A 57,671-nucleotide genomic window follows, 5' to 3' on the forward strand; every position below is an offset into this window, starting at 1 on the left:
GTTAATGAAATTAGTAGCTCAGTAACCGAGGTGTCTGAGCAAACCAAGAAAATTGCGACTGTCGCGCAAATGATTGAACAAATTGCTGAACAGACTAATTTATTGGCCCTAAATGCGGCGATAGAGGCAGCCAGAGCCGGAGAGCAAGGTCGGGGCTTTGCGGTAGTGGCTGACGAGGTACGGAATTTGGCTCAGCGTACACAAGAGTCGACAAAAGAAATTCATCAAATTATTACCGATTTAACTAGTCGAGCAGATACCGCTGTACGTGTTGCCCAAAATGGAACAACAGGGGCGGATGCAGGCTTAACCCGGGTAAAAGAAACAGAAGAAATGCTCTTCGGTATTTCTGACGCTGTGGGTAGCATTGCGAGTATGTCTATTCAAATGGCGGCGGCTGTGGAAGAGCAAGCGAGTGTTGCAGAAGACATTAATCGGCAAGTGGTTAACATTTCAACCTTGGCGAACTCAAGTCTTACAGAAGCATCACACTCTGCTGACAGCATTAAACAGCTGCAGCTAGTGTCAAATGAATTGCATGAATTGGTCGTCAGATTTGCACGATAATAAATATCTTACTCATAAAAAGGCCAGCGGAAGCTGGCCTTTGCATTCATAATACTCAATATCAAACAGCGATATTGATATTCTGTCCCAGGTTGCCGACAGGAGATGAGGCTTGCACCTTTTCACCTGTTTGTACGGCGCTTTGAATTAGCATCATTGCCATTTTTGCTTCCTGGTTTTGCTGCTTTTTAGCCATTACAGCCCCAAGCATTTCAAAGCCCTGACCAGACGCCGCAGCGCCAACGGATTGACTCATAGTGCCTCCTCTGCCAATTCCTCTTAGCTATAGCGGCAGGATAGCGCAATACTTTAGTTGTTTAGTAAAAAAATGAATAAAAAAACCACCGGTTTAACGGTGGCTTGTTAAGTCAGTAGCTTACGCTTGAATTAAGGCGGTTTGTTGCGCTTTTATTTGGGAATGAGAAAGCGCTGGCACCGGTAAGTTGTTTCCACTGGGAGTAGCCGGTTTAAGCGAGCGTACCGGCCGTGTAGGGCCCTTTTTCATACTTCCTTTGAACATGGGTTCGGGTTTTACGACTGTCTTGCCCAGACGCGCAGCGATGGCGGCTTGAATATCGGCAGGTGTGTAGCCAGCTTGAATTTTCAGGCGCAGATAGGGGATTCCTGCTGCATCCAGGGTTCCATTGACAAACCAGTCGGGCACAGCCTTATGACCGTCTTTATTACTGTTATTAACTAAATCCAAAACCGCAACGATGCTCATATCGGTTGGGTCGCAAAGCACGAAATCCAAATATTTAGCGTTTAGTTTTGCTAGCGTTGCGTTTCGAGCCTTAGCGTTGGCAACATTTTTAAGTTCTATTACATCAGCCAATTTCACCCGATTTAATACTTTGTAATCTGCCGCAACTGCTTTTTCCAGTAACAGCATAAAAGAACGTTCTACCGGACTAAATAGCGTGGTCTTTTTTTGCACAGGAAACGGATTGCCATTGTCGATAAAGCGGCTCGCTACCATGGCAACAATAATGACTAAAAGTAAAATTAATAACAGGACAAATTCCATGTGCACCTCCGACAGAAAATTGACTCGGTGTCTGACACACCACAACACTGTTATTTCTAAGGCATAAGCTATGCCAATATTTATGGTGTTCACAATGATTTAGTATTTCGTGTGTGAATGGCTAGCATTGTCTGCATTAATATATTTTATGACTTAAAGCGCTTATAGTTGTGCTTACTTCTGATATCGCGCAACACCGGTATTAGCCGCTTAAAAAGGACCGAGTTATGAATACACGTATCAGCCGTGCTGGCTTAACAATAAATGCGCCGTTAAATGCACAATATGACACCATTCTTACCGAGCAAGCCTGCAGTTTGCTGGTTGAGCTGACACGCGAATTTCGGCCCCGATTAAACGCATTGCTAGCAGAACGTCAGGCTGCACAGCAAAAATATGACGCGGGTGGGGTGCCAGATTTTCTGCCACAAACTGCTAATATTCGTCAGTCAGATTGGCAGGTTGCAGCCATACCAGACGATTTACAGGACCGTCGGGTTGAAATTACCGGGCCGGTAGATCGCAAGATGATTATTAATGCGCTAAATGCTGATGTAAAAGTATTTATGGCCGACTTTGAAGACTCGCAGGCGCCAAGCTGGGCTGGTGTCATTGAGGGGCAAATTAACCTGCGTGATGCCAATCTTGGCACTATAAGTTATACCGATGCGCAAAGTGGCAAAAATTATGCGTTGCAAGACAAGCCTGCATTATTAATCGCCCGCGTACGGGGTTTACATTTGTGGGAGAAGCATTTACTGGTAGATGGTGAGCAAATTCCGGGTTCATTGGTCGATTTTGCGTTGTATTTCCTGCATAACTACCAAACTCGTTTAGCTAATGGCACCGGCGTTTATTTTTATTTACCAAAATTACAAAGCCACTTAGAAGCCAAGTGGTGGGATGATGTGTTTCGGTATACCGAGCAAAAGTTTGCTCAACCTATTGGGACCGTTCGCGCTACGGTGTTGATTGAAACCCTGCCAGCCGTCTTTGAGATGGACGAAATTCTATACATGCTGCGAGAGCACATCGTGGCATTAAACTGTGGCCGCTGGGATTATATTTTTAGTTATATAAAGACATTAAAAAATCATGCTGATCGTGTGTTACCGGACAGGCAAGTGGTTAGCATGAAACAGCCTTTTTTAAATGCCTACTCGCGTTTGCTGGTTAAAACCTGTCATAAACGCGGTGCGTTGGCGATGGGCGGTATGGCCGCCTTTATTCCGTCAAAAGATACGACTGAAAATGCGGCTATTTTAGCAAAAGTGACGGCTGATAAAGAGCTTGAAGCCAGTAATGGGCATGATGGTACCTGGGTGGCGCATCCTGGTTTGGCCGCTACGGCCAATAGCGTGTTTGCGACATACCTGGCAGGCGGTAAGAAAAACCAACTGGATGTTAGCCGTGCTGACGATGAGGATATTACCGCTGCACAGCTGTTAGAACCGTGCGATGGCGAGCGCACAGAAGAGGGCATGCAAACCAATATTCGTGTGGCCTTACAATATATCGCTGCTTGGATTAGCGGCAAAGGGTGTGTGCCTATTTATGGATTGATGGAAGATGCTGCTACTGCAGAAATTTCTCGTACGTCTATTTGGCAATGGATTAAACATGGTAAGAGCTTGAGTAACGGCAAGCTTATTACCAAAACCTTATTTGCGTCTATGTTAGAGGAAGAGGCAAAAGTGGTTCGGGCAGAAGTAGGTGAAGTGTTATGGGCGGAGCAAAATTTCGACCGGGCGCAAACGTTACTGCTGGATATCACGACTTCTGATCAGCTGGTAGATTTCCTAACCCTGCCGGCTTATCAGTTACTTGATTAACGAGTAAACCCGTAATGCAAAAGGCGCTGACTTGCTGACAGCGCCTTTTTTATGTGTTTTAACAGCACAATAAAGGATGAGCAGGAACCCCGTTTTGGTCGGCACAGAGTGTCTGAGTGAGTGCGCCAGCGCAAACGAGTTGCTGTGACGAGCCAAAGCGGGTGTTACGGCTCGTCCTAAGCTCAAAGGCCGGGATAAAACACTTTTCCTCTTTCGCCGGGGCAACTCGCCCTTATGCCTACGGCAGGGCTCAGACACTCCCCGACTCTTTCGAAAAATGTTTTATCCCTGTCTGGAAGGTTCAGTTCAATTCATCTGCGGTTTCGCCAATCAGCCGGCGAAACCATATATGGCTGGCATCCTGGTGCAGCAACGGGCTCCAAATCATCTTTAATTCAATTGACGGTATGGCAAAAGGTGGGTCCATAATGGCCATGGTTGCATCATTTTCATACAATTTTGCTGCACGGCTAGGTAAGGTAGCAATTAAATCAATACCTACAGCTAAGTGCATAGCAACATGGTAATTACGCGTAAAAACGGAAATATTGCGCTGTTTACCCAGCTTGGCAAGCGCTTCATCAACCCAGCCCAGCTTTTGTACGTCTTTTGGATCCATTCCAACGCCAACACCAAAACCAGTTTTACTAACCCAAATATGCTGTGCTTTTAAGTAACTGTCTAAAGTAAAGTTTTTCAACACAGGGTTTTTGGCGTTGATTAAACAAGAGAAGCTATCGCGCCAGACTGTTTTTTGATGAAATGATTGTGGCAGTTGATCAAAACGGTTTATTGCCATGTCGACCTTACCGTTTTCCACATCGTGAAAGGTGACATCGGATGGCGTCATAATATCCAGGCTGGTAAGTGGCGCCAGCACGCGCATTTTCTTTAACAACGCCGGTATTAACGTTGAAGCAGCATAATCGCTGGCCATAATACGAAACACGCGTTGGCTGTTGAGTGGCTCGAAGTCTTTATTTGGCTGTAGTGTTTCTTCCAAGGTAAGTAATACACCGCGAACTATGGGTGCCAGCTCACGCGCGCGCTCTGTTGGTACCATGCCATCTGACGTGCGCACTAAAATAGGATCGCTAAGTAAATCACGTAGCCGCTTCAAGCCGTTGCTCATGGCGGGTTGTGTAATGTTGAGTTGGTTAGCTGCCCGGGTAACATTTTTTTCTCGCAGTAACACATCCAGATACACCAGCAGGTTTAAATCCATTTTATTAATATTCATTGTTTAAATAGTCCTGCCAATATTCATAACTTAACTGAATCATAGCATTAGCGGCGGGATCGGCGTCAAGCCTACTTTGGTATTAATGCTGTGAATGGCCAGCATCACAAAAATCACCTTTATGAATTATGGAAATGAAACCTATAGTGTAATGCAACAGGTTAAACGTCAGCCTGAAAACAGTCAGCGTCCGGCAAGCCGGGCAATAAGCAATAAGAGGATACTGCTATGTCAGCTTACCAAGATGCAATACAACATATCGCGCAATTACGTCAGCAAAATGGTGGTGCCTGGAGCGCCATTAATCCAGAATCTGCCGCCAGAATGCAGGCACAAAACCGCTTTCATACCGGACTGGATATTGCTAAATACACCGCTAAAATTATGCGCGAAGATATGGCGGCTTACGACGCAGACAGCAGTAAGTACACGCAATCACTAGGGTGCTGGCATGGCTTTGTGGGTCAGCAAAAACTGATCGCGATTAAGAAACATTTCGGCACGACAAAAAGAAAATACCTGTATTTGTCGGGTTGGATGATAGCAGCGCTGCGTTCAGACTTTGGCCCTTTACCTGATCAGTCTATGCACGAAAAAACCGCTGTACCGGCCTTAATTGAAGAGTTATATACCTTTTTAAAGCAAGCTGATGCGCGTGAGCTGGGCGGTCTGTTTCGAGAATTAGATGCAGCTAACGCAAAAGGTGACAGTGCTGCTGCGGCTGCGGTGCAAAGCAAAATTGACAACTTTGAAACTCACGTAGTGCCTATTATTGCCGACATTGACGCGGGCTTTGGTAATGAAGAAGCCACTTATTTGCTGGCAAAGAAAATGATTGAAGCAGGTGCTTGCGCTATTCAAATAGAAAATCAGGTATCTGATGAGAAGCAGTGTGGCCACCAAGATGGCAAAGTAACCGTGCCGCACGCTGATTTCTTAGCCAAAATTAACGCGGTTCGTTATGCTTTTTTAGAGCTGGGTGTTGACGACGGAATTATTGTTGCTCGAACCGATTCTTTGGGCGCGGGTTTAACCAAGCAAATTGCTGTAACCAACCAGGCTGGTGATTTGGGTGACTTATACAACAGTTTCCTCGATGGTGATGTCATTACGGGGGCCGACGATATTGCCAACGGCGATGTAGTGGTAAAAGCCAATGGTAAGCTGTTAAAGCCAAAACGTTTGGCCAGTGGTTTGTTCCAATTTAAACAAGGCAGTGGTATTGATCGTGTGGTGCTGGACTGTATTACCTCATTACAGCATGGCGCTGATTTGTTGTGGATTGAAACTGAAAAACCGCATGTAGGCCAGATTGCTGAAATGGTTAACCGTATCCGAGAAGTCGTGCCGAATGCCAAACTGGTTTACAACAATAGCCCAAGCTTTAACTGGACGCTGAATTTCCGCCAACAGGTGTTTGACGCCTGGAAAGGTGAAGGTAAAGACGTATCAGCGTATGACAGAGCGTTGTTGATGAGTGCTGAGTACGATACTACTGAACTGGCATTGGAAGCTGACAACCGTATTCGCACCTTTCAGGCCGATGGTGCACGTGAAGCAGGAATTTTCCATCACCTTATCACCTTACCTACATACCATACTGCGGCCTTGTCTACTGACAATTTGGCCAAAGAGTACTTTGGTGCTGCGGGCATGCTGGGCTACGTTGAAGGCGTGCAACGAAAAGAAATTCGGCAGGGTATTGCCTGTGTAAAACATCAGAATATGTCAGGATCTGACGTTGGCGATGATCACAAAGAATATTTCTCTGGCGAAGCAGCGCTAAAAGCGGGTGGTAAAGATAACACCATGAACCAATTTTAACGTTTATGCTATGTGGTCAGGTAACTGACAGTTGGGCAGCCTAGTGGCTGCCCTTTTTTTTACATAACCTCTTTTACAGCTCACTATGCTGTAAACATCTGGTAGTTTTAAATCAACCTAGGCTATAGTCTTAGTTTGTTTTAATGTTCAGCGCGTTGAATGTTAAACTTGCTTGTCAGATAAGAATTCAATAGGGATGCTATGAAGATGATATGGAATAAAAATGCATTGGCCGTTTTGGTTGCGACCACGCTGCTAACGGGTTGTTTTTCTGATGATGAAAACGCCGCCGCTGATGCTGGTGACGATATTACGGTCAAAGAGCGTCGTGCAATGCAATTGTCTACCGCCACTGCCACTGGTGAGGGCAATGTGAAGATTGCCTGGACGCAACTGTCTGGCCCACAGTTAATTATTACTGGCGGAAACACACTTACGCCGACAGTTATTGCGCAGTCCGTTGATGCCGACTCAGTTGCCCAGCTACGCATGATTGTAACTGACAGCAAAGGCCAGGTTGCTGAAGATACTATGAGCATAAACATCATTAATAACACTCTGCCAATATTGAGTGGTGATGTTGAGGCTATAGCGGAAAAAACCGAAGTTTCTCTGACAGCTCCGGTGACCGATGACGGTGAAATACGAGCTATTCGATGGCAACAAAGCGCAGGACCGCTGGTAGAGTTAAGTCGTGATGACACCATGACGGTTGACTTTGTTGCGCCTGCGGTGACAGAACTAACAGCACTAACGTTTAAGTTGTTAGTGCAGGATGATGATGCAGAAGTTGCTGAACTGGAGTTTAGCGTTGATGTAACGCCAACCCTGGTTAACGTAGCATTAGATGGGCAAATAACCGGCGCGGATTTTAGCGGAGGGCAGGCCATACTCAACGGCGCGGCAGCACCGGTTATCAGTACAGTTGATGAAAACGGCGGTTTTTCTTTTACGTTACAGCTGGATGATGATGCACTCGACACTGCGCTGTTAGCGATTGAAGTGACGTCAGCAACGGACAGCAGAGTTAAGTACAGTGCGTTACATTCCGGCTTTGCGGCACCGGTTGAGGTTTCGGCGCAAACAGCGGTAGCATCAGCTGCCAATAGTGCCGAAGATGACGGCAGTAATACTGTATCGGTAACTGCTGTATCAACGGCTTTATACTCCTTACTTGTTGCGGCCAACAATGGTGTAGTGCCTGCCAATATTGATGCATTAATGGTTGTTGAGAAGTCAATAGATGCTGATGAGCTGGCAGAAGCGGCGGCTGTAGTAAAAATTCTGACAGATAATCCAGATATTATGTTACCCGAAGGTAGCACAGACTTTGTTGCGTTATTGCTGGACATCAATGCCTATAATGCTTTTGCTAACCAGCTTGAAACCGATCGACCTGGCCTTATTGCTGCTACGGTGCTGGCAATTATTGCCGATCCAATACTGACACCACCGTTAACTGCAGAGACTGTAGCGCCATTATATTTTCAAACGTTTTCAGCCGCGCCCGGGTTTTTATCCCGCGGTGGAGAGCGCTGGCAATTTAACCCTGATGGTTCGGGTTCACATGCAGGTAGTTTTGGCGAAGCTGCATTTAACTGGCAATTACAGGATGGCAATATCGAGCTGCTTTATACCAGTCAATTTAAAGCCAACAGTTATCTGCTCTCTGTTGAAGTCGGCTCTGCTGGCTTGACGCAACAACAGGTTGATTGGTTAGTGGCCGACAATATTCAGCAAGTTGGTGTTACAGAGACAATAAATAATGCAGAGCTGACCAGAGTAACAACAGGGCAAGCTATTGATACGTTTCGTCAAGTCGGTGTAAAACAACTCAAAGTGGGGCCGATAACAACGACTCAGGGCGTTGTTGAATCCACTGCTCAGGCCGATTTTACCAGCAATATTTTAATGCGTAAGCAGCTTAACTCAACCTTGGCTTTTAATGTTGATAATATGGCAGGCACATGGGCATTAAACACGTACTATGCGGTTAGCTTGCCAAACCAGGGCGGGGATGTAGCCAATTTTTATCTTGATCCGTTAAGTTTTAATGTCAATGGCACAGGGCAAGGCGTTTCAACGGGAAGAAGCTTCACCTGGCAAATTAATGAAGACAAGCTGGCCTTAGCAATGTCGGATGGCAGCCATATCAGCATTGAAATTATGGACAAGTCTGGTAACGATTATCAGGTATTTACCAGCGTCTATGACGGTGCTGACAACCTTATTGCAGCACAAGCAGATTATGGTTTTAAAGCTTTGTTAAACGGGCAGGCTCAGCCGGCAAACTTAGGCAGCGTTTATTGGCAAACTATGATTAACTCCTGGAGCAAAGACAGCTGGGAAAATGGCCGTTTGTTGTTTTGCCAAGGCGATTCTCTTTGCGCAGCGCCTGCAGATACATACATACCAGTATTTGGCTGGCAGTTTACGACGGGGGGGACAGGCAATCAATATACTGCAGGTTACCCACTGAGTAGTGTGCCGCCAACCTTTGAAATAACCTCCAACCCGCTTAGCTGGCTAAAAACTAACCCTGTGTCAATGAATTTTACCTATGGTAGTAGTAAGCGTTTTTGGCAGCTACTTAAAGAAGAACAAGGCCTGCTTGGGCGCAGGCTGTATGTCAGAGAAGAGAATTTCAATGCGTCAACTGGAGCGCGCACTATCGGTGGCAGAATAAATATCTATGAAGAAATTCCGGTAAATTATTGGAATGAAACGGCACCGCAAAACGCAAATCAGGTTCCAGGGTCAGACGTCAGCGCGACTCAGCGAACAGTGATAGAACCAACTAAACAACGTGTTGTTACGTTTTAATCAAATAGCGGCCATGGATAAATTCCATGGCCGCTATTTGGATGCAGGCTTATCGATCGTTCTAATTAATAACGTTGCTTTACATAACTAACAACATCTTGATATTTTTCCTGAAGTAAGCGGATATACTCGTTAATTACCGCCCAGTCGCTTTCTTCAGCCGCTTTTTCCAGTTTTAACGACTGTTCAGATACGGCTATTGCCCCGATACTTTTTGCTACAGATTTAAATTGATGCGCAATGGCGCGAACACCGCTGCGCTCATGCGCAGAAGCATGTGCTGCTATATTTGCCAGTAAATCTGCGGCATGTTTAACGAAGTAGTTCAGATGTTCTTCATGTTTTGCTGAGTCATTACCAAGAAAATTGGCGATAGTGGTGAAACAAATTGGTGAACAGTTCTGGTTGTTTTCGCCATTCGCTGTGATGGCTTTTTTCTTGTCAATTGGCTGTGGCAGCCAGCGTGTCATCATCGTTTCCAGCGTAGCCAACTCAAGTGGTTTGGTGATGTAACCATCCATACCAATGCTTAGACATTTTTGCTCTTCACCTTTTAGCGCGTTAGCTGTTACCGCGACGATACGAGTAAACTCAGCACCTTCACTTAAATGTAAACTTTCTTTACGGATAGCGCTGGCAAGGTCATAGCCGCTCATGTTTGGCATATGTAAATCAGTCAAGATAAGTGGATAATGGAACTTACGCCATTTTTCCAGTGCTATGGCACCATCATCTGCTACTTCAACGGCATACCCTAGTGCATTAAGCTGATCAACAATCACACGCTGGTTCATCAGGTTGTCTTCTGCCAACAACACTAGTTGACGACTCTTGCGGGCTTGCTCAATAGAAGGAGCCGCCGCAACAATGGTTTTTTCACCTGGGTAAACCGGTTTAGGCTTGCGCTTTGCCGCAATGAGCACGGCATCATACAGGTGGCTGCGACAAATTGGCGAACTGTGTAAATAATAAACCCGGTCATTGCTGCGCTCAGATAGCTCAACCAGATTGGTTATTACCACAAACTGAACCTGACTCATTTGAGGCATTTGTTGCAGTTGATCTATTTCATTTGCCGAAATTTGCTCGTATGTGGCGTCCAACACCCAAACTGCAGCCTGCTTGGGCGGAAGAGGTTTTATTGCCTGCGCACGATTCAATAAGCCTTCAAAAGTGTTAACGACTTCGAAATCGGCATCGGCATAGTTGAAGTAGGTTGTTAAATGCGACTGATTGTGTGAGTCAGTAGTAAACAAACAAAGATGAATATCGCGCAGTAGTTCTTTGTCCAAATAGCGAATTTCATCTGAAGTACGCATTGGAATGCGCACGCTAAACTCAGTGCCTTTTTCAACTTCACTGGTAACGGTAATGTCACCATACATTAATGTGGCTAAGCGCTGACAGATAGATAAACCAAGCCCGGTACCGCCAAACTTACGGGTAATGGAGCCTTCAGCCTGATTAAACGGTTGAAAAACGTGGCTGATTTGACGTTGTGTCATGCCTTTGCCGTTATCGATAATGCTGAATTGGATTTGATTGAAATCCATATTACCTTCCAGCAGCTCAGCTTTTATAATAACCAACCCTGTTTTTTCAGGTGTTGTTTGCGTAAATTTAATCGCATTGCCTGCCAGGTTGTACAGAATTTGTCGTAACCGAACGGGATCACCTACCAAGCCATCTGGAATGCGGGGATCTACAAAGAGTTTTAAATCGATTTGGCGTTGGTAAGCCACTGAAACCAAAATACGACCGACTGCTTCAATGATTTCAACGAGCGACAGCGGTATGGTCTCAAGTTCAAGCTTACCTGCTTCAATCTTAGAAAAGTCGAGAATGTCATCGAGTATACGCAATAATGAAAAGGATGATTCGCGTACCGTGTCTGTCATGCGAAACTGTGAGGTAGAGAGTTGTGTTTTACGCAACAAATCTATGGTACCAATAATGCCGTTCATCGGCGTGCGAATTTCATGGCTCATCGTCGCCAGAAAGGTCGATTTTGCTTCATTGGCTTTTTCTGCAGTTAGCTTGGCCGTTTCAAGTGCATCTGTGCGCTCTTTAATGCGCGTTTCTACTTCTTGTTTTAAGTTTTTTATATTCTGTTCAGACGCTGCCAGTGCTTCCTGTGCTTGCTCTATCTTGCGAAACAGTTGGTTAATGTAGCCACCTAAGATGCCATAACTGTCTTTGCTATTACTGTCTACGCTGGCATCAAACTTAGTTTTGTCCAGCGCTTGCTGTGTGCCTTGCATTAACGGTTTGATGCGACGACTAAAGAAACCTGAAATGGCAGATGCAAAGATACCACTAAGGACGAGCCCAAAAATAAAGCTGATAGCAAAAACGGCGCCAGACGGCCATAGTGGCGCTATATCTTGCTGCTGTACGTAAATAAGTAATACGGATTGTTGCTCTGCCAAGGTAACCACCTGGTTCACAACCAGATAATTCTGTTGCTGTTCAGCAAGCATCTGCCACTGTGGCTGTGGTACGTAACCAACAACATTATTAGTATTAGCGATAAGTTCCGCATCATTATTGTCAGTTTGACGATACAGATACAAAGCTCGGCTGGTATCGCCGTGCCTTGCTTGCATTAAGACTTGTTCAGTCCCGCTTATATCGCCAACTAACATCAGTGGTGTTATTGCTCTGGCCACCAAATTTGCATCGGCACCAAGACGCTCAAGTTTGCTCTGCGTTAAGTTGGGATCAGGTTTATTCAATAGGGTGAATAGAGCTGCTTGCACTAACAACATAAGCAAAGACATTAGCGCTAGACGTTTAAATAGCGGTTTACTAAACGACGTGTTTTTCATTTTTTATCCAAATATGCTGCACTTCATGCAGACTTGGTATTTTGCGATGCATTTTAACAACTTTTAGCCGATTAGGTAGTCGTTATGTTTTATTCGTTCATTGCACGCAATTTAATCGCTAAACGTTGAGTATTTTACCGTATTGCTCAACTAATAAGCTAACGCACGTTAAGCATTAAAATATCTGTTGACTTAATATCGTAAAATCCGTTTAATACGACCCGCGGTGCCCAGATAGCTCAGTAGGTAGAGCAGCGGAATGATAATCAGTAGGTCATCCGTTCGACTCGGATAAGCGGCACCATTTACGTAGCACAGTTTTGCCCAGATAGCTCAGTCGGTAGAGCAGCGGATTGAAAATCCGCGTGTCCCTGGTTCGATTCCGGGTCTGGGCACCATTAGTTTTGGTGTGAAAGTTGTTGTAAAGTATCAAACTTTAACAGCTTTTTCCATTACGTAGTTTGATGATGAGTAGCTCAGTCGGTAGAGCAGCGGATTGAAAATCCGCGTGTCCCTGGTTCGATTCCGGGTCTGGGCACCATGTTTAAAGGCCAGTCTTATGACTGGCCTTTTTGCTTTACGGCAGCTCATGCATAAAAAGCGCAGAACTGAAATAGGCAAAACGCCACATCTTTGTTAAGCTCCGACAAAATAAAACAACAAGTAACACGGAGTTTTCGTAGATGAAACATGTGCTAAGTATCCTAACGCTCTCCTTATTGGCTGCCTGCGGCAGCGAACAAAAAACCGACAACGTCGTAGAACCCAATAGTGTAACCATGACTGAAGCCACAAAAAACGCATTAAGCTACCCACAAACTGCACAGGGCGACGTAGTAGATACCTATTTTACGCAAAGCATTGCTGACCCCTACCGTTGGCTGGAAGATGATCGCAGTAGTGAAACTGAGAGCTGGGTAAAAGCACAAAATAAAGTCACTTTTAGCTATCTTGAACAAATCCCTTATCGTGAGCAAATTAAGCAGAAACTTGCTAAATCATGGAATTATGAGAAGGTTTCAGCACCCTTCAAAGAGGGTAAGTATAGTTATTTTTACAAAAATGACGGTTTGCAAAATCAGTACGTATTGTACCGTGTATTAGAGGATGGTAGCAGTGAGGTGTTTTTAGATCCTAATACCTTTAGTACAGACGGTACTACGTCTTTAGCCGAAACCAGTTTTTCAAAAGACGGTTCAAAACTGGCTTATTCTATTTCAGAAGGCGGCAGTGACTGGCGCAAAATTATCGTGATTGACGTTGAGACCAAACAGCAGTTGGAAACAGCATTGGTCGATGTGAAATTTAGCGGTATTAACTGGTTTGGCAATGAAGGGTTCTATTACTCCAGTTATGATAAACCGGATGGCAGTGAATTATCAGCGAAAACAGATCAACATAAATTGTATTACCATAAACTGGGTACTGCACAAAAAGATGATCCGGTTATATTTGGTGGTACTGACGCAGAAAAACACCGTTATGTAGGCGCATCTGTCACGGAGGATGATCGTTACTTGCTTATTTCTGCAGCGGTTTCTACATCGGGTAATAAGCTGTTTTTAAAAGACCTAACCAAACCTGAAAGTGGCTTGGTTACTATTTTAGACCATACTGACTCAGACACTGATTTACTGGATAATGACGGTAGTAAGTTGTACTTGGTGACAAACCTTAACGCGGCAAACAAAAAAGTTGTAACGGTCGATGTTGCCCAACCGCAGCCGGAAAACTGGCAAGATCTTATCCCGCAAACTGACAATGTACTAAGCGTTTCAACCGGTGCCGGTTTTATCTTTGCTGAGTATATGGTGGATGCAATTTCTAAAATTCAACAATACGACTACAGCGGTAAACTGGTACGTGAAGTAAGTTTGCCCGGTATTGGCAGTGTTGGCGGTTTTAGCGGTAAAAAGCAAGACTCAACCCTGTACTATACATTTACCAATTACACCACGGCACAGACCATTTATGGCTTTGACCCCGCATCAGGTAGCTCGGACGTGTATCGTAAATCTGGCGCAGAGTTTGATAGCGAAAACTATGTCTCAGAACAAGTTTTTTACAGCTCTAAAGATGGTACTAAGGTACCGATGATCATCAGCTACAAAAAAGGCCTGAAACGTGATAGCTCCAACCCAACTATTTTATATGGCTATGGTGGTTTTAATGTTAGCTTGACGCCGGGATTTAGCATTCCTAATGCAGTTTGGTTAGACATGGGCGGCGTGTATGCAGTGCCAAATCTGCGCGGCGGTGGCGAATACGGCAAAGCGTGGCACAAAGCGGGCACTCAGTTACAGAAGCAAAATGTGTTTGATGACTTTATTGCCGCTGCTGAGTTTTTACAAAAAGAAGGCTACACCTCTAGCGCTAAATTGGCTATTCGCGGCGGTTCAAACGGTGGTTTGTTAGTGGGTGCCGTGATGACTCAACGGCCTGAACTGATGAAAGTTGCCTTACCTGCAGTTGGGGTAATGGATATGCTGCGCTATCATACATTTACCGCAGGGGCGGGTTGGGCTTATGACTACGGTACCAGTGAGCAAAGCCAAGAGATGTTTGACTACTTGCGTGGCTATTCACCAGTGCACAATGTCAAAGCTGGTGTCGCATACCCTGCTACGATGGTGACCACGGCAGATCACGATGACAGGGTTGTTCCTGCACACTCATTTAAGTTTGCGGCAGAGCTACAAGCGAAAGATGCGGGTGTAAACCCACAGCTAATCCGTATTGAAACCAACGCTGGACACGGTGCCGGTACACCTGTGTCTAAGCAGATAGAGCAAATGGCGGATATTTTTAGTTTTACCCTCTACAACATGGGTTATAAACAACTGCCATAAAACGTTTTTAGTTAAAAGAACCCGCCACTTTTGGCGGGTTCTTTTATTTCCCGATGCTATTAATTTACATCAATCTTGTAAAGCAAAGCGCTTCGTTTTACACTGCGTGCCCTTTTTAAAAAGTGTGCTGGTGTTATTGTTAAAACCGTATTGCTGCTTGCAGTCGGTTGCAATATAGCGTGACAAGCTAAACGCCTGGCTAACATTCAACGCAGGAGCGGGACAATGGCAAAAAAAGCAGTAATTCTGGTACTAGATAGCTTTGGCATTGGCTATGCTCCCGATGCCGACAAATTTGGCGATGTCGGCGCTAATACCTTTGCCAGTATTGCTAAAGTATTTCATGCAAAAAAAGGTCGCCAGCTAGCGTTGCCTAATTTGGCTAAACTGGGGCTGGTAAAAGCAGGCGCTGCGGCTTCTGGTGGCCAGCAAGCTGATATTGTTGATGCGACAACGGTTAATGGCGGTTATGGTTTTGCGAGGGAACTTAGCAGCGGTAAAGATACCCCTAGCGGGCACTGGGAAATGGCCGGTGTACCTGTGTTGTTTGACTGGGGCTATTTTCATGACAAAACCAACAGCTTCCCTGCCGATTTTCTCGATGAATTATGTCGCTTAACAGGCGTGCCCGGTATATTGGGCAACTGCCATGCTTCGGGCACCGACATTCTAGTTAAACTGGGTGACGAACATATCAAAACTGGAATGCCTATTTGTTATACCTCAGCTGACAGTGTGTTTCAGGTTGCGGCACATGAAGAGCACTTTGGTTTAGCGCGGTTGCTGGATTTTTGTTTGGTTGCCAGGCAGTTGCTAGACAAATATAACATTGGTCGAGTCATTGCCAGGCCATTTTTAGGTGATAACGCGGCAAACTATGCCCGCACGGGTAACCGTCGTGACTATTCTGTGCTGCCCCCTGCGGCTACAGTGTTGGATAAGCTTACGGCTGCAGGCGGCAAGGTAGTTAGTATTGGCAAAATTGCTGATATTTATGCGCATCAGGGTATCAGTGAAAGTATTAAGGCAACTGGTTTACCTGACTTAGTCGATCAAACACAGCAACAGATGGCAATCCAAGCAGACAATAGCTTAGTGTTTACTAACCTGGTCGATTTTGATCAAAACTTTGGTCACCGACGCGATCCTATTGGATATGGTGAAGCACTGGAGTATTTTGACCAGCGTTTACCAGCAATAATTGCAGCTTGTGAACCTGATACCTTATTAATACTTACCGCAGATCACGGTTGTGATCCAACCTGGCCAGGTACTGAACACACTCGGGAATATATTCCGGTGCTAGTGTATAAACCCGGCATACAAGACGTTGATTTAGGCGAACGTATGACGTTTGCTGATATAGGCCAGACTTTGGCCGACTATTTTGGGCTGGACGCTATGGCGCACGGCGATTCATTTTTAACCAACTTAAACTAAGAGACCATTATGGCCACTCCGCATATTAATGCGCCAGCAGGCGCCTTTGCTGAAACTGTTTTAATGCCAGGCGATCCGCTTAGGGCAAAACACATCGCAGAAACGTTTTTAACGGATGCAGTTTGCGTTAATACTGTACGCAACATGTTTGGTTACACGGGTACCTATAATGGTAAGCCGGTTAGCGTATTAGGTTCTGGCATGGGTATTCCATCGATGTCGCTTTATGCTACAGAGTTGGTAAAGTTTTACGGTGTGAAAAACATTATCCGTATTGGCTCCTGTGGTGGTTTGCCGCTGAGTGTAAACGTACGTGACGTGGTTATCGGTATGGGCGCCAGTACGGACTCTAACGTGAACCGCAACCGTCTGGCCGGTATGGATTTTGCTGCTATGGCCAGCTTTTCGTTATTAGAGAAAGCCGTTGCAGCGGCGCGAGCGAAAAATATTGACGTTAAAGTGGGCAATGTTTTTACCTCTGATTTGTTTTATAACCCAAGTGAAACCTTGTTCGATACGCTGGAAAAATACGGTGTATTAGCCGTTGAAATGGAAGCTGCCGGGTTATATGGTGTAGCGGCAGAGTACGGCATTAATGCCTTAGCTATTTTTACAGTGAGCGATCATATCCGCACTGGAGAAGCGTTAAGCGCAGAGTTACGTCAAACCAGTTTCAATGAAATGGTGGAAGTGGCATTAGGCTGCTTATAATTTTTCTTATCTGATTTTGCAGGATAACGCTATGTCATTATCAACCAACAAAATGTTCTATGTATCATGGGAAGCCTTTCACCGTGCTACTAAAGAGTTGGCGCATCAGTTGCTGGACAAGAAATACGACGCTATTGTGGCAGTTAGCCGCGGCGGCTTGGTGCCTGCTGCTATTTTGGCGCGCGAGTTAAACATTCGTGTGGTAGACAGTATTTGTGTTGCCAGCTACGAGCATGACAAACAGGGCAGCCTTAGTGTGTTAAAAGATGCCAGTTTACAAGATTCGACAAGTCTGCTTATTGTGGACGATCTGGTGGATACCGGCGAAACAGCAAAAGCCTTGCGTGAGCACTTCCCTAAAGCGTGTTTTGTTACCGTGTATGCCAAACCACAGGGTAAACCCTTGGTTGACCATTACGTAACCGATATTGAGCAAGACACCTGGATCCAGTTGCCATGGGATATGGAGCTAGCCTACAGCGCCCCGCTGGCGGAAAAATAACAGCATTAACGGGCCCGCTTTTGCGGGCTTTGTTTTGAAGGACGAATGATGAGTAAACATCAAATAATATTGGATCTACCAGCTTGGGTTGATGAGCTGGTCGATTGGCAGAAAGTGTATCAAAACGATGACGATAAAATGGCGCTGGCCGTTGAGCTGTCTAAACAAAATGTGCTGCGTGGCACCGGTGGGCCCTTTGGTAGCGCGATTTTTGATATAAGCAGTGGCAAACTAGTCAGTGTTGGTGTTAACCGCGTGATGCCGCTACATAACTCTACTGCCCATGGCGAAATGATGGCGATTATGTTGGCCGAGCATAATATTCAAAGTTTCAGCCTGTCCGCTGATGGCGTAAAACGCGAACTGTTTACCTCGTGTGAGCCGTGCGCTATGTGTTTAGGTGGCACTTTATGGAGTGGCGTTAAGCGTTTAGTATGCGCCGCTACAGCCGATGATGCGAGGGCAATTGGCTTTGATGAAGGGCCGGTTTACGACAGCAGCTATGAGTATTTAAAAAATGCTGGCGTTGAAGTCGTCAGACTGGTGCAGCGTGATGCCGCCAATGCGGTATTGCAACATTATGTCAGTGATGGCGGTACCATTTACAACGGTTAAGGCCGATCAGTGAAAGCTGTATCAAGGCTTCTGATACAGCTTTTTCGCCACAAACAACTCTTCTACTTTTTGCCGCGCCCAAGGCGTTTTGCGCAAGAATTTCAGGCTGCTTTTTACCGAAGGATCACTTTTAAAACAGTTGATATCAATTTGTTTGGCTAAGCCTGGCCAACCAAGATGATCAACCAGTGCGGTAACAATTTGTTCCAGCGTAACGCCATGCAGCGGGTTATTCGCTTGTGACATAAAAACTCCTTCAACGGGCAGACAAAAAAATAGCCACTCTTGGTGGCTATTCTATCAGAGCAAGCGCTTATAAACGCTCTAATACTGCAGCGGTAAAGTCTGTTGTGCCAAAGCTACCGCCTAAATCGCGAGTGGTGCGATCGCCGGTGGCAATAACGTCAGCCAGAGCTGAACGGATTTTCTCTGCTTTATCCTGCATACCTAAGTATTCCAGCATCTGGATTGACGCCAGGATAACTGAACTTGGGTTAGCCAGGTTTTTACCGGCAATATCCGGTGCGCTGCCATGAACTGCTTCAAAAATAGCACAGTCAGTACCAATATTTGCACCCGGTGCCATACCTAAACCGCCGACTAAACCAGCACATAAATCTGACAGAATATCGCCAAACAAGTTTGTAGTAACAATAACGTCAAACTGCTGTGGGTTCATTACCAGTTGCATACAGGCGTTATCAACAATCATTTCCTGTGCTTCAATATCAGGGTAGCGTGTTGCGACTTCGCGTGCAGTTTTCAAAAATAAACCTGAGGTTGATTTCAGAATATTGGCTTTATGTACAATAGTCACTTTCTTACGTTTTTCGCGCCGAGCGGTTTCAAAGGCGAATACTGCGATGCGCTCTGCGCCATCGCGCGTCACAATACTGGTGGCTTCTGCTACCATTCCATCAGCTGAAACCACCTGACCATGTCCTGAGTACATGCCTTCGGTATTTTCGCGGATGGTAATAATATCAATGTTCTCATAGCGGGCTTTAGTGCCTTTAAAGGAGATCACTGGGCGTACGTTAGAGTACAGGTTAAATTTCTTACGCAGTGTCACGTTAATTGACGTGAAGCCTTCGCCCACAGGGGTCGTTAATGGGCCTTTTAATGTGATTTTATTACGTGCAATAGCGTCTAATGTGGCTTGTGGTAATAATTCACCGGTTTTTTCCAGTGCTGTTAAGCCAGCATCAACGTATTCGTAGTCAAATTCGCAGCCAACTTTTTCAAGTACCTCAATGGCGGCTTCAACAATACTTGGGCCTATGCCATCGCCTTTAATGACAGTAATAATTTGCTTGCTCATGGGGATCCTTAGCTGTCGTATATTTTTTTGGAAAGAGGGCCTCTGGCGGGCCTGAAAACGGCGCAGAATATAGCATTTTTCGGCGGATTACGCCAGTTTGGTGCAAGTTTACGCCAGTTATCTGCGTTATACCCTATATAACGCTGGTGAATGGTGTAATAAAACTACAATGTAAGTGCAAGCGGAAAATAGCATTGGCTGTCAGTGGCCAGCTGCATTAGCCAGTTTGCCGGGCTGCCAGTATCCGATATATTTTTTTGCTTGGCGTGTTGCAAGCAACGTATTAGTGGTTGGGCGTTGAGGTTTGCAAACAGCACCAGATTGCTATGCCAGGCCAGTTGTAGCGTCAGCACGTTGATATCTCCGGCGGTGGGTATATTCTGTTGCAGGCTTTGTAGCCATAAGCGCACAGGTTCAATCCACTCGTTAAGATGGTAGTGGTCTAATAATGCCAATAAAAAAGACAACGTTGATGAATTATTGTAGCAGCTAAAGTCCAACGCTGGTCGCACGCCTTGAGTACAGCGTTGCAGTAAACCGTTGTTGTAACTATGGGGTTCAAGCCATAGCGGTGCACATAAGCATAGCGCCAACGCCCGGCTGCGAGCGCGTCCTGGCAGTAATTTATTAATGGTATGGCCCAAACAGGCGCTGAATTGGTGTAACAAAGCATGCTTAGGATGATGCAACTGCGCCATGCTAGAGTGTAATTCTGACTCGGCTAATACATAAGGTACCTGTTCGCTACCTATTAAATTTAATGCAAGGCGAATGTCATGAATCTGTTGTTGTTGCCGGTTTAGCTGGCTGGCCAAAGCCAGAAGGGAGGCTGCAAACTCACTAGACTGACTTAAATATTCTACTAATTGACCCGTGTTAGCTTGATATAACTGCCTAAACCTGGAGTTGGTGATTAAGTCGCTTCTGTCTGTGTTTACTGACAGCGGTGTTTGGCTATGGCAAAACATCGTCAGTATGTGTCGTAGCAAGCTAATCTCGTACTCACTTTTAGTCTGACTAATTCGCTGGCCGATATGCTGAAGCAGTAAAGAAGGAAGAAGATTGGGCCTGGTCAGATATTCCACTTCAGTCAGTAACAGGCTAAGTGGTTGTTGCCATGGCGCAATATTGCGCTCCGTAGGATAGCAACCAGCCAGAACACGGTGTAAAGCAGTACTATTATTTGCACCTTGTAATAGCCGTGCAGCAGCTAACGCAGGGTAGCGTTGTAGTTTCGGCCATTGTCGTACTTGCGGCATTGTTGTTGCCAGTACACTGCAAAATCCTGCTTGAAGCACGAGTTGAATACTGTCATCAGGCCAACGGTAATGCTGACAAAGTAGCAACAGCAATTCTAGTTGCAATACTGTGCTGGGTAACGGTATCGGCTGCTGCCAAAGGGTTACGCTTGCAGCAGGCAATGCCAAACGTTGTGCGCTAAGTTGATGGCTCAGGCTAATAAGTTTAACGGTGTCGTCATTTGATGCCAGCGTCGCAGAGCCTCGTTCTAATGCGCTGAGGTAGTGCTGCCAGGCAGGATCATTAATTGGCATTGGCTGCAATAGTCTGGTATTGAGACACGGCAGCATCTCCAATAGCAATTAGTTGGCGATTTTTAAACAGTAACGCTGTGCACTCATCGGCAGTGGTGATGCCATCTACGGCATTACGATGCGTGCGATAATATAAAACCTGGAAGGTAAAGCCACTTTTGAGCAGTGCCATCGTGATATCTGGACTACCCAGACGTTCCAGCACCTGCAGTTGAGAAATATTATCCTGCAGTTGATAGTGACTGATAATTTTATGATTAAATACTTGCCTGTCCACCCAGCTCATTTGCTCAACATCATCCTGATACCAGAACAACACCGCCATAGTGAGTAGTACATAAATCACCAGACCACAGCCAAACAGGGTCATTTTGCTGATACGAAATTTTGCCATAGTAGGTTGCACTCTGGACATGATTAGCATTCGTCAACCAGACCAACGCGCATATCCTGAAGATTTAAGCCAAGTTGCACGTCAGTTCTAAGCGTGAGAATTTGCATAAAAATTTTGATTTGCTCTTTGTGCTGCAGGATTTTTTCACGCAGCTTTTTATGGCAGTCTGGATGTTCCAGCGCTTCGGTAAGCGTTGCTCCTAGCGCTAACAAGTCATGAGCGCCTTTGGGGCCAATACCATGCACGCCTGGCACATTATTGGTGTTATCACCAACCAGGCTCCAGTAACGCACCAGCTGTGCTGTACCCACACCAAATTTTTCTTGTACGCTTTGTTCTGAATGAAACTGTCGGGTAAAGGCATCATAAATTTGAATGTTTGCAGCTAACAATGGTAAGAAACCTTTGTCTGTAGATATTATCGTTACCTGCTGATCATGCTGAGCAAGTTTAACGGCAATTGAAGCGATAATATCGTCAGCTTCGTATTCTTCCTGTAACAGGCTACTAAAACCCAGCTTATTCATGCTTAACCGTAATGCCCCCAGAGCATCAGATAATAAGCTTGGCATCGGTTTGCGGTTGGCTTTGTACTCTGGATACAGTTGTTTGCGCCACGCACTACCTCGGCCATCAAATACCAGCAAAGCATGGCTAGGCTTTAATTCATGGGTGAGGCGGGTTAAAGCCTGCTGCAGCATTTGTTCAGTATTTCGTACAATTTGGAGTTTAGTACTTTCTGCTACGTCATCAGCCATAGGGAGATGGGGACGCTCTTGCACGGCGTATAAGCGTCGAATTAAATTCAACGCGTCAATGAGTAACAGATGGGCCATTTAACGAACAACCTTGTAACAGGGTTCATATTTACTACCGGGCAATTTCATCCGGCCTTGCTCGACAAAGGCGTTTAATAACGTATCCATCATTTGCATCAGTTTGGGTTCACCGCTTAATTGAAATGGACCATGTTGACGGATGGCTTTAATGCCCTCATCTTTCACATTGCCTGCAACGATACCAGAAAATGCACGGCGCAAATTAGCCGCGAGTGTGGCGCTGTCCTGATCAAGGTGCAAGTCCAGTGCGGCCATATTCTGGTGATTCGGGACAAAAGGCTGTTGGAATCCGGATTCAATTTGTAGCGTCCAGTTGAAATGATAAGCATCACCAACAGATTTACGGTAATGTCTGACCTCTGCTGCACCCAGTTTTAGTTTACGTGCAACGGCTGCGGCATCGTCAATAATTATATCAATCAGCGCGAGCGCGCGTTTGCCAAGCGTTTGCTCGATAAAGCTGGCAATTTCATTAAAATAGGCCTCGCTTTGCTTGGGGCCAGTTAGAATGATGGGCAAGGTCTGTTGCTGGTTATCTTTATGCAACATGATGCCTAGTAAATACAGTAATTCTTCCGCTGTACCTGCACCCCCCGGGAAAACGATGATTCCGTGAGCAACGCGAACAAAGGCTTCCAGTCGCTTTTCAATATCGGGCAGGATGACCAGCTCGTTAACAATAGGATTCGGTGGCTCAGCTGCAATAATACCGGGCTCCGTTAGGCCAAGATACCGGCCGCTACTACGGCGTTGTTTATTGTGGCCAATAGTGGCACCTTTCATAGGGCCTTTCATCGCTCCCGGGCCACAGCCAGTACAAATGTCCATGCCTCGAAGGCCTAATTCATAGCCAACTTCTTTAGTATATTTATACTCGCCTTCATTGATTGAGTGTCCTCCCCAGCAGACGATCATATTTGGCTCATTGCTTGCGTCAATCACCCGGGCGTTGCGCAAAATATCAAATACAGTGTGCGTAATATGATCACTATTACTAAGATCTAACCAGCTTTTGTGGCTTAGTAATCGGCTGTGATAAAACAAAATATCCCTTAGTACGGCGAACAGGTGTTCATGAATACCTTTAATAATTTGGCCGTCAACAAATGCGCTTTGCGGTGGATTAAATAACTCAATTTTTATTCCACGTTCACGGCTTATTAAGTTGACTGCAAAGTCTTGATATTGCTCATAAATTTCAGCGGAGCTGTCAGTGTGGCTACCAACGTTTAGCACCGCGAGACAGCAGTTTCGAAACAGCTTGAAGGCTTCTTGTTGGGTGTTTTGTTTTAAATGATCAACTTCGAGTTGTGACAATAAATCCATAGACCCTAGTGGGTTTAGCTGCACATGCATATGTGCTCCTTAAAATAAATGAGAAGGCAGGCTACTTTAAAATGACTTTATCCCGTCCGGCTTTTTTGGCCTCATAAAGGGCTTCATCTGCCCGGTCAAAAGCACTGCGATTAGTATCTTTAATATCAAATTGCGTTCCACCAAATGAAATGGTAATAGGCACACTAACGTTTTTGAATTTAAACGGAATTTTGCCTATTTTTTCTCTTAGCGCATTTAGGGGCTCAGTTAGTTCGCTGAGTGAGGTTTCTGGAAAAAGGATAATAAATTCTTCACCACCATATCGGGCAATAAAGTCAGTTTCACGTAAACTATTCTTCAGGGTTTTGGCGATCACTTTTAGAGTTTTATCACCGGCGCTATGGCCATAACTATCATTGATATTTTTGAAATGATCAACGTCGCCTAACACAACACAAAGTGGTTTTTTGTAACGCTGCCAGCGCTTGATTTCTAGTTGATAACGTTCATCAAAGGCTGCACGGTTAGGAATTTCAGTAAGGGCATCTTGTAAACTTCGGAAGTTTTGATCTGAAATCCGTTTCTTAAAGGTGCTGGCTTCAGTTTCTAATTGGTTAAGACGACGTTCCATATCACCGAGTGTTGCCAACAAGCTTTGACGTTCCTGTTGTTCCAGCAACTCTTTTTCCCGCAAAGAGCCGGTAATAGCGGATAATTTATCTCCAACCAAGGCTTTTAGTTGTTCTAACGAGGTGGCTTTTTCGCTCGCTTCACTCAAGTGTTCAATTTGCTGCTCAATCTGTTGATTAAGCACCTGCATCTTCTGTTTTAATTCAGATGATGTCGTTAACGACGACACGACTGATTGCTGTACCGACGACAATGCATCGTTTAGCTTTAGTAGAAATTGCTCTGCTGACTGTCGTTCACTATTTATGCTATTGATAATAATACTGATGGTTTTTAAACAGGCTTCAAGCAAAGCGTCTATTGGCAACTTGTCCAACAAGCTTAAGCGGATATTATCCATCTCTACTGCACTGTCTTCGGCAAAGGCTAACTCACTGATTAAATTAGTCAATTTAACACTTATTTGCCGGCAAATATGGCCATAGCGATCGTCGTCAGTGTTTTCAGATGCCAGCAACTGCTTTGCCTGCAGCGCGTGCTGGTAAAGTGTTGTCAGGTCTGTTAAGTGGGGTAAAAATGCATGTACCGTGGCCGACGGCGCTTCTACTTTGCCTAATAATTCACGTAGTGAGCGTCTTAGCTGATCAGGTAAGCCTTTTTGTTGTTGCAGAAGTTTACCGGCTTGTGTCAGCCCTTTTTGAACGCGCTGCATTTCTAAATGCTGCTTCGTTTCGAGCTGTTTAAGGCTCTCACTAGTGCCTTCAATAAACGGCAGTAGTTTTTCTAAATCTGTGCCACGGCTCAGTTCGGTTCGCAGTTTGGCCAACCTATTGTCCAGCTCAACATCAACTCCCTTGCACACCAGCGACAATCTGGAAACAAACAACGCCAGAATTTTAAACTGTGCTTCGTAGGTATCTTCCAGTGCTTTGCGAGCCCGAAGTGCATTAGTTAGTTGTTGTTTAGTGTCATTCTGCAAAGGCATCACCTGCTTAGCAATGTTTAAATGCATGTTTAAACTAAGTATATCGACTATCGCTGTAAATGCGATCTCTGATTAGACGTAAATGCGCAAAATGTGTAAAAAAGCGGGCAATAAGGCCCGCTGAGGTAAGGAATGATTCTTTTTCTGATTTACTTCTTACACAAATAGTAAGGTAACCAAGATTGTTCTTCTGTAGAGGTAAGATATTGCATGCATTGCACTCCTGTGTTGGAACTGCTGCCCGACAGTCCATCTACCGAGCGCTGCATATTTAACCAGAAAAGCGCATTTTTTGAAAGTTAGATTGTACTATTTCAGTTTAACTTTCATTTTTATCCAGTCTGCAAGGTATAGCTAAAAAATTAAAATCAATTTTTTCAATAGCTTGAGTTTTTATTTGTCATTTAATTTTTGTAATCCAACTCGTAATGTTACAGCTTATTGACGACTTAAGCGGATAGCCGGTGGGGTATAGGGTTCACTGCTGCGGTAGGGGTTTATATCTAAGCCACCACGACGAGTGTAACGGGCATATACCGCCAGAAAGCTGGGCTGGCAATGTGCCCAGATGTCAGAAAATATACGCTCGACACATTGTTCATGGAATTCGTTATGGCTACGAAAACTAATTAGATAACGTAGTAATGCGGCATGATCTAATGCGGTACCACGGTAATGAATATAAATACTCGCCCAGTCAGGCTGAGAGGTTATTAAACAATTAGATTTGAGCAAATGCGAATGGAGTTTTTCTTCTACAATATCAGCATCTGGCTGCGTTTTGAGCAAACTGGCATCGTACTGATAGTGAGCAATCTCAATATCAAGATCGTCTATACAGTGTCCGGGTATCCAGGTTGGTTGAAACGCCATAATTTCGTTAACGTTATGCAGACTTACTTTTACAGGCTTACCAGCACAAGCCGACAAGTCACGCTGTAAATGCTGATAAACCTGGCCTAAATCAGCAAAGCGGCTTTGATTGAAGCTATTTAAATACAGCTTAAAAGATTTAGATTCTATTAAGTTAGCTGAATCATACGGGACGGTAAAAGTGGCAAGTGCAACAACCGGCTTACCTTTAGCATTTAACCAAGACAGTTCGTAACCATGCCATATATCCTGCCCAACAAAAGGCAAAGCGCCAGCGTCTAAGCCAATATCATTGCGGCCTAAACTTCGCGGCACGGCCTGCAACAGGCTGGCATCATACTTGTCGGCATAGGCGGTTATTTTACCCAGGCTTAACCCGGTTAGAATGTCTGATTGGCTGCTGCTCATGTCGGTTACTGTCATCACGGCGAGGTTAACGTTACAATGGCGTCAGTTTATCATAAATATCGACGGAAAATCGCGTGACTCTGGCAAGCAATTACACACAGTTTGTGCAACAGGCCATTCAGTGGCATCAACAACAACAGCAATTGTTAATTACCTGGGCTGATGCGGCCAGTCCATCGCCTTGTCAGCAAGGTGATATTGTTGATAACCAAGTTACTTGGCAGCCAGTGCTGCAACAACCGTTAGCTGACTTTTCCAATGTTGAACAGGCTCTGGAACTGACACTGCACGCGGATATTAAAGCGTTTTATAGTTTGTATTATGGTGCAGGTTTAGCGGCGGAGCATAAAAGAGGCAAATTGGCGTTGCTAATGGTGTGGAATAGTGATGATGTGAAACGCTTGCAGGAGAACATCATTGGTCATATTTTGATGAAGCGGCGGTTGAAGCAACGCGAAACAGTGTTTTTTGCCACTACGGAAGATGATGATATTTTACTGTCTGTGTTAAACAGTACCGGCGAAGTATTTTTGGAGTATGTCGGGCAGGAAGTGACGGAAAAATTAGCCGATGATCTGGCAACGTTTATTCAGGACATTACCCCATGCAACTATGATGGGCTCTGACAATCCCAGGCAATGTTACTAACCAAGCGACAGTTATCGCATTTAAAGTCAAAAAGATCATGTAGCGGTTGTGGTAGCCGCCAGTTGTTGCCGCATCCCGGGCACGTTTTGCCTGGCTCATGCGCACAGTTAGTGCTACTGCCGCTGTAGAGTGCATAGTAAACCCTGGTGTTATTGTCTCTTTCTAATTGCGACGCCAGTTTCCGGCCCTGCCGGTTAAGTTGGCTATGTAGTAGCTGCAGACTGCGCTCGGCTCCTTTTCGTAACACCCGTGTTTCTTGCATTTGGATCTCGTCCAATGCTTGAAATTGCAGTTGCCAACGGATGAGCGCTTCATGATCCAGACCATGAGGAATAAGCTTATACAAGGGGATCGGCGCGAAATGTTCAGCACAACGAACGGCTGAGCAAGTATCGTTAAAGCGGCTATACAGAATGTAATTGTCCGCGTGTTCACAAGGGTCGGTATGCTGAGACATAACATCCATACCCAGCAGCTGTAATTGCGGATAGGCTAAACCGGCTGTTGCCAGCTGCTGTAACGCGTATAATCCTGGTGTGCTGTGGTGTTTATGCAGTAACGCTTGCTCTTCAGGTATTACGATACGACTACTAAAAACATCTTGCTGCCAGGCCGTTGGGAATTCGCGACCTAGCACCTGGCCGCTAAAAATTAGTTTTTCAATATAGCCGCGGATTGCTATTTCAGCGCGGGTGAAATCAGTATCAGCAATTACCTTAAATTGAAGCTCGGCTAGATACATGTTCAGTTATCCAGCTTACTAAGTAATTTATCCAGTTTTGCTTCAATGCGTGCCAGAGTCGCCGCCAGATCATCAGTGACTTCTTCAGTAACGGGAGTTGGGGGTGTAACACGGTTAATCTCTGACGCAAAAACAGGGTTACTGCGCCAGTGTTGGTAAGCAGCAAACAGTTGTTGCGGGGCTAACTGCCCCGCTAAACGAGCTCTAAATAGTGCCAGGCTAGGTGTTTTACCTTCTTGCTGTAACTGAGCCGCGACTTGTTGCATCAGTTGTATAGTATCTGACATCACTTATGCCTGTTTGACTAACAATTGGTGAAATTTACCATTGTTTGTTCTTTAAGGATAGTAAGTTTATTTTAAGTTGCTGTTTTTAAACATTTAAATTTCTGGCATAGGCTTTGCAAATTTCATTGTAGGCCTTGAAGCCAAATGTAATGTATAAACAACACAGGAAAATCATTATGTTAGGAAAAATTTTTGTTGCAGCCGCATTGGCAGTAACCTTATCTGGATGTGTCGTAGCGGTTGGCGGAGATCATGATTTTGACGATGACAGTAGTTGGAAAAAAACACAGCGCTATAACCAGGAGCAAGTGAATAAGTTAGTATTGGAAATGTCAGCCGAAGATATCCGTACATTAATGGGTAAACCAGATTTCAGTGAGTCATTTAATAAAGACGGTGAGACAGTACAAGTGTTGTTTTATCGTACACATCACGATAAAAGCGATGGTAAAACCACGAAAGAAGAATGCACACCGCTTATTTTCAAGCAAAATAAACTGGTTGGCTGGGGCGATAAAGCTTATCAATATCTGTAAACGCTGTTTTGACTATCCTGCTGCTTAGTGCAGCAGGATATTAAGCTCATCAATAACCTCACTCCAGTCAGCATCTTGTTTGAGTGACTCACGTATAAAAACCGCCTGTGCTGTCGACCAAAACGGTGCGTCTTGAATTGACAGGTTGGACGCCAGTTTATGCTGTCTAATAAATGTATGTATGGCTTGATCCGAACTCTCTAAGCCCAACTGAGTAAACAATGTTTGCAATGTGTGTGCTGAGGTGTCCATAACAATTCCTTGGTGGAGAGATGTACGTTAAGCATAGTCAGTTTTGCAAAATCTTGCGTTGAAGTGCTGCTTGGCAATTATTAACCGTACTGCTATGGTGGTTAAAAAGAAAACAATAACGCAGGGGAAAATATGATAACTGAGCAAAGCACCGTTGAATTGGAGCGGCTTAAAGCCGTGTTGCTAAGTGCTGATGAGTTAAAACTGGCAGCATCAATTTTGTATCAGTCTTATCATGATGATCCGCTGTTTATGGAAATTTTTCGCGCTGAAAAGCCCGATTATGAGCAACGGTTGCGTGCAGCCATTCGGGAAGAACTTAATACATTTTGGCAAGCCCAGCAGCCCATGGTGGGTTTGTTTCTCGGCGAACAACTTTATGGTGTAGCCTGTGTTATCGAGCCAGACTCCGGTATAGGCGCCGGTCGTCTGTGGCACTGGCGGTTAAAGATGCTGCTAACTGCTGGTTATGTATCAACAAAGCAGTTATTAGATAAAGAGCAAAAAATTCATGCCGCTATGCCAGCTGAGCGGTATCACATGTTAGCGTTTATTGCCGTATTACCTAAACAGCAACATTTGGGGTTGGGGCACTATCTGATTCACGCTGTTGACTCTATCGTTGACAAAGACCAAAGTTCTGCGGGTATTGGGGTGTTTGTCACATTAGACAAATATCGGGCATTTTTTGCCGATGATAAGTATCAGGTCGTGAGTGAGTTAGCGTTTAATACCGTTAAAGGCAGCTTAATGTTTCGGCCTAGACAACAACTTTCAAAGTAAGTGTACATGAAGACATTTCGTCGTTTTAGCGAGTTTTATCCGTATTATTTAACTGAACACCGCCACCCTGTATGTCGTGCTATGCATTACATCGGCAGCAGTTTGGTGATCATAGTATTGTTATACGTTCTGTTAAGCCAGCAATGGCAATGGTTATGGCTGCTGCCGGTAATCGGTTATGGTTTTGCCTGGTTAGGGCATTTGTTATTTGAACATAATAAACCCGCTACCTTTAGCTATCCATTTTACAGTTTGGCTGCAGATTGGGTAATGCTTAAAGACTTTTTAACCGGGCAGCTAAAACATAAGCTGCCGGTTGAGACAAAAGTCCCTAATTAATTCGGTATGCCGGTAAATTAAACGCCGCCAGACGCATACCGTTTAATTGTAATTCTGCCTGATAACGGCTTTCACCATCACCGCTAAAATCAACCTGATAAATGGTGATAAAACGCAACTTGCCGTTTATTTTTTTTAGGCTGTGGCCGTTGCGCCCACAATCAAGCATTTGTAGCTGCTGCTGCTGACATAGCTGGCTAGCAACCACAATAGCGCGTTCGTCTTGCTTGCGTTGTAACCAGAACATATAACAAATGGTGCTGATAACCAGCAGTAGTAATACTGACCCCATGGGTTCCTCCTGAAACTATTGACTGATCATGCTGCTAGTTTGGCTAATTTACAAGGGCTGGCTGCAAGGTTAGCTTGTGGTAAACTGGCAAGCATCAAATGAGGTGGTTATGTCAGACGAAGTTAAAGGGTTGTTGTCCGAGCTGGAAGCTGAACTTAAGCAGCAGGAATTATGGTGTTTGCAACCCGCCAATCCCGTTGCCTTGGCAAGCACTATGCCGTTTTGCTGTGACACCATGCCCTTAGAGCAATGGCTGCAGTTTATTTTTATACCGCGTATTCAGGCATTGCTCGACGGCAACCATGGCTTACCTAATAAAATCAGTATATTGCCGATGGCAGAAGAAGTATTTAAACAGCAGGGAGAGGTTTTAGCACCGCTGTTGGCAATTATTTCACGCATAGATACAACCCTGTCGGATGATGTATGAGTTCAGCTGAGCCTTTTGTATTAAACGCGCCGCTAACTATCTTGTATCAAGACGATTTTATTGTTGCGATAGATAAGCCCAGCGGTATGCTGGTTCACCGCTCGTTTTTAGATAAACATGAAACTGTCTTTGTGATGCAGACACTGCGCGATCAAATTGGCCAACATGTTTTCCCTGTGCATCGTTTAGACCGTCCTACGTCTGGCGTTTTGTTGTTTGCGCTTTCAAGTGATGTCGCACGATTACTGGGTGAGCAGCATGAGCAAAAGTTATGGCGTAAAAACTATCTTGCTGTTGCACGAGGTTTTTTGCCTTATGCGGGAGAGTTGAATTATGCCCTCAAAGAAGAGTTGGACAAAATTGCCGATAAATTCAGCCGTGATGATAAAGCCCCGCAAGAAGCCATTACGCGCTATAAACCATTGCAATACGTTGAGCTACCTATCCCGGTGAGTAAATACCCTGCAGCGCGTTATTCGTTAGTGGCTATGCAGCCTATAACCGGCCGAAAACACCAGCTTCGCAGGCATTTGGCGCACTTGCGTCATCCTATCGTTGGCGATACTAGCCATGGTGATGGTAAGCACAATGCGTTGTTTAAACAGCACTTTGATTGCCGGCGTTTGTTATTAATTGCCAAGCAGTTACAGTTGCCACACCCCGTAAGTGGTGAAACTTTATGCCTAAGTGCAGGTCTTAACGAGCTTGAGCCGCTGTTTGCCCAGTTTGGTTGGCCGGTAGACGAGCACTATTACCAACAACAATTTGAAGAATTTTTTGCGGAGGATAAATGGCAAAAATAGCAGTAATCGTAGGGACGGTATACGGCGCAGCACAGTATGTTGCGGAAGAGGCAAAAGCATTACTCGCTGGCTTGGACCATGAGGTTAATTTGTTTGAAGAAGCTAAACTGGATGAGGTATTAGCGTTTCAAGCCGATATCTGGCTGGTGATTACGTCTACCACTGGGCAGGGCGATATTCCAGATAATGTTTTCCCTTTCTTTCTTGATGTACAAAATCGCTTCCCGCTGTTAACCGGTAAACACTTTGCCGTTATTGCACTTGGCGACAGCAGTTACGATACTTTTTGTGGTGCTGGCGAGCAGTTTCGCCAGCTGTTAACTGAAATACAAGGCACAGAACTTGCGCCCATGTTACGTATTGATGCGGGAGAGACCTTAGAGCCTGAAACAATAGCGCTGCCCTGGCTACAGCAGCTGTTTTCTTCTTAACAATACTTATCCAGTTTGTTATAGGCTTTTGCGCCCGGCGCTGTTAGTGCCGGGTCGTTTTTTTCGGCCAGTTTGTCTACCCACATTGCGGTAGCACCACAAACCGCAATCGGCATAACAAATAAATTAAATAGTGGGATCATGCAGCCAATGTTTACCGTTATGCCAAAAGCAAAGCTATTGCCAGGTTGGCTGCGCAACTGCTGGCGCATAGTATGAAATGGAATTTTATGGTTATCGTATGGGTAGTCGCAGTACTGAATAGCGACTAACCAGCTGGTAAATAAAAACCATAAAATTGGCCCTACCACCGGCAAGAATAAAAAAATCACAAACAAAATTATTGCGCGCGGCAGGGCATAAATAAATTTTTGCCATTCCCGGCCTAGCATGCGGGGTACGTCGTGCATAAAAGCAGCAAAGCTTACATTCGGCAAGGTTTTTCCGGTTAAGTGAGCTTCAACTTTTTCACTGAGCAAACCGTTAAACGGCGCGGCGATAAAGTTTGCTATTATAGTAAAGGTATAGGCTAGGCCTATCACCAACGTCATTACCCCAAGCGGAATAAGCAGGTATTCCAGCCAATGCAACCAGCCAGGCAAGTATTGCTGCACGGCAGCAACCATGGCATTGACCTGCTGCAGCAAAAAATAAAACGCAAATGAAAACAGCAACAAATTAATGCTTAACGGTACCAGCACAAAACGCTTCAAACCTTTGGTATGGATCAAACTTACGCCACGGAAAAAGTAGTACATTACATCACCTGAATAAATATCTGCGACCGCTCTGCTGGCAGTATAAGGGGTGTTGTTAGATATTGGCGTAACGGTTACCTAATTTTTGGTAACAGAATATAACGCAACACACAGGTTGCTGGCTTTTGTATCTGGTTTTTATGCTAGAATACGATAAGTTTTTAGCCGCAGCGCGGTATTATTGGTTTTACTGACAACATAAATTAAGGGTGAGATATGGCGATGTTAGGTTCTGCGCTGGTATTTGGCTTAACGACACTGTTTTTACTGACAGGTTTGTCCTGTTTGTTCTCTGCACTGCTGGTACCCGCTGAGATTGGTCCGGAGAAACGTTTTGAAAAGCGTTTGGAGTACGGCATATTTACATTAGTTGGTTTGGTAGGCTTTGGCGTGCTGATGGTGATTGGTTAATCACGTGCCAGTAATAAAAACGGCAGCTTTCGGCTGCCGTTTTGCATTTATACTTAATGCTATTCTATGCTTCGAAGCAGGGCATTAATGCCTACTTTAGCACGGGTTTGCGCATCGACTCTTTTAACAATAATTGCGGCGTATAAACTGTGGCTTCCGTCTTTGCTTGGTATTGTACCCGGTACAATAACCGCGCCCGCTGGCACGCGGCCATAAGTAATCTCGCCCGTTTCACGATCATAGATACGCGTGCTCTGGCTGATGTATACGCCCATTGAAAGCACAGCGCCTTCTTCAACAATAACGCCTTCGACTACTTCAGAGCGGGCGCCGATAAAGCAATTATCTTCAATAATGGTCGGGTTAGCTTGCAAAGGCTCAAGTACGCCACCAATACCGACACCGCCAGATAAATGCACGTTTTTACCAATCTGAGCACAGCTACCTACTGTTGCCCAGGTATCAACCATAGTGCCTTCGCCAACATAAGCACCGATATTAACGTAGGAGGGCATTAGCACGACGTTTTTTGCGATGTAGCTGCCACGGCGAACAGCTGCCGGAGGCACTACGCGTACGCCGTCTGCCCGGAACTGCGCATCGGTATAATTGGCATATTTCATTGGCACTTTGTCAAAAAAGCGATTCTCAGCGCCGTCCATTACCGCATTGTCATTAATACGAAATGACAATAATACGGCCTTTTTAAGCCACTGGTGTACTACCCACTCGCCGGCAATTTTTTCGGCAACGCGGGCGCTGCCGTTATCCAGCATGCTGATGGCCGATTCAACCGCGTGTTTTACTTCGGCAGAAACGGTGGTAGGTGTGATATCGGCGCGTTGCTCAAATGCCTGTTCAATAATGCTTTTTAACTCTGACATTGTACCTTTTAGCCTTCTGTTTGCTGTGAAAGTTGTTCGATAAGTGCCCGCCTCAGTGCGCTTTGTTGCTCACTGGATAAGGCTTGATCGTCGCTATTTGAAATCATAAAAAAATCTTCTGCCCGTTCGCCGATGGTGGTGATCTTGGCCGCATGAATATTGACATCGCAGCGCTGAAACACTTCGCCAATATTGGCCAATAACCCTGGCGTATCCAATGCCGCAAGCTCAATCATAGTGCGTTTACTGGTGTTGCCCGGTAAAAACACCACCTTGGGTGGCACACTAAACTGACGCATCTGGCGTGACAGCTTAGTCTTTTGCCGCGATAGGTCCGGCTTGCCAGCAATAAACAGTTCCAGTGCGCGTTTAATGCTTTGCTGGCGTGACGGTGAATTTACCGGATCACCGTTTTGCTCCAGTACCACGAAGGTATCCATGGCATAACCGTCTTTGTTGGTCATGATCTTGGCATCAAAAATATTCACTTTCTTGCTGTCTAGTGCAGCCACTAAGCGAGCAAACAATTTGGGTTGATCCTTGGTGTAGATAAATACCTGAGTACCGCCGCGAATGGGTGTTTTGCTAATCAGTACCAGCGGTTCGTCCGGGTTTTTGTGCCGTAGAATATGCTCGCCATGCCAGGCAATTTGTTTGGCGCTATAGCGGGCAAAATAGTCGGCTTTAATCCGGCTCCATAAATGCAATATTTCACTTTCGCTAAAGGTTTGTTTTAATAGCATTGGCATAGCTTCAGCTTGGTTTTCCCGAATTAGATCGCGTAAATCCATCGGTTTTTCCAAGCCGCGGCGAAACGCTTTTTGAGTGGCTAAAAACAGTTCGCGTAGTAATGAACCTTTCCAGTCATTCCATAAATTGTCGTTGGTGGCGCGGATATCGGCCAGGGTTAAACAATACAGGTAGTTAAGTCGGGTTTCGTCACGGACTTTTTCAGCAAACTCTGCAATCACAGCAGGATCATGAATATCGCGCCGTTGTGCAGTAACCGACATTAATAAGTGATGTTCTACCAGCCATGCAATCAGCTTACTGTCAAATTCACCGAGTTTGTGCAACTTGGCAAATTCACGCACGTCCATCGCGCCTAATTCGGAGTGATCGCCGCCACGGCCTTTGGCAATATCATGAAAAATACCGGCTAAATACAATAGCTCGGGTTTTTCCATTTTCTTTACGATATCGCTGCACAACGGAAATTCGCTTTCGTGTTCGCTAAGCGTGTATTTATAAAGATTTTTTAATAAACGGTGTGTATGTTCATCTACAGTGTAAGCATGAAACAAATCAAACTGCATCTGGCCGACAATATTACGCCACTGTGGTAAATAGGCTGCCAATACACCGTAGCGGTGCATCAGGGTAATGGCTTTGTCCATGCCGCGTGGATGGCGGATAATGGCTAAAAATAGCTGGCGGCAGGCTTCGTAGTCTTGTAAATCGCCCATTAAGCGTCGGCGCACCTGACGAATAAGACGCATAGTGGATGAGTGTATGCCGGCAATATTCGAGTTGTTGGCAATATGCCAAAACAATCGCAACAAGTTGTCACGTCTGGCGAAAATAGCGTTGTCACGAGCCACAATTAAGTGCCCCTGCAGCTCAAAGTAATCATCCAGCAGCAGCGTTTTAATTTTTGTTTTGTGGTTCAAAATACTGCCGTCAAAATGCTGTAGTAGCATTTCGTTCAGTTCACTTACCCGTTGCACGGTGCGGAAAAAACGTTTCATCATGCGTTCAACCGATGCTTTGCCATCAGCACCAAAGCCAAGGCGTTCAGCAACGGCAGGTTGGTAATCAAATAAAATGCGGTTTTCGTTGCGGCCTGCTTCAATATGTAGCGCAAAACGCATTTGCCACAGGTAGGCTTCACACTCCATCAGTTCCTGATATTCATCTTCAGTCAGATACTGATAGGCAACCAATTCTCGCATGGTGCGGGTTTGAAAATGTCGTTTCGCTACCCAGCCAATGGTTTGTATATCGCGCAAACCGCCTGGGTTAGCCTTTAAATTGGGTTCAAGGTTATAGGCGGTACCATGATATTGCGCATGACGTTGTTGTTGTTCGTGCCGTTTCGCTTGAAAAAAAGCCTGGCTGGTCCAAAAACCGTCTTTGCTGACGTCGGTTTGTAATTGCTCATACAGCGGTTTATTACCAGTGAGCAGACGCATTTCCAGCAAGTTTGTCGCGATAGTGATATCGTCTTTGCCCAATTTCATTGACTCTTTGAGCGTACGAACACTGTGGCCTACTTCGAGGCGTAAGTCCCACAGTGTGGTGATAAACTGGCCTATAGCGTCCTGCTGTGCAGCAGATAAACGGCCATCTGCCAGAATAAGCAAGTCAATATCTGAACACGGGTGCAGCTCGCCGCGGCCGTAGCCGCCGACGGCAATTAAACATAAATCTTTATTTTTATGCAGCTCAAATTTATGCCACAACTGCACTAACACGTCGTCAATAAAATGGGCGCGGGCTTTAACAAGGGTATTAACCGGATGCTGAGAAAAACTTTTGATTAACCACTCATGAAAATCGGCGAAGTGCTTTTTATAGCCCTCCAGGCTGTAACTATCAGGAAGCGTTTTGCTAAAGGTTACCGCCTGGCTCATGCTAATGCTCCGTTGTGGGGTTATTCTGCGGTTAAAATCCGCTCGATAGTGTCATCGCTGCGCAGGGTTAAAATTTCGCAGCCCGTATCAGTAACTAAAATGGTATGCTCAAACTGAGCTGAAAGGCTGCGGTCTTTGGTTACCACTGTCCAGCCATCGGCTAACAATTTACTGTGGCGACCACCGGCATTAATCATTGGCTCTATGGTTAAACACATACCGGTTTTTAGCATTTCACCGGTACCGGGCCTGCCATAATGCAATACTTGCGGATCTTCGTGAAACACTGCGCCAATACCGTGACCGCAATATTCGCGTACAACAGAGTAGCTATGTGCCTCTGCATGCTGTTGAATAACATGGCCAATATCACCTAAACGCACACCGTTTTTGACTTTTTTCAGCCCCAGATACATGCACTCTTGTGTTACCCGAATAAGTCGTTCGGCCATAATGCTAGGCTTGCCTACAACATACATGCGCGAGGTGTCACCATGATAGCCATCTTTAATTACTGTAACGTCGATATTGATAATATCGCCTTCTTTCAATTTCTTATCTGCCGGAATGCCGTGGCAAATAACCTGATTCACTGAGGTGCAAATCGATTTGGGGAAGCCATGGTAGTTTAGTGGTGCAGGGATGGCTTGTTGCTCGTTAACAATATAATCATGGCAAATGGTGTTTAGCTCATCGGTGGTGACACCGGCTTTAACATAAGGCGTTATCATTTCCAGAACGTCTGCAGCCAGGCGGCCTGCAACGCGCATTTTCTCAATTTCAGCTGGGGTTTTGATGCTTGCTGTCATGCCATCTCTCTCTTAGGTACCGCCAGATTAATGTACTGGCCGTACTGCTGCAAAAATACACATTTGATTGTGTTTGTAAGGTGTCTATGGTATAAAGCGCGCCGCAAATTAGCAAATCGCATTACCTTATATTGCAGAACCTTTTGTTCTTAATTAAAGATAACACGGCGCTGATAGCGAAATTAAACACAAAACACACATGTATCGACACATATACCGGGGTGCTTTGCTTTGCACTGAACAACAGTCAGACCAAGGTCGGCATATGGGATACATGGAGGCTTAACCCCTTATACAGGAAAATAAATCATGGCAAAAGTTTCTATGCGCGACATGCTCCAGGCGGGCGTGCACTTCGGTCACCAAACTCGTTACTGGAACCCAAAAATGAAGCCTTTCATTTTTGGTGCGCGTAACAAAGTACATATCATCAACCTGGAACAAACTGTTCCTATGATGAACGATGCACTGGCATTCATTCAGCAAGTAGCAGCGAAAAAAGGCAAAATCCTGTTCGTTGGTACTAAACGTGCTGCATCTGAAGCAATCAAAGAAGCTGCAAGCAAGGTTGACCAGTTCTACGTAAACCACCGCTGGTTAGGTGGTATGTTGACTAACTGGAAAACAGTTCGTCAGTCAATCAAGCGTTTAAAAGACCTGGAATCGCAAAGCCAGGACGGTACTTTTGACAAGCTGACCAAAAAAGAAGCTTTAGACCGTACCCGTGAAATGGACAAGCTGGAAAAGAGCTTGGGCGGTATCAAAGATATGGGCGGTTTGCCAGACGTACTGTTCGTTATCGATGCTGACCATGAACACATTGCTATCAAAGAAGCAAACAACCTGGGTATTCCAGTTGTTTCAATCGTTGATACCAACTCTGATCCAAAAGGCGTTGACTATGTCGTTCCAGGTAACGATGACGCGATCCGCGCTATCCAGTTATACCTGGGTGCAGTTGGTCAAGCTATCCTGGAAGGTCGTGACAAAAACATCGAAGTACAGGCAGAAGCTGAATCCTTCGTTGTTGAAGCAGAGTAATTTCTCTGTCATTAGCGCAAGCTAAGCTTGCGCTGACGCAGTGCAAAATTGCGACAGGGGCCTAGGCCCCTGTTTGTCTAACCAGAATTATTACGAGGGAAGCTCCCATGGCTGTAACTGCCGCTTTAGTTAAAGAACTTCGCGAGCGCACTGGCGCTGGCATGATGGATTGTAAAAAAGCACTGGAAGAAACTGCCGGTGATATCGAAGCCGCAATTGATGCGATGCGTAAAAGTGGTTTGGCCAAAGCTGCCAAGAAAGCTGGCCGTATTGCTGCAGAAGGTACTATTATCACTCGCGTTGCGGACGGTTTAGGTTTAGCCGTTGAATTCAACTGCGAAACCGATTTCGTTGCCCGTGATGCAAGCTTCCTGGCTTTTGCCAACGCAGTTGCTGACTTAGCACATGCAAACAAGTTATTTACCGCAGAAGCTATCTTAGCCGCTGATTTAAACGGTACTTCAGTTGAAGATACTCGCGCTACACTGGTTGCTAAAATTGGTGAAAACATCAACGTACGTCGCGCTGCGGTAGTTGAAGGTGCGGTTATCGGTCAATACGTTCACTCAGGTCGTATCGGTGTATTAGCCGTGTTAGACGGTGGTAACGAAGACATCGCTAAAGACGTTGCAATGCATATTGCTGCAAACAACCCTGGCTTCTTAACACCAGACGACGTACCGTCTGATGTTGTTGATCGTGAGCGCGAAATCCAAATCGATATCGCTGTTAACTCAGGCAAGCCAAAAGAAATTGCTGAGAAAATGGTTGCAGGCCGTATGAGCAAATTTACTGGTGAAGTAAGCTTAACCGGTCAGCCATTTGTTAAAGACCCATCAGTATCTGTTGGTGATTTCCTGAAGCAAAGCAACGCCAAAGCCGTATCATTCATCCGTTTAGAAGTGGGTGAAGGTATTGAGAAGAAAGAAGAAGACTTCGCTGCAGAAGTTGCTGCTCAAATCGCAGCAGCTAAGAAGTAATTTATTCTTCTGCCTAACGGCAAAACCCGCTAGAATAACCGCGGCTTTCGGTCTTAACGACCGGGCCGCGGTTTTTTTTACCCGCAATATCCCTAATTTACCAGCACTACGAGGATGTCATGAGCACGAATCCAAAACCGACTTACCGCAGGATCTTATTAAAACTCAGTGGCGAAGCACTGATGGGCGATGAGGGCTTTGGTATTGACCCCAAAGTGCTGGACCGTATGGCGCAGGAAATCAAAGAACTGGTTGAACTTGGCGTTCAGGTGGGTATTGTTATTGGCGGTGGCAATATCTTCCGTGGTGAAGGCCTGGCTAAAGCGGGCATGAACCGTGTTGTTGGCGACCACATGGGCATGTTAGCTACAGTGATGAATGGTCTAGCTATGCGTGATGCACTGCACCGCGCTTACGTTAACGCCCGCATGATGAGCGCCATTCCGTTAAATGGTGTGTGTGATAACTACAGCTGGGCTGAAGCGATAAGCTTGTTAAAATCAGGCCGTGTTGTCATTTTCTCTGCCGGTACCGGTAATCCGTTTTTTACCACAGACTCAGCTGCATGTTTACGTGGTATCGAGATTGAAGCTGATGCGGTACTAAAAGCGACTAAAGTTGATGGTGTGTTTTCTGCAGACCCGGTTAAAGACCCCAGCGCTACACTATATAGCCAACTTACCTATAATGAAGTGTTAGATAAAGAACTTAAAGTGATGGATTTAGCGGCATTCACTTTGGCTCGCGATCATAATCTGCAAATTCGGGTGTTTAATATGAACACCGCCGGCGCGTTAAAACGCGTGATTATGGGCGAGCAAGAAGGCACGGTAATCGACCACGCGGAAAATTTACAGTAAACTAGTGCGCTTAGTACAGTTTCATGCAACAGCAGCAACGAATAAACAAGGATAAAGATCGTGATTAACGACATTATTACAGACAGCAAAGTGCGGATGGAAAAGAGCGTTGATGCGCTTAAAGTACAATTAACTAAAGTGCGCACGGGTCGTGCCCATCCAAGCTTATTAGACGGTATTTCCGTATCTTACTACGGCAGTGATACGCCACTGCGTCAGGTAGCTAACGTATCAATTGAAGACGCCCGTACTTTAGCCATTACTGTATTTGATAAGAGCATGGCGGCGGCAGTAGAAAAAGCCATTATGGCCTCTGACTTGGGGTTAAATCCAATGTCTGCTGGCACGGTCATTCGTGTGCCGTTACCTGCACTTACAGAAGAGCGTCGTAAAAGCTTGGTTAAGTTAGTGCGTGGCGAAGCTGAAGGTGGCCGTGTTGCCGTGCGTAATATTCGCCGTGATGCCAATGCTGATTTAAAAACGCTGCAAAAAGACAAAGAAATTAGTGAAGATGATGAGCGCCGCGCAGCCGAAGAAATTCAAAAAATCACCGACATTTTTGTGAAAAAAATTGATGAAGTATTAGCTGATAAAGAAAAGGAACTGATGGAAGTGTAATTTACACTTCTGTTAATGTATCAGCGTCGTGACGCTTGGGCTTTACGGCGCTTTTTTCTATTTGGCAGTTTAGTATTGCAAGCAACAAAGTAAATCAGCACAGACTGATTCTCTAAAGTTAAGGACAGGTCGCACGTTATGACTGCATTGACGCAGCTCAACCCGCAAAGTTTGCCTAAGCATGTGGCAATTATTATGGATGGTAACGGTCGTTGGGCACAGCGGCAGGGTAAACCACGGGTTTGGGGGCATAAAAAAGGCGTAGAAGCCGTGCGTCGCAGCGTCAGTTTTTGTCGCGAGCTTGGCATTGAATCGTTAACGCTGTTTGCGTTTAGTAGTGAAAACTGGCGCCGGCCTGATGAAGAAGTTTCAACGCTCATGCAGCTGTTTCTGCTGGTGTTACAAAGTGAAGTGAAAACATTGCATAAACACAATGTGAGATTGAAAGTGGTTGGCGATTTGTCACCCTTTAGTGATAAATTGCGGTTAAGTATCAATAAAGCCGAACAGCTTACGCTCAATAATACTGCACTTACATTAAACATTGCAGCGAATTATGGTGGCCGTTGGGATATGGCCAATGCAGCAAGAAATCTGGCAATTCAAGTAGAGCAGGGAGCACTTGCCGCCGAACAAATAGATGAGCAATTATTTGCTCAACATGTGCAGATGCATGATCAGGCGGAGGTCGATCTTCTTATCCGAACTGGTGGCGATTTACGCATTAGCAATTTTTTATTGTGGCAAGCCGCATATGCTGAATTTTGGTTTACTGAAACCTTATGGCCTGATTTTGATCAGCAGGTATTTTCAGAAGCGCTAGCTACTTTTGTCAACCGAGAGCGACGCTTTGGTTGTACCGGTGAGCAAATCCGGCAACTGGCGACGCAAGGTAAAGGATAACGAGATTGTTTAAACAACGGGTTATTACAGCATTGATTTTGGCGCCATTAGCATTATTGGCAGTATTTTATTTGCCCCTGGCTGGGTTTGCGTTGTTTATTTCAGGCGCGTTTTTATTAGGGGCATGGGAATGGAGTGGTCTTTGTAGTTTAGCCAACAACGCCATGCGGGCTGTTTATGTTGGCGTAACCGCCGTTATTTTTGGTGTGTTGTATTGGCAATTGCCTGCACAAGTACTTTGGCCACTAGAACACAATGTATTGTTAAGTAGCTTGCTGCTAGCGGGCGTTTGTTGGTGGATTCTGGCAGTGGTGTTAGTGCTCACTTACCCAGGAAGTCAAACTTTTTGGGCGAAAAGTGATTGGGGTAAAGCTTTAATGGGGTGGTTAACGCTAATCCCAGCCTGGGCAGCTATTTTGTTCATCCGTTCAACCGATTATACCTCATCCACTTTTACCGGTGCTTGGTTAATATTCTGTTTACTTGCATTGGTATGGGCGGCCGATATTGGCGGTTATATCGTTGGTAAGCCATTTGGTAAGCGTAAGTTATTGCCACGCGTTAGCCCCGGTAAAACAGTGGAAGGTATGTTAGGTGGTTTGGTACTGGTCGCTGTTGTTGTGACAGTCGTTGCTAAGTTGCAAGGTTGGCCGGCCCAACTTTGGGTTTGGTATGTTTCGGCATTTTTCCTGACCATACTATCGGTGTTTGGTGATCTTACCGAAAGTATGTTTAAACGCGTTGCCGGAAAAAAAGACAGTGGTGCGTTTTTACCCGGACACGGCGGAATTTTAGATCGTATTGATAGTTTAACGGCCACAGCACCCTTGTTTGCGATTATCGTGGCTGTTTTTGGCGGTTTTTACTGATGCGTCAGGTCGTTATTCTTGGCTCTACCGGGTCTATAGGTGTCAGTACTTTGTCGGTACTAGCGGCTCATCCAGACGAATATCAGGTCTTAGCACTGACAGCTGCGACGCAATCCGATAAGCTGTTACAGCAGTGTCTTGCAGTAAAACCACGTTTTGCTGCGATGCTTGATACGGATGCCGCCAATAGATTAGCAACTGAGTTAGCATTGGCAGGGTGCAAAACAGAAGTGTTATCGGGCATAGATGCTCTGTGTCAGTTAGCGGCGCACCCGGATGCCGACATTGTTATGGCTGCAATTGTTGGTGCAGCAGGATTGTTACCGACGCTGGCAGCCGTAGAACAAGGTAAAACGGTTCTATTGGCAAACAAAGAAGCACTGGTGATGAGTGGTGAGCTGTTTATTAGCAAAGTAAAGCAACATGGTGCAACACTTTTGCCAATTGACAGTGAGCACAATGCTATTTTCCAGTGTTTGCCACCAGGCTTACAACAGCATACCCATGACCAGACGCTAAAACATTATGGCATCAGCAAACTGTTGCTAACCGGTAGTGGCGGTCCTTTTCTCAATACACCGCTGAACCAATTTAATGGCATTACTCCAGAGCAAGCCATTGCGCATCCAAATTGGAGTATGGGGCATAAAATTTCAGTCGACAGTGCCACCATGATGAATAAAGGCTTAGAGTTTATTGAGGCACGGTGGTTGTTTAACTGCAAAGCTGACGATATCGAGGTGGTTATTCACCCGCAAAGCATTATTCACTCGATGGTCCAGTACACTGATGGGTCAGTATTGGCTCAGTTAGGCCAACCCGATATGCGCACCCCAATTGCACATGCACTTGCCTTTCCAAAACGTATTGCCAGCCCTGTAGCGCCATTAAATTTTAAACAAATGTGTGATTTCACCTTTTCTGAACCTGAGCCTGAGCGATATCCCAACCTGTATCTTGCAATGGCTGCTTGTGCTTATGGTCAGGGCGCAACGACGGCACTTAATGCGGCGAATGAAATAGCAGTGGCGGCATTTTTGGCTGGGCAAATACGCTTTACCGATATTGCTCGACTGAATTCAATGAGTCTTGAACATTTTGCTGACTTTAGGGTCAGTACACTGGATGATATATTGGCGCTCGATGAAGATGCACGCCAACAAGCGCAATTACTGCTGAGGAAGTTAATTTAATGTCCGGTGCGATTTGGAATTTAATGTCGTTTATTGTCGCACTGGGGATACTGATAACTGTGCACGAATTTGGTCACTTTTGGGTGGCGAGAAAAAATGGCGTGCTAGTAAAACGTTTTTCCATTGGTTTTGGTAAAGCATTATTGCGCTGGCGAGATAAGCAGGGAACCGAGTTTGTTATTGCGGCAATCCCGCTTGGTGGCTATGTTCGCATGCTGGATGAACGAGTAGATCCGGTATTACCGCAGTTTAAAAATTTGGCGTTTAACCATAAAACGGTTTGGCAACGCATGGCTATTATTGCTGCAGGCCCAGCCGCGAATTTTATCTTTGCCATAGTGGTGTTATGGCTAATGTATATGGTTGGCGTACAAACCATGCGGCCAATTATTCAGAATGTTGCGCCACAATCTATTGCGGCTTATGCCGGTATTTCGCCGCAACAACAGATTGTCTCCGTTAATCAGCACCAAGCTACCGATGTTAGTAGTGTGAATCTGTTATTAGTAGAACAAATTGGTGACGATACCATCACATTAGGTTTAAAAGACATCGTTACTGAGCGACGTTACAACGTTGAGTTGGATATCCGTGCCTGGCAGTTTGATCCCGAGAGACAAAGTGTATTCTCTAGCCTGGGCCTTGGCCTGGCAAGGCCACAGGCGCTGACTGAAATTGCCAGCGTTGCCAAAGGCTCTGCTGCGCAAAGGGCCGGTTTACAAGTCAATGATAAAATACTGCGGATTGCAGATGAAGACATCATTGATTGGAATCAGTTTCAGCAGATTGTCGCTAATGCACCGGAAAAAGCGTTAAGCCTTGTCGTTGCACGAGACGGTAATGAATTAACACTAATTGCAACTCCTGAGCTTGTGCAAGCCTCCGATGGTTTTTCTCAAGGTGTACTCGGTGTTACGCCTAAAGTAAGCGAATGGCCACCCGGCGTACTTTACACTCAGCGTTACGGTGCTTTCGCTGCGATTGGCGCGGGTGTGTCGCACACCTGGCAGCTGACACGGTTAAGTTTTGCCATGATTGGCAAGCTGCTGACGGGAGATGTGTCGGTAAAACATTTAAGTGGCCCTATTTCTATTGCTCAGGGAGCAGGTGCCACGGCCAGTATAGGCTTGGTAGCTTTTTTATCGTTTTTAGCACTGATAAGTGTTAACTTAGCCGTCATTAATTTGTTGCCGCTTCCCGTGCTGGATGGCGGACACTTAATGTATATGCTGCTGGAACTAATACGCGGTAAACCTGTCTCTGAAAAGACACAGGAAATAGGTTTCAAGTTTGGTGCGCTTATCCTGCTGGTGTTAATGGGAATTGCGCTGCTCAACGACGTTTCTCGTTTGTAAATAACTAATCATAAGTAGTTCAAATAATGACAATTAACCGATTAGTAGCTGCGATGTTACTTGCCTCGGCCAGTAGCTCGGTGCTTGCTGAAGAATCTTTTACGGTTCAAGATATTCAGGTAGAAGGCCTGCAACGCGTAGCGCTTGGCGCGGCGTTAAATAATTTGCCTTTCAACGTAGGTGATACCGTTACAGAGTATAATCTGTCTCGCAGTATCCGTACTTTATATGGCGCGGGTCATTTCGATGACATCAAAGTATTTCGCGACGGTAATACCGTTATTTATCGCCTGCGTGAACGGCCTACGATTAACGCGATTGAGTTTGATGGCAACAAAGACATCAAAGAAGAGCAGTTAATTGAAAGCTTGTCCGGCAATAAAGTCGAAGTAGGCGAGCCACTAGATAAGACAACACTTAAAAGCATTGAAAACGGCTTGACTGAGTTTTATCACGGTGTGGGTAAGTATCAAGCTGACGTTGAAGTTGAAGTGACTTATTTACCGCGTAATCGGGTTAATCTGAAAGTTAAGTTTGAAGAAGGTGATGCAGCCTCCGTTCGGCAGATAAACATTGTAGGTAATACCCTGTTTTCTGATGAAGAGCTGCTGAAAAATATTGAGTCTCAACAAGACTTACCTTGGTGGCGATTTATGTCATCAGATCGGTATCAAAAGCAAACGCTTAACGGCGATATAGAAAAGATAACGAGTTATTATCTTGATCGCGGTTATCTGCGGTTTAGAATCGATTCTGAACAGGTTTCAGTAAGTCCGGACAAAGAATCTGTATATGTCACGTTAAACGTGACTGAAGGCGAAAAGTACACCATCAAAGGTGTGAAATTTGTTGGTGATCTTATCGGTCAAGACGAATTTATTACTCAGGTTTTGCCGTTAAAAGATGGTCAGCTTTATAATGGTGCACTGGTAACTTACACCGAAGAGAGCATTGCTAAGTTGCTGGCTCGGTTTGGCTACGCTAACTCAAAGGTACGTACCATACCGCAAGTAAACGATGATACTAAAGAAGTTGAGTTGACAATAAGCGTTGACCCTGGCAAACGTGTCTATGTGCGCCGTATCAATATGATGGGCAATAGCACGACCAAGGATGAAGTATTACGCCGGGAACTGCGCCAGATGGAAGGTGCATGGTTATCAAATGATTCGCTGGAGTTATCTAAACAGCGTATTCAGCGTCTGCCTTATATTGAGTCAGTTGAGTTTGAAACAGCACCTGTTGCAGGTGAAGATGATTTAATTGATATTGGCTTTACAGTCAAAGAGCAACCTTCAGGCAGTTTTAATGCCGGTATTTCTTATGGCGACTATATGGGATTGTCCTTCCAGATTGGTGTGCAACAAGAAAATTTCCTTGGTAGCGGTAACAGTGCAGGCATAAACTTAAACACCAATAAATATCAAAAAACGTTAAGCTTTTCTTATACTGATCCTTACTTTACATTAGACGGTGTGAGTTTAGGCGGCCAGATATTTTACAGCGATTTAGATTACGGTTCGTCTAATCTTGAAGCTTACGACTATACCCGTTATGGTTTTGGCGCCAGTATTGGTTATCCAATAAACGAATATAACCGGTTAAATTTTGGTGCTAATTACGTTGTAAACAAGATTAACTCTATAAGTGATTACGATCAGTTGCGCCACTTCAGAGCGGTCTTGCTTGACGCGGAAAACCCTGACGGCGGCTACAATTTTACCAACTACGAATTGTCTGCAGGCTGGGTGCGTAGCACATTGAACCGTGGTTTGTTTCCAACTGCAGGTCACTATCTGGGCGCAAACATCAAAGTTACAGCGCCAAGCTCTGACTTAAAATACTTCAAAACCTCGTTTGAAGGGCGAAACTATATTCCGTTAAGTACTGATCATAGTTGGTCGTTTTTATCGAAACTTGAAGTGGGGTACGGTAATGGCTATGGCAGTAAAAATGGTTACGATTACACGCTACCGTTTACCGAAAACTACTATGGCGGTGGCCAGAATATTCGTGGCTTTGAAAGCCGGATCATCGGACCGCATGCTGTTATCTTAGGCGCAACCTCAGTACCAGGATTGCCAGGCGATGGTGGCAGTTTTCCTAGTACACCGGAAAATGATATTTATGATGTATCACAACGCTCAACAGGCGGCAACGCTATGGCTATTGCTACGTTAGAGTTGATAACGCCTACGCCATTTTTAAGTGACGACTATCGCAATTCCGTGCGTACCAGTTTTTTTGTTGATGTAGGTAATATCTGGGATACTGAGTTTGATATTAATAGATATGATGGATTAACACAGGTTTCCAGTAGCCAACGTAGACCAAAACTGGCAGATTACGCCGATGCTGGTTTGATTCGCGCCACTGCTGGTGTATCGTTACAATGGATTTCGCCAATGGGTCCTTTAACCTTCAGCTTGGCGAAAATTATTAAAAAGCAAGAAGGTGATTTGCAAGAGAACTTTAGTTTTAATATAGGTACAACTTTCTAGATTAGAAAAATAGGGAACAAAAGATGTTAAAGACACATGCAGTAAAATCGGCGATTATTTTAGTAGCAGGTTTATTAATGGCAGGTACTGTTGCTGCCAAAGAAATGAAAATTGCTTATGTTGATGTGCAGGCCGTAGCCGCTAAGATTCCTCAAGCTGTTGCCATGCAGGAAACGATTAAAAAAGAATTTTCTGATCGCATTGAAGCGGTAAATAAGTTGGAAAAAGATATTGGCTTTAACATTGAAAAGCTGCGTCGTGATGGCCCAACGATGAGTGAACAGCAACAAGAGGAACTGAAAGTTGCTGTTACTAACCAACGCAAGCAGTATGAAGAGTTAGCGCGCCCGCTGGATGAAGAAATTCGTACACGCCAGGCAGAAGAGCGCAACAAAGTGCTGGCGTTGATTAAAACGGCTATTGATGTCGTTGCTGAGCGTGAAAAAATCGATATGGTATTAAACTCTGGTGCAGCAGTCTATGCCAAACCTGAATTTGATATCTCTGAAGCGGTTATGACTCAGGTTAGCAAAGCGAAATAATGCTACAGTTTATCCTTTCTGAACTCGCTGAGCGTTTAGATGCTCAGCTGATAGGCGATGCTGCTTGCAGCATCGTTTCAATTGCCACCCTTGAAAATGCTGGTCCTGGCCAGATAAGTTTTTTATCCAATGCTAAGTATCGAAAGTTTCTCACTGCAACAGCAGCGTCAGCCGTACTGATTACTCAAGATGATATTGCTTTTGTAGCTCCGGCAGTCAATGCATTGGTGGTAAAAGATCCTTATGTCGCTTTTGCTAAGGTGGCACAATTACTAGATAGCACGCCAAAGATAGCAAGCGGTATTCATGCTACAGCTGTAATTGACCCTAGCGTAACTTTAGGTGAAAGGGTGGCGATTGGTGCAAATGCCGTTATCTCAGCAGGCGTGGTACTTGGCGCTGATGTACAGATTGGCGCAGGCTGCGTCATAGGTGAGCGCGTGCACCTTGATGCTGGTTGTAAACTTTGGCCGAATGTTACTATTTTACACGGTGTTAGTATTGGCCAGCGTTGCATCATACACAGTGGCGCTGTTATTGGCTCAGATGGTTTTGGTTTTGCAAATGAACGCGGTAACTGGCTTAAAATACCACAAACAGGTACGGTTAGAGTCGGAAATGACTCAGATATAGGTGCTAACACAACGATAGATCGCGGCGCGATTGATGACACCATCATTGGCAACAATGTGATTATTGATAATCTATGTCAAATAGCCCATAACGTACGAATTGGTGACCACACAGCAATAGCCGGTGCTTCAATAGTCGCGGGTAGCACCAAGATTGGCCGTTATTGCATAATTGGTGGTGGCGCTTGTATTAATGGCCATATCGACATTTGTGATGGCGCTCAGATAACTGGTATGGCCATGGTAATGAAATCAATTACTGAAAAAGGAGTATACTCGTCAGGTATTCCTGCCACCAGTAATCTGGATTGGCGCAAAAATACGGCTAAATTACGCCAAATAGATCAACTATATCAACGAGTAAAGCAGCTTGAAAGCCAGCTCGCAAATATGCTTAATGCACAAGATACTGACCACTAGACAGAGGAATAGCTTTGGCTAACCAACTTAACAGCCTTCAAGTTCAGGAAATCATGGCCTTGTTGCCACACAGATATCCATTTTTGTTAATTGACCGCGTATTAGATTTCACGCCGGGTGAAAGCCTGACCGCAGTAAAAAATGTCAGCATTAACGAGCCCATTTTTACCGGCCATTTTCCAGGGATGCCAATTTTCCCAGGCGTATTAATTCTTGAAGCAATGGCTCAAGCCACAGGTATTCTTGGTTTTAAAACCGTTACAGAGCGCTCAGAAAACGAATTGTATCTTTTCGCGGCTATTGATGAAGCGCGTTTTAAAAAGCCAGTAGTACCTGGCGATCAAATGATAATAGATGTGAAGTTTTTAAAAGAGCGCCGCAACATATGGAAGTTCTACGGTGAAGCGAAAGTTGATGGACAGGTTGTCTGCTCAGCTGAGTTGATGTGTGCCAGAAGAGAGTTATAACGTGATCCATGCAACCGCAGTAATTGAAGCCAGTGCTAAGCTAGGTAACAACGTCAAGGTAGGCCCATTTTGCTATATTGGCCATGATGTTGTTATCGGAGACGACTGTATCCTGGAATCGCATGTTGCGATTAAAGGCCCTAGCACTATTGGTAAAGGTAATCACTTTTTCCAGTTTTCCAGCATAGGTGAAGCTTGTCAGGATAAGAAGTATAAAGGTGAAGCCACAGAGTTGATCGTGGGTGATTACAATGTGTTTCGTGAAGGTTGCTCGGTACACCGCGGCACTGTTCAGGATCAGGGTAAAACCATAATCGGTAGCCATAACCTGTTTATGAATACCACCCATATCGCTCACGACTGTGTAATTGGCAGCCACACTATTTTTGCTAGTGGTGCGCAAGCCGCAGGACACGTGCATGTGGGAGATTGGGCCATTCTCGGTGGTATGACCGGTGTGCACCAGTTTGTGCATATTGGCCCACACAGCTTTTGTGGTGGCGGCTCTATCGTACTTAAAGACGTGCCACCTTATCTTATGGTACACGGTGCGCCTTGTGTGCCAGCAGGTATTAACACGGAAGGCTTAAAACGTCGTGGTTACAGTAGCGAAGCGCTGTTAGAAATACGCCGTGCGTATAAAGAAGTGTATCGTAAAGGCCTTACCGTAGCCGAAGCCTTAGCCGCGCTTGAAGAGAAAGCCGCTTTAGTGCCGGAGCTTAAAGTATTTACTGATTTTATCGCTAATGCCAGTAGGGGAATTGTGCGCTGATGCAGGCAGCTAAACCTCTTAAAATAGCCATTATCGCCGGAGAACACTCCGGCGATATTTTAGGTGCCGATCTGATGAAGGCACTTAAAGCTACTCACCCAGATGCAGTGTTCTACGGCATTGGCGGGCCGCGTATGCAGGCACTGGGATTTACCGCGCATTTTGATATGGAAGAGCTGGCGGTAATGGGCATTGTAGAAGTGCTTGGTCGTTTACGTCGGTTACTACAGGTTAAGCGTGAAATTCTTGCCACCTTAATGGCCGACAAGCCCGATGTATTTGTTGGCATTGATGCGCCAGACTTTAACTTACCGGTAGAACTTCAATTAAAGCAAGCTGGCATTAAAACAGTGCACTATGTTAGCCCGTCAGTATGGGCATGGCGGCATAAACGTATATTTAAAATTGCGGCGGCCACCAATATGGTGTTGTCATTGCTGCCCTTTGAAAAAGCGTTTTATGATAAATATCAGGTACCATGTACTTTTGTCGGTCACACCATGGCAGATAGCATGCCGTTAGAGGTAAATAAGGCGGTAGCTAAGGTTGAGCTGGGGCTGGATAGCACAAAAGCGGTGCTGGCACTGATGCCGGGTAGCCGAACTAACGAGATAAAATTACTCGCACCCGATTTCTTAAGCGCGGCATTATTATTACAGCAACAATTTCCAGATTTGCAGTTTGTTTGTAATATGGTTACAGATGCAAAGGCTGAGCAATTCAAAGCGATTAAGGCACAGTTGGCCCCCGATTTAGATGTTAAATTGTTTATTGGCCAAGCCAGGCAGGTATTGTTGGCGGCGGATGCAACTTTTATCACCTCTGGTACAGCGACATTAGAAGCTATGCTGGCAAAATGCCTGATGGTGGTGTCATATCGTGCTAATTGGCTAACGTATCAAATAGGCCGACGGCTGGTTAAACTGGCCCATTTTAGCCTACCCAATTTGTTAGCAGGGCGGGGCATGGTAACAGAGCTATTGCAGCACCAAGTAACGCCACAAGCACTGGTGGCGGCAATGACGCCGCTGTTAACGTCACAGCGCGATACCTTGCTCAGCGAATATCAGCAAATTCATCAAAGCATAAAATGCGATGCCAGTGTTAAAGCCGCGCAAGCCATTATACAGGTAGTAAATAATGATGTTGTATCAGCGTCCTGACGTTCAGCTAATTTGCGGTGTTGATGAAGTTGGCCGCGGCCCACTCATTGGCGCTGTGGTTACTGCTGCTGTTATTCTTGACCCAGCGAAACCTATAATGGGTTTAAATGATTCTAAAAAACTGTCTGAAAAACGCAGGCTTGAGCTGGCAGAGCTTATTAAAGCCAACGCATTATGTTGGGCGTTAGGCCGCGCTGAACCGGCAGAAATTGACCAGCTGAATATTCTGCATGCCACGATGCTGGCGATGCAACGTGCAGTGGCTGCATTAACGCTTCGGCCAAAGTGGGTGCTGGTTGATGGCAACCGCACTACAGATTTCGGTGTGCCTGCAACTGCCGTGATAAAAGGGGATGCTCTGGTACCTGAAATTAGTGCGGCGTCTATTTTAGCTAAAGTTACCCGTGATGCAGAAATGCAGGCTTTACATCAGCTTCACCCAGAATATGGTTTTGCTGCCCATAAAGGTTATCCCACCGCTGCGCATATGGCTGCAATTAAGCAACATGGCGTGTTAGCTGAGCATCGGCGCAGTTTTAAACCGGTACGCCTGTTATTGGAGCAACACGGCTTATGAATGCTCCTGGCTTTATTCATTTGCGCGTACACAGCGATTTTTCTATGGTCGATGGTGTTGCCAAAGTAAAACCTATAGTTAAAGCTGCGCAAAAATTGGCGATGCCGGCATTGGCATTAACGGACCAAATGAATTTTTGTGGCTTGGTTCGGTTTTACAGTGCCGCGCATGACGCTGGCATAAAGCCTATTATTGGTGTGGACTGCTATGTACAGCATCCGTTGTTTGGCACTGAAAGTAGCCGTATCTTGCTATTGGCGGCAAACAATGCCGGATATCAGAATCTTAGTCAGCTCATTTCTAAAGCCTACTTGCGTGGACATGTTGATGAAAAGCCGCAAATAGATCATCACTGGCTAGCCGAATATGCCGAAGGCTTAATTGTCCTGTCCGGAGCAAAAGACGGTGTTCTGGGTAAGGCCCTGCTAAAGGAAAACAACCAAAGTGTTAGTGAGTTACTGGCATTTTATCAGCAGTATTTTCCTGACCGGTTTTATCTTGAGGTAATCCGTACTGGCAGGCCAGACGAAGAACGTTATATTCAACACGCCGTTACTTTGGCAGAACAGCATGGCTTACCCTTGGTTGCCACCAACGAGGTGTTGTTTTTACAGGCTGAAGACTTTCCCGCACATGAAATTCGTGTCGCAATCCACGATGGTTTTACCCTGGATGATAAGCGTCGACCCAAAAACTTCACGGATCAGCAATATTTAAAATCTGCTGATGAAATGCAGCAGTTATTTGCCGATTTACCAGAAGCATTAGACAACTCGGTTGAAATAGCTAAACGTTGTAATGTCACCATTCGTTTAGGTGAGTATTTTCTACCCGCATTTCCAACTGGCGGTATGAGTGATGCCGATTTTTTAGTGATGAAATCTCGCGAAGGCTTGGAAGACCGCTTGCTGCAGCTATTCCCAGATGAAGTACTTCGTACTGAAAAACGCGCGCCTTACGATGAGCGGCTGCAAATTGAGCTTGACGTTATTAACCAAATGGGTTTTCCGGGTTACTTTTTGGTCGTTATGGAGTTTATCCAGTGGAGTAAAGACAATGATATTCCGGTAGGGCCGGGCCGCGGCTCAGGTGCCGGTTCGTTAGTGGCCTATGCACTTAAAATTACCGATTTGGATCCGCTGGAATTCGATTTACTGTTCGAACGGTTTTTAAACCCGGAGCGGGTATCAATGCCCGACTTCGATGTCGATTTTTGTATGGACCGGCGCGATGAGGTTATCGACCATGTTGCTGACATGTATGGCCGTGAAGCCGTGTCGCAAATTATTACCTTCGGTACCATGGCGGCCAAAGCAGTTATTCGTGACGTAGGCCGTGTGCTGGGGCATCCATACGGTTTTGTTGACCGGATCTCAAAGTTAATTCCGCCTACGCCAGGTATGACGCTGGAGCAAGCGTTTAAAGAAGAGCCTCGGCTGCCGGAGTTGTATCAGCAAGATCAGGAAGTAAAAGATCTGATAGATATGGCCCGCCAGTTGGAAGGGGTTACCCGTAACGCGGGTAAGCACGCTGGTGGTGTGGTTATTGCGCCGACTAAAATTACCGATTTCTCCCCGCTTTATTGTGACGACGAAGGCAATAATCCGGTTACTCAATTTGATAAAAACGATGTTGAATACGCCGGTCTGGTTAAATTCGACTTCTTAGGCTTGCGCACGCTGACAATTTTGCAGTGGGCGGTAAACATGGCTAATACGCGGCTGAAAAAAGAGGGTCGCGAGCCAATAGACATTAATGCCATTCCGCTGGTAGATAAGAAAAGCTTCGATCTGCTGCAAAAAGCCGATACTACTGCGGTATTTCAGCTTGAATCTCGCGGTATGAAGGATTTGATCCGCCGGTTACAGCCTGACTGTTTTGAAGATATGATTGCCTTGGTAGCGCTGTTTCGGCCCGGCCCTTTGCAATCGGGCATGGTAGATAACTTTATCGATCGTAAGCGCGGCCGTGAAGCCATATCGTATCCGGACGCTACCTGGCAGCACGACTGCTTAATTCCTATCCTGGAGCCTACCTACGGTATTATTTTGTATCAGGAACAGGTGATGCAGATTGCGCAGGTGCTATCGGGGTATTCGCTCGGTGGTGCTGACTTATTACGCCGGGCAATGGGTAAGAAAAAACCCGAGGAAATGGCGAAACAGCGTGACACTTTCCAAGAGGGAGCGGCAAAAAACGGCATTGATCCTGAACTGGCAATCAAGATTTTCGATCTGGTAGAAAAATTCGCCGGTTACGGTTTCAATAAATCGCACTCTGCAGCATATGCTCTGGTGTCCTACCAGACGTTATGGATGAAAGCGCATTATCCGGCTGAGTTTATGGCGGCGGTAATGTCGGCAGATATGGATAACACCGACAAAATTGTTACCCTGGTTGATGAGTGTGAGCGGATGAAGTTAAAACTGATCCCGCCTGACGTAAATGCCGGTGTTTATAAATTTATCGTAAACGAGCAGGGGCATATTGTGTATGGCATCGGTGCCATCAAAGGTGTGGGTGAAGGCCCAATAGATGCCATTCTTGATGCCCGTAATAAGCATGGCAGCTTTAGCGACCTGTTTGATTTTTGCGCCAAAGTAGACTTAAAAAAATTAAACCGACGCGTGATAGAAAAACTGATTTTATCAGGTGCGATGGACCGTTTAGGGCCACATCGCGCCGCGCTTTCTGCAACGCTCGAAGAAGCGATGAAAGCAGCCGATCAACACGCTAAAGCTCAAGCAGTGGGCCAGGATGATTTATTCGGTTTACTAAGCCCAGAGCCGGAGCATGCAGCAGCGGCGTTTAAACAGGTTGCAGTATGGCCAGATGAAGTATGGTTGGAAGGTGAACGTGAAACACTAGGTCTATATTTAACCGGCCATCCAATAAACCGTTATTTGGATGAAATCCCACGCTATGCAAACTGTCGTTTAGTTGAGCTACAGCCGACCAAGAAAGATCAAAGTGTTGCTGTAGCCGGACTCGTCGTGTCAGTGCGGATTATGATCAACAAAAAAGGCCGACGCTGGGCAATCGTAACCCTGGATGACAAATCGGCGCGGCTAGATGTACGGTTTTTTCCGGATTTGCTGGAAACGTTCGAACAACTGTTACAAAAAGACCGTATTTTGGTGATAACGGGACAGGTCAGCTTTGATGATTTTAATGGCGGCCTTACAATGACCGGCCGCGATGTCAGCGAGATAACCCAAGTACGGGAAAAATCTCTGAGATCCTTGAATATCACTGTACAATCGGCGCAAATAGACCACAATTACCTGCAAAGATTGCAGCAGGTACTGGGAGAGTTTAATGCCGGTACCGTCCCCGTAAAGCTGCGCTATCAACGCCAGGAGGGTGAGGTAGTGCTACAGCTAGGAACACAATGGTGGGTAACGCCGGCCGACGCTTTGTTGCACCAGTTAAAGCAATTGGCAACAATAGAACTGGAATTTAATTAATTAGGTAGTGACAGTCGATGATGCTGAATTATTTAGAGTTTGAGCAACCTATTGCTGAACTAGAAGCAAAAATAGACGAATTGCGGAACGTAAGTCGCAATGGCGATTACGATTTGGGCTTAGAAGAAGAGATCAACAAACTAAAAGAAAAGAGTTTGGGCCTGACAAAGAAAATTTTTGCTGAGCTGGGTGCCTGGCAGGTTGCACAATTGGCCCGTCATCCACTAAGACCTTACACCCTGGATTACATCAAGCATGTTTTCACTGACTTTGATGATTTGGCCGGTGACAGAACTTTTGCTAATGATCAGGCGATTGTAGGCGGAACAGCCCGGATAGGCGATATACCGGTTATGGTTATTGGCCATCAAAAAGGCCGTGATACGCGCGAGAAGATTAAGCGTAACTTTGGTATGCCACGTCCTGAAGGTTACCGTAAAGCGCTACGTCTGATGGAAATGGCTGAGCGCTTTAATATGCCCATTGTTACCTTTATCGACACCCCTGGTGCATACCCGGGTATTGGTGCTGAAGAGCGTGGTCAATCTGAAGCCATTGCCCGCAATTTAAAAGTCATGGCAGGTTTAAAAGTACCGGTGATCTGCACAGTTATTGGTGAAGGCGGATCTGGTGGCGCTTTGGCTATCGGTGTCGGCGATAAAGTGAATATGTTGCAATACAGTACTTATTCGGTTATTTCGCCAGAAGGTTGCGCATCTATTTTATGGAAAAGTGCCGATAAAGCCCCTTTAGCTGCTGAAGCCATGGGTATTACGGCCGAGCGTATTAAAGAGCTTAAACTGATCGACGAGGTGTTCCCTGAGCCACTCGGTGGTGCCCATCGCTCGCCAGAGCAAATGGCACAAACGTTAAAACAGTCGATACTACGCGACTTGCAGAAGCTGCAGAAAATGAGTACTAAAGAGCTGCTTGATTTGCGTTACCAGCGTTTGATGTCTTACGGATACTGCTAAGTAAACGTAAGCACTTAATCAAAAGTGCTTAATCATGAGTACTTTAAGCCAGTGCAGCTGCACTGGCTTTTTAATTTGTGTTAGCCTTACCTTATGTGTTTATCACGGTAGATGTTCTTATGCCTGAGCTAAGCTCTGCGTATCTTATCGAAACCTTAGAATTGCAAAACCACAGCCATATTGTGCTGGCGCTTAGTGGTGGCCTGGATTCTATGGTGTTGCTGGATTTGTTATGTAACGCGCAGCAAATGCAGCCATTTACGTTAGAAGCGGTGTATATACATCATGGCATTAGCGACAACGCCAGTGCGTGGGGCGAATTGTGTGCGGCTCAGTGTGCCATGCGCAAAGTGCGTTTTTCAATGCGCCATCTACAGCTGAGTGGGCGTGATAATCTGGAGCAACGCGCTCGGGAAGGGCGCTATCAGGCGCTAAACGAATTTGTTCACACCGAAAAACATACCTTGGTTACGGCACATCATGGCGATGATCAACTAGAAAGTTTATTTTTGGCGCTAAAGCGAGGCGCTGGTGCGGCTGGTTTAAGTGGTATAGCAAGCAGTCGTCCGTTTGCACAGGGCAAATTGATGCGGCCATTATTGGCGTTTAGCCGCAGTGAGCTGGAACATTATGCTTTGCAACAACAGCTCAGCTATGTCGAAGATGAAAGTAATCAGGATACCCGTTTTGAGCGGAATTTTATTCGTCAGCATATTACGCC

Annotated in this window: 55 protein-coding genes and 2 tRNA genes (2 of these 57 cut by a window edge); 37 read left to right on the forward strand and 20 right to left on the reverse strand. The window is 45.4% G+C overall.

Annotation, left to right across the window (positions count from 1 at the left end; all coding sequences use genetic code 11):
- Positions 1-567 carry the end of a methyl-accepting chemotaxis protein gene (locus H595_RS0102645; protein ID WP_027669794.1) on the forward strand. The gene continues 987 nt to the left of window position 1, outside the view, so 567 of the gene's 1,554 nt are visible here — the last part of the coding sequence; its start codon lies off the left edge, out of view; its stop codon occupies positions 565-567.
- Between the two features lie 61 nt (positions 568-628).
- Here H595_RS0102645 and H595_RS0102650 read toward each other — a convergent pair whose 3' ends face one another.
- On the reverse strand, positions 629-823 hold the full coding sequence (locus H595_RS0102650; RefSeq protein WP_027669795.1) for a hypothetical protein: 195 nt from the start codon (positions 821-823) through the stop codon (positions 629-631).
- Positions 824-943: 120 nt separating this feature from the next.
- Complete coding sequence (locus H595_RS0102655) at positions 944-1,594, reverse strand: DUF2726 domain-containing protein (RefSeq protein WP_027669796.1); 651 nt, start codon at positions 1,592-1,594, stop codon at positions 944-946.
- Positions 1,595-1,821: 227 nt separating this feature from the next.
- Between H595_RS0102655 and aceB the strand changes: the two genes are divergently transcribed.
- Positions 1,822-3,426, forward strand: a complete 1,605-nt coding sequence (aceB, locus tag H595_RS0102660; RefSeq protein ID WP_027669797.1) for a malate synthase A — start codon at positions 1,822-1,824, stop codon at positions 3,424-3,426.
- 301 nt (positions 3,427-3,727) lie between these two features.
- Here aceB and H595_RS0102665 read toward each other — a convergent pair whose 3' ends face one another.
- Positions 3,728-4,666 carry a LysR family transcriptional regulator gene (locus H595_RS0102665; protein ID WP_027669798.1) on the reverse strand — a complete coding sequence of 313 codons (939 nt, stop codon included), beginning with the start codon at positions 4,664-4,666 and terminating at the stop codon, positions 3,728-3,730.
- Between the two features lie 228 nt (positions 4,667-4,894).
- On the opposite strand from H595_RS0102665, the gene H595_RS0102670 reads away from it, so the two are divergent.
- Both H595_RS0102670 and H595_RS0102675 read left to right on the forward strand, forming a co-directional pair.
- The gene (locus H595_RS0102670; protein ID WP_027669799.1) at positions 4,895-6,490 is read left to right on the forward strand and encodes an isocitrate lyase; all 1,596 of its coding nucleotides are present in this window, start codon (positions 4,895-4,897) and stop codon (positions 6,488-6,490) included.
- A 207-nt stretch (positions 6,491-6,697) separates the two neighbouring features.
- Entirely contained in the window at positions 6,698-9,313 is a 2,616-nt protein-coding gene (locus tag H595_RS0102675) for a PKD domain-containing protein (protein WP_027669800.1), read from the forward strand.
- Positions 9,314-9,378: 65 nt separating this feature from the next.
- Here H595_RS0102675 and H595_RS0102680 read toward each other — a convergent pair whose 3' ends face one another.
- On the reverse strand, positions 9,379-12,141 hold the full coding sequence (locus tag H595_RS0102680) for a hybrid sensor histidine kinase/response regulator (RefSeq protein WP_027669801.1): 2,763 nt from the start codon (positions 12,139-12,141) through the stop codon (positions 9,379-9,381).
- 322 nt (positions 12,142-12,463) lie between these two features.
- Here H595_RS0102680 and H595_RS0102685 point away from each other — a divergent pair.
- From H595_RS0102685 to H595_RS0102720, 7 genes are all read left to right on the forward strand, one after another.
- A tRNA-Phe gene (locus tag H595_RS0102685) sits at positions 12,464-12,539 on the forward strand.
- A gap of 73 nt (positions 12,540-12,612) precedes the next feature.
- Positions 12,613-12,682 (forward strand) — tRNA-Phe (locus tag H595_RS0102690).
- A 142-nt stretch (positions 12,683-12,824) separates the two neighbouring features.
- Positions 12,825-14,990: a prolyl oligopeptidase family serine peptidase gene (locus H595_RS0102695; protein ID WP_027669802.1), complete on the forward strand. Its 2,166-nt coding sequence runs from the start codon at positions 12,825-12,827 to the stop codon at positions 14,988-14,990.
- Between the two features lie 225 nt (positions 14,991-15,215).
- Positions 15,216-16,430 carry a phosphopentomutase gene (locus H595_RS0102705; protein WP_027669803.1) on the forward strand — a complete coding sequence of 405 codons (1,215 nt, stop codon included), beginning with the start codon at positions 15,216-15,218 and terminating at the stop codon, positions 16,428-16,430.
- Between the two features lie 9 nt (positions 16,431-16,439).
- Positions 16,440-17,141 carry a purine-nucleoside phosphorylase gene (gene deoD, locus H595_RS0102710; protein WP_027669804.1) on the forward strand — a complete coding sequence of 234 codons (702 nt, stop codon included), beginning with the start codon at positions 16,440-16,442 and terminating at the stop codon, positions 17,139-17,141.
- Positions 17,142-17,172: 31 nt separating this feature from the next.
- Positions 17,173-17,643: a xanthine phosphoribosyltransferase gene (gpt, locus tag H595_RS0102715; RefSeq protein WP_027669805.1), complete on the forward strand. Its 471-nt coding sequence runs from the start codon at positions 17,173-17,175 to the stop codon at positions 17,641-17,643.
- 48 nt (positions 17,644-17,691) lie between these two features.
- The gene (locus H595_RS0102720) at positions 17,692-18,258 is read left to right on the forward strand and encodes a nucleoside deaminase (protein ID WP_027669806.1); all 567 of its coding nucleotides are present in this window, start codon (positions 17,692-17,694) and stop codon (positions 18,256-18,258) included.
- A gap of 21 nt (positions 18,259-18,279) precedes the next feature.
- Here H595_RS0102720 and H595_RS0102725 read toward each other — a convergent pair whose 3' ends face one another.
- The 8 genes from H595_RS0102725 to queF form a co-directional block, all read right to left on the reverse strand.
- Positions 18,280-18,504 (reverse strand): VF530 family protein, encoded by a 225-nt coding sequence (locus H595_RS0102725; protein ID WP_027669807.1) that lies wholly within the window; start codon positions 18,502-18,504, stop codon positions 18,280-18,282.
- A gap of 67 nt (positions 18,505-18,571) precedes the next feature.
- Positions 18,572-19,579, reverse strand: coding sequence for an isocitrate dehydrogenase (locus H595_RS0102730; protein ID WP_027669808.1), 1,008 nt, complete (start codon positions 19,577-19,579; stop codon positions 18,572-18,574).
- Between the two features lie 164 nt (positions 19,580-19,743).
- Complete coding sequence (locus H595_RS0102735) at positions 19,744-21,132, reverse strand: hypothetical protein (RefSeq protein ID WP_027669809.1); 1,389 nt, start codon at positions 21,130-21,132, stop codon at positions 19,744-19,746.
- Positions 21,122-21,526, reverse strand: a complete 405-nt coding sequence (locus tag H595_RS0102740; RefSeq protein WP_027669810.1) for a DUF3192 domain-containing protein — start codon at positions 21,524-21,526, stop codon at positions 21,122-21,124. The genes H595_RS0102735 and H595_RS0102740 overlap by 11 nt, the downstream gene beginning before the upstream one ends.
- Before the next feature lie 23 nt (positions 21,527-21,549).
- On the reverse strand, positions 21,550-22,362 hold the full coding sequence (xni, locus tag H595_RS0102745) for a flap endonuclease Xni (RefSeq protein ID WP_027669811.1): 813 nt from the start codon (positions 22,360-22,362) through the stop codon (positions 21,550-21,552).
- Positions 22,363-23,721 (reverse strand): nucleotide 5'-monophosphate nucleosidase PpnN, encoded by a 1,359-nt coding sequence (ppnN, locus tag H595_RS0102750; RefSeq protein WP_027669812.1) that lies wholly within the window; start codon positions 23,719-23,721, stop codon positions 22,363-22,365. It lies immediately after the preceding gene.
- Between the two features lie 31 nt (positions 23,722-23,752).
- Positions 23,753-25,324, reverse strand: a complete 1,572-nt coding sequence (locus H595_RS0102755) for a GGDEF domain-containing protein (protein ID WP_240474812.1) — start codon at positions 25,322-25,324, stop codon at positions 23,753-23,755.
- 411 nt (positions 25,325-25,735) lie between these two features.
- Positions 25,736-26,578 (reverse strand): NADPH-dependent 7-cyano-7-deazaguanine reductase QueF, encoded by an 843-nt coding sequence (queF, locus tag H595_RS0102760; protein ID WP_027669814.1) that lies wholly within the window; start codon positions 26,576-26,578, stop codon positions 25,736-25,738.
- A 74-nt stretch (positions 26,579-26,652) separates the two neighbouring features.
- On the opposite strand from queF, the gene syd reads away from it, so the two are divergent.
- Positions 26,653-27,204 carry a SecY-interacting protein gene (gene syd / locus H595_RS0102765; RefSeq protein WP_027669815.1) on the forward strand — a complete coding sequence of 184 codons (552 nt, stop codon included), beginning with the start codon at positions 26,653-26,655 and terminating at the stop codon, positions 27,202-27,204.
- Here the strand turns inward: syd and H595_RS0102770 are convergent.
- A complete protein-coding gene (locus H595_RS0102770; protein WP_027669816.1) occupies positions 27,189-27,968 on the reverse strand; it encodes a DUF2310 family Zn-ribbon-containing protein in 780 nt (259 codons plus the stop codon). The genes syd and H595_RS0102770 overlap by 16 nt on opposite strands.
- A 2-nt stretch (positions 27,969-27,970) precedes the next feature.
- Positions 27,971-28,255, reverse strand: coding sequence for a hypothetical protein (locus H595_RS0102775; protein ID WP_027669817.1), 285 nt, complete (start codon positions 28,253-28,255; stop codon positions 27,971-27,973).
- A gap of 176 nt (positions 28,256-28,431) precedes the next feature.
- Here H595_RS0102775 and H595_RS0102780 point away from each other — a divergent pair, with 176 nt between their 5' ends.
- A complete protein-coding gene (locus H595_RS0102780) occupies positions 28,432-28,791 on the forward strand; it encodes a DUF3192 domain-containing protein (RefSeq protein WP_027669818.1) in 360 nt (119 codons plus the stop codon).
- A gap of 24 nt (positions 28,792-28,815) precedes the next feature.
- On the opposite strand, the gene H595_RS0102785 is transcribed toward H595_RS0102780, so the two are convergent.
- Positions 28,816-29,043, reverse strand: coding sequence for a DUF2789 domain-containing protein (locus tag H595_RS0102785; protein WP_027669819.1), 228 nt, complete (start codon positions 29,041-29,043; stop codon positions 28,816-28,818).
- Positions 29,044-29,175: 132 nt separating this feature from the next.
- On the opposite strand from H595_RS0102785, the gene H595_RS0102790 reads away from it, so the two are divergent.
- A complete protein-coding gene (locus tag H595_RS0102790) occupies positions 29,176-29,826 on the forward strand; it encodes a hypothetical protein (RefSeq protein WP_027669820.1) in 651 nt (216 codons plus the stop codon).
- A gap of 6 nt (positions 29,827-29,832) precedes the next feature.
- Positions 29,833-30,165 carry an Mpo1-like protein gene (locus H595_RS0102795; RefSeq protein ID WP_027669821.1) on the forward strand — a complete coding sequence of 111 codons (333 nt, stop codon included), beginning with the start codon at positions 29,833-29,835 and terminating at the stop codon, positions 30,163-30,165.
- Here H595_RS0102795 and H595_RS0102800 read toward each other — a convergent pair.
- Positions 30,158-30,457: a DUF3301 domain-containing protein gene (locus tag H595_RS0102800; RefSeq protein WP_027669822.1), complete on the reverse strand. Its 300-nt coding sequence runs from the start codon at positions 30,455-30,457 to the stop codon at positions 30,158-30,160. The two genes, H595_RS0102795 and H595_RS0102800, sit on opposite strands and share 8 nt — an antisense overlap.
- Positions 30,458-30,566: 109 nt before the next feature.
- Here H595_RS0102800 and H595_RS0102805 point away from each other — a divergent pair, with 109 nt between their 5' ends.
- The 3 genes from H595_RS0102805 to H595_RS0102815 are packed head-to-tail and all read left to right on the forward strand — an operon-like array spanning position 30,567 to position 32,121.
- Positions 30,567-30,887 (forward strand): YqcC family protein, encoded by a 321-nt coding sequence (locus tag H595_RS0102805; RefSeq protein WP_027669823.1) that lies wholly within the window; start codon positions 30,567-30,569, stop codon positions 30,885-30,887.
- Complete coding sequence (truC, locus tag H595_RS0102810; RefSeq protein WP_051219711.1) at positions 30,884-31,690, forward strand: tRNA pseudouridine(65) synthase TruC; 807 nt, start codon at positions 30,884-30,886, stop codon at positions 31,688-31,690. Before H595_RS0102805 ends, truC begins: the two co-directional genes overlap by 4 nt.
- Positions 31,678-32,121 carry a flavodoxin gene (locus H595_RS0102815; protein ID WP_027669825.1) on the forward strand — a complete coding sequence of 148 codons (444 nt, stop codon included), beginning with the start codon at positions 31,678-31,680 and terminating at the stop codon, positions 32,119-32,121. Before truC ends, H595_RS0102815 begins: the two co-directional genes overlap by 13 nt.
- On the opposite strand, the gene cysZ is transcribed toward H595_RS0102815, so the two are convergent.
- Positions 32,118-32,879 (reverse strand): sulfate transporter CysZ, encoded by a 762-nt coding sequence (gene cysZ / locus H595_RS0102820; RefSeq protein ID WP_027669826.1) that lies wholly within the window; start codon positions 32,877-32,879, stop codon positions 32,118-32,120. The two genes, H595_RS0102815 and cysZ, sit on opposite strands and share 4 nt — an antisense overlap.
- Before the next feature lie 216 nt (positions 32,880-33,095).
- Between cysZ and H595_RS0102825 the strand changes: the two genes are divergently transcribed.
- Positions 33,096-33,290, forward strand: a complete 195-nt coding sequence (locus H595_RS0102825) for a hypothetical protein (protein WP_027669827.1) — start codon at positions 33,096-33,098, stop codon at positions 33,288-33,290.
- Positions 33,291-33,349: 59 nt separating this feature from the next.
- Here H595_RS0102825 and dapD read toward each other — a convergent pair whose 3' ends face one another.
- The 3 genes from dapD to map are packed head-to-tail and all read right to left on the reverse strand — an operon-like array spanning position 33,350 to position 37,616.
- Positions 33,350-34,174, reverse strand: coding sequence for a 2,3,4,5-tetrahydropyridine-2,6-dicarboxylate N-succinyltransferase (dapD, locus tag H595_RS0102830; protein WP_027669828.1), 825 nt, complete (start codon positions 34,172-34,174; stop codon positions 33,350-33,352).
- A gap of 8 nt (positions 34,175-34,182) precedes the next feature.
- Positions 34,183-36,807 (reverse strand): bifunctional uridylyltransferase/uridylyl-removing protein GlnD, encoded by a 2,625-nt coding sequence (gene glnD, locus H595_RS0102835; RefSeq protein WP_027669829.1) that lies wholly within the window; start codon positions 36,805-36,807, stop codon positions 34,183-34,185.
- Positions 36,808-36,827: 20 nt separating this feature from the next.
- Positions 36,828-37,616, reverse strand: coding sequence for a type I methionyl aminopeptidase (gene map, locus H595_RS0102840; RefSeq protein WP_027669830.1), 789 nt, complete (start codon positions 37,614-37,616; stop codon positions 36,828-36,830).
- 309 nt (positions 37,617-37,925) lie between these two features.
- On the opposite strand from map, the gene rpsB reads away from it, so the two are divergent.
- The 18 genes from rpsB to tilS all read left to right on the forward strand — a co-directional run.
- Positions 37,926-38,657, forward strand: coding sequence for a 30S ribosomal protein S2 (gene rpsB / locus H595_RS0102845; protein ID WP_027669831.1), 732 nt, complete (start codon positions 37,926-37,928; stop codon positions 38,655-38,657).
- Positions 38,658-38,764: 107 nt separating this feature from the next.
- Complete coding sequence (tsf, locus tag H595_RS0102850; RefSeq protein ID WP_027669832.1) at positions 38,765-39,637, forward strand: translation elongation factor Ts; 873 nt, start codon at positions 38,765-38,767, stop codon at positions 39,635-39,637.
- Between the two features lie 119 nt (positions 39,638-39,756).
- Positions 39,757-40,497: a UMP kinase gene (pyrH, locus tag H595_RS0102855; RefSeq protein WP_027669833.1), complete on the forward strand. Its 741-nt coding sequence runs from the start codon at positions 39,757-39,759 to the stop codon at positions 40,495-40,497.
- Positions 40,498-40,557: 60 nt separating this feature from the next.
- On the forward strand, positions 40,558-41,115 hold the full coding sequence (gene frr, locus H595_RS0102860; RefSeq protein ID WP_027669834.1) for a ribosome recycling factor: 558 nt from the start codon (positions 40,558-40,560) through the stop codon (positions 41,113-41,115).
- 138 nt (positions 41,116-41,253) lie between these two features.
- A complete protein-coding gene (uppS, locus tag H595_RS0102865; RefSeq protein WP_027669835.1) occupies positions 41,254-42,018 on the forward strand; it encodes a polyprenyl diphosphate synthase in 765 nt (254 codons plus the stop codon).
- A 5-nt stretch (positions 42,019-42,023) separates the two neighbouring features.
- Entirely contained in the window at positions 42,024-42,887 is an 864-nt protein-coding gene (locus H595_RS0102870; protein WP_027669836.1) for a phosphatidate cytidylyltransferase, read from the forward strand.
- The gene (gene ispC / locus H595_RS0102875) at positions 42,887-44,080 is read left to right on the forward strand and encodes a 1-deoxy-D-xylulose-5-phosphate reductoisomerase (protein WP_027669837.1); all 1,194 of its coding nucleotides are present in this window, start codon (positions 42,887-42,889) and stop codon (positions 44,078-44,080) included. The genes H595_RS0102870 and ispC overlap by 1 nt, the downstream gene beginning before the upstream one ends.
- Positions 44,080-45,435, forward strand: coding sequence for a sigma E protease regulator RseP (gene rseP / locus H595_RS0102880; RefSeq protein WP_027669838.1), 1,356 nt, complete (start codon positions 44,080-44,082; stop codon positions 45,433-45,435). The genes ispC and rseP overlap by 1 nt, the downstream gene beginning before the upstream one ends.
- Positions 45,436-45,461: 26 nt before the next feature.
- The gene (bamA, locus tag H595_RS0102885) at positions 45,462-47,936 is read left to right on the forward strand and encodes an outer membrane protein assembly factor BamA (protein ID WP_027669839.1); all 2,475 of its coding nucleotides are present in this window, start codon (positions 45,462-45,464) and stop codon (positions 47,934-47,936) included.
- A 23-nt stretch (positions 47,937-47,959) separates the two neighbouring features.
- On the forward strand, positions 47,960-48,478 hold the full coding sequence (locus H595_RS0102890; protein WP_027669840.1) for an OmpH/Skp family outer membrane protein: 519 nt from the start codon (positions 47,960-47,962) through the stop codon (positions 48,476-48,478).
- Positions 48,478-49,530 (forward strand): UDP-3-O-(3-hydroxymyristoyl)glucosamine N-acyltransferase, encoded by a 1,053-nt coding sequence (lpxD, locus tag H595_RS0102895; protein ID WP_027669841.1) that lies wholly within the window; start codon positions 48,478-48,480, stop codon positions 49,528-49,530. Before H595_RS0102890 ends, lpxD begins: the two co-directional genes overlap by 1 nt.
- Before the next feature lie 14 nt (positions 49,531-49,544).
- On the forward strand, positions 49,545-49,997 hold the full coding sequence (fabZ, locus tag H595_RS0102900) for a 3-hydroxyacyl-ACP dehydratase FabZ (protein WP_027669842.1): 453 nt from the start codon (positions 49,545-49,547) through the stop codon (positions 49,995-49,997).
- A 1-nt stretch (position 49,998) separates the two neighbouring features.
- Positions 49,999-50,769: an acyl-ACP--UDP-N-acetylglucosamine O-acyltransferase gene (lpxA, locus tag H595_RS0102905; protein WP_027669843.1), complete on the forward strand. Its 771-nt coding sequence runs from the start codon at positions 49,999-50,001 to the stop codon at positions 50,767-50,769.
- Positions 50,769-51,932, forward strand: coding sequence for a lipid-A-disaccharide synthase (gene lpxB / locus H595_RS0102910; RefSeq protein WP_027669844.1), 1,164 nt, complete (start codon positions 50,769-50,771; stop codon positions 51,930-51,932). The genes lpxA and lpxB overlap by 1 nt, the downstream gene beginning before the upstream one ends.
- Positions 51,910-52,509 (forward strand): ribonuclease HII, encoded by a 600-nt coding sequence (rnhB, locus tag H595_RS0102915; RefSeq protein ID WP_027669845.1) that lies wholly within the window; start codon positions 51,910-51,912, stop codon positions 52,507-52,509. The genes lpxB and rnhB overlap by 23 nt, the downstream gene beginning before the upstream one ends.
- Positions 52,506-55,976 (forward strand): DNA polymerase III subunit alpha, encoded by a 3,471-nt coding sequence (gene dnaE, locus H595_RS0102920; RefSeq protein ID WP_027669846.1) that lies wholly within the window; start codon positions 52,506-52,508, stop codon positions 55,974-55,976. Before rnhB ends, dnaE begins: the two co-directional genes overlap by 4 nt.
- A 17-nt stretch (positions 55,977-55,993) precedes the next feature.
- Positions 55,994-56,950, forward strand: coding sequence for an acetyl-CoA carboxylase carboxyl transferase subunit alpha (gene accA, locus H595_RS0102925; RefSeq protein WP_027669847.1), 957 nt, complete (start codon positions 55,994-55,996; stop codon positions 56,948-56,950).
- A 119-nt stretch (positions 56,951-57,069) separates the two neighbouring features.
- A protein-coding gene (gene tilS / locus H595_RS0102930; RefSeq protein ID WP_027669848.1) for a tRNA lysidine(34) synthetase TilS crosses the window boundary here: on the forward strand, positions 57,070-57,671 show its 5' portion. It continues 694 nt past the right edge of the window; only the first 602 of its 1,296 coding nucleotides appear in the window; the start codon lies at positions 57,070-57,072; its stop codon lies off the right edge, out of view.

The sequence above is a fragment of the Rheinheimera baltica DSM 14885 genome, from assembly GCF_000425345.1.
Lineage (GTDB): Bacteria > Pseudomonadota > Gammaproteobacteria > Enterobacterales > Alteromonadaceae > Alishewanella > Alishewanella baltica.

Bases quoted from the DNA above. Each gene is read 5' to 3' on its own strand.
- H595_RS0102805 (WP_027669823.1), top strand. From the start codon at position 30,567: ATGTCAGACGAAGTTAAAGGGTTGTTGTCCGAGCTGGAAGCTGAACTT.
- cysZ (WP_027669826.1), bottom strand. From the start codon at position 32,879: ATGTACTACTTTTTCCGTGGCGTAAGTTTGATCCATACCAAAGGTTTG.
- rnhB (WP_027669845.1), top strand. From the start codon at position 51,910: ATGATGTTGTATCAGCGTCCTGACGTTCAGCTAATTTGCGGTGTTGAT.
- H595_RS0102890 (WP_027669840.1), top strand. From the start codon at position 47,960: ATGTTAAAGACACATGCAGTAAAATCGGCGATTATTTTAGTAGCAGGT.
- dapD (WP_027669828.1), bottom strand. From the start codon at position 34,174: ATGTCAGAGTTAAAAAGCATTATTGAACAGGCATTTGAGCAACGCGCC.
- H595_RS0102735 (WP_027669809.1), bottom strand. From the start codon at position 21,132: ATGCCAATTAATGATCCTGCCTGGCAGCACTACCTCAGCGCATTAGAA.
- H595_RS0102815 (WP_027669825.1), top strand. From the start codon at position 31,678: ATGGCAAAAATAGCAGTAATCGTAGGGACGGTATACGGCGCAGCACAG.
- H595_RS0102650 (WP_027669795.1), bottom strand. From the start codon at position 823: ATGAGTCAATCCGTTGGCGCTGCGGCGTCTGGTCAGGGCTTTGAAATG.
- ppnN (WP_027669812.1), bottom strand. From the start codon at position 23,721: ATGCATGTGCAGCTAAACCCACTAGGGTCTATGGATTTATTGTCACAA.
- H595_RS0102790 (WP_027669820.1), top strand. From the start codon at position 29,176: ATGATAACTGAGCAAAGCACCGTTGAATTGGAGCGGCTTAAAGCCGTG.
- lpxD (WP_027669841.1), top strand. From the start codon at position 48,478: ATGCTACAGTTTATCCTTTCTGAACTCGCTGAGCGTTTAGATGCTCAG.
- H595_RS0102680 (WP_027669801.1), bottom strand. From the start codon at position 12,141: ATGAAAAACACGTCGTTTAGTAAACCGCTATTTAAACGTCTAGCGCTA.
- gpt (WP_027669805.1), top strand. From the start codon at position 17,173: ATGTCATTATCAACCAACAAAATGTTCTATGTATCATGGGAAGCCTTT.
- H595_RS0102755 (WP_240474812.1), bottom strand. From the start codon at position 25,324: ATGCATTTAAACATTGCTAAGCAGGTGATGCCTTTGCAGAATGACACT.
- rpsB (WP_027669831.1), top strand. From the start codon at position 37,926: ATGGCAAAAGTTTCTATGCGCGACATGCTCCAGGCGGGCGTGCACTTC.
- H595_RS0102770 (WP_027669816.1), bottom strand. From the start codon at position 27,968: ATGTATCTAGCCGAGCTTCAATTTAAGGTAATTGCTGATACTGATTTC.
- glnD (WP_027669829.1), bottom strand. From the start codon at position 36,807: ATGAGCCAGGCGGTAACCTTTAGCAAAACGCTTCCTGATAGTTACAGC.
- H595_RS0102670 (WP_027669799.1), top strand. From the start codon at position 4,895: ATGTCAGCTTACCAAGATGCAATACAACATATCGCGCAATTACGTCAG.
- H595_RS0102780 (WP_027669818.1), top strand. From the start codon at position 28,432: ATGTTAGGAAAAATTTTTGTTGCAGCCGCATTGGCAGTAACCTTATCT.
- H595_RS0102725 (WP_027669807.1), bottom strand. From the start codon at position 18,504: ATGTCACAAGCGAATAACCCGCTGCATGGCGTTACGCTGGAACAAATT.
- H595_RS0102705 (WP_027669803.1), top strand. From the start codon at position 15,216: ATGGCAAAAAAAGCAGTAATTCTGGTACTAGATAGCTTTGGCATTGGC.
- lpxB (WP_027669844.1), top strand. From the start codon at position 50,769: ATGCAGGCAGCTAAACCTCTTAAAATAGCCATTATCGCCGGAGAACAC.
- queF (WP_027669814.1), bottom strand. From the start codon at position 26,578: ATGAGCAGCAGCCAATCAGACATTCTAACCGGGTTAAGCCTGGGTAAA.
- H595_RS0102730 (WP_027669808.1), bottom strand. From the start codon at position 19,579: ATGAGCAAGCAAATTATTACTGTCATTAAAGGCGATGGCATAGGCCCA.
- bamA (WP_027669839.1), top strand. From the start codon at position 45,462: ATGACAATTAACCGATTAGTAGCTGCGATGTTACTTGCCTCGGCCAGT.
- pyrH (WP_027669833.1), top strand. From the start codon at position 39,757: ATGAGCACGAATCCAAAACCGACTTACCGCAGGATCTTATTAAAACTC.
- map (WP_027669830.1), bottom strand. From the start codon at position 37,616: ATGACAGCAAGCATCAAAACCCCAGCTGAAATTGAGAAAATGCGCGTT.
- H595_RS0102720 (WP_027669806.1), top strand. From the start codon at position 17,692: ATGAGTAAACATCAAATAATATTGGATCTACCAGCTTGGGTTGATGAG.
- xni (WP_027669811.1), bottom strand. From the start codon at position 22,362: ATGGCCCATCTGTTACTCATTGACGCGTTGAATTTAATTCGACGCTTA.
- H595_RS0102675 (WP_027669800.1), top strand. From the start codon at position 6,698: ATGATATGGAATAAAAATGCATTGGCCGTTTTGGTTGCGACCACGCTG.
- H595_RS0102740 (WP_027669810.1), bottom strand. From the start codon at position 21,526: ATGGCAAAATTTCGTATCAGCAAAATGACCCTGTTTGGCTGTGGTCTG.
- dnaE (WP_027669846.1), top strand. From the start codon at position 52,506: ATGAATGCTCCTGGCTTTATTCATTTGCGCGTACACAGCGATTTTTCT.
- H595_RS0102665 (WP_027669798.1), bottom strand. From the start codon at position 4,666: ATGAATATTAATAAAATGGATTTAAACCTGCTGGTGTATCTGGATGTG.
- ispC (WP_027669837.1), top strand. From the start codon at position 42,887: ATGCGTCAGGTCGTTATTCTTGGCTCTACCGGGTCTATAGGTGTCAGT.
- H595_RS0102785 (WP_027669819.1), bottom strand. From the start codon at position 29,043: ATGGACACCTCAGCACACACATTGCAAACATTGTTTACTCAGTTGGGC.
- aceB (WP_027669797.1), top strand. From the start codon at position 1,822: ATGAATACACGTATCAGCCGTGCTGGCTTAACAATAAATGCGCCGTTA.
- accA (WP_027669847.1), top strand. From the start codon at position 55,994: ATGATGCTGAATTATTTAGAGTTTGAGCAACCTATTGCTGAACTAGAA.
- H595_RS0102655 (WP_027669796.1), bottom strand. From the start codon at position 1,594: ATGGAATTTGTCCTGTTATTAATTTTACTTTTAGTCATTATTGTTGCC.
- H595_RS0102775 (WP_027669817.1), bottom strand. From the start codon at position 28,255: ATGTCAGATACTATACAACTGATGCAACAAGTCGCGGCTCAGTTACAG.
- H595_RS0102695 (WP_027669802.1), top strand. From the start codon at position 12,825: ATGAAACATGTGCTAAGTATCCTAACGCTCTCCTTATTGGCTGCCTGC.
- H595_RS0102795 (WP_027669821.1), top strand. From the start codon at position 29,833: ATGAAGACATTTCGTCGTTTTAGCGAGTTTTATCCGTATTATTTAACT.
- uppS (WP_027669835.1), top strand. From the start codon at position 41,254: ATGACTGCATTGACGCAGCTCAACCCGCAAAGTTTGCCTAAGCATGTG.
- H595_RS0102800 (WP_027669822.1), bottom strand. From the start codon at position 30,457: ATGGGGTCAGTATTACTACTGCTGGTTATCAGCACCATTTGTTATATG.
- rseP (WP_027669838.1), top strand. From the start codon at position 44,080: ATGTCCGGTGCGATTTGGAATTTAATGTCGTTTATTGTCGCACTGGGG.
- truC (WP_051219711.1), top strand. From the start codon at position 30,884: ATGAGTTCAGCTGAGCCTTTTGTATTAAACGCGCCGCTAACTATCTTG.
- H595_RS0102825 (WP_027669827.1), top strand. From the start codon at position 33,096: ATGGCGATGTTAGGTTCTGCGCTGGTATTTGGCTTAACGACACTGTTT.
- deoD (WP_027669804.1), top strand. From the start codon at position 16,440: ATGGCCACTCCGCATATTAATGCGCCAGCAGGCGCCTTTGCTGAAACT.
- tsf (WP_027669832.1), top strand. From the start codon at position 38,765: ATGGCTGTAACTGCCGCTTTAGTTAAAGAACTTCGCGAGCGCACTGGC.